This is a genomic window from Kitasatospora sp. NPDC023385 (assembly GCF_055664045.1).
This window is the reverse complement of the sequence record NZ_JBVOOL010000034.1, coordinates 1-56050: the sequence shown is the minus strand read 5'-3', so window position 1 is coordinate 56050 and position 56050 is coordinate 1. Positions and strand designations below refer to the sequence as shown.

The 56050-nt window shown below is 72.1% G+C and carries 55 protein-coding genes (1 of these 55 cut by a window edge); 16 read left to right on the top strand and 39 right to left on the bottom strand.

The window, feature by feature from the left end; all coding sequences use genetic code 11:
• From folB to AC0B61_RS32680, 4 genes are all read right to left on the bottom strand, one after another.
• Positions 1-337 carry the 5' portion of a dihydroneopterin aldolase gene (gene folB / locus AC0B61_RS32695; protein ID WP_030059580.1) on the bottom strand. 23 nt of this gene lie to the left of the window's left edge, so the window shows 337 of its 360 coding nt (coding positions 1-337); it begins with the start codon at positions 335-337; the stop codon falls past the left edge of the window.
• 247 nt (positions 338-584) lie between these two features.
• Positions 585-1064, bottom strand: a complete 480-nt coding sequence (locus tag AC0B61_RS32690; RefSeq protein ID WP_471745422.1) for a nuclear transport factor 2 family protein — start codon at positions 1062-1064, stop codon at positions 585-587.
• A gap of 7 nt (positions 1065-1071) precedes the next feature.
• Entirely contained in the window at positions 1072-1998 is a 927-nt protein-coding gene (gene folP / locus AC0B61_RS32685) for a dihydropteroate synthase (protein WP_471745420.1), read from the bottom strand.
• Positions 1999-2067: 69 nt separating this feature from the next.
• Positions 2068-3909, bottom strand: a complete 1842-nt coding sequence (locus tag AC0B61_RS32680; protein WP_471745419.1) for a phosphatidylglycerol lysyltransferase domain-containing protein — start codon at positions 3907-3909, stop codon at positions 2068-2070.
• A 379-nt stretch (positions 3910-4288) separates the two neighbouring features.
• On the opposite strand from AC0B61_RS32680, the gene AC0B61_RS32675 reads away from it, so the two are divergent.
• Positions 4289-5443 carry an alpha/beta hydrolase gene (locus AC0B61_RS32675; protein ID WP_471745417.1) on the top strand — a complete coding sequence of 385 codons (1155 nt, stop codon included), beginning with the start codon at positions 4289-4291 and terminating at the stop codon, positions 5441-5443.
• Between the two features lie 163 nt (positions 5444-5606).
• On the top strand, positions 5607-6395 hold the full coding sequence (locus AC0B61_RS32670; protein ID WP_471745416.1) for a ferritin-like domain-containing protein: 789 nt from the start codon (positions 5607-5609) through the stop codon (positions 6393-6395).
• A 29-nt stretch (positions 6396-6424) separates the two neighbouring features.
• Here AC0B61_RS32670 and folE read toward each other — a convergent pair whose 3' ends face one another.
• From folE to dacB, 6 genes are all read right to left on the bottom strand, one after another.
• Positions 6425-7030: a GTP cyclohydrolase I FolE gene (folE, locus tag AC0B61_RS32665; protein WP_471745414.1), complete on the bottom strand. Its 606-nt coding sequence runs from the start codon at positions 7028-7030 to the stop codon at positions 6425-6427.
• 110 nt (positions 7031-7140) lie between these two features.
• Positions 7141-9198, bottom strand: a complete 2058-nt coding sequence (gene ftsH, locus AC0B61_RS32660) for an ATP-dependent zinc metalloprotease FtsH (protein ID WP_471745412.1) — start codon at positions 9196-9198, stop codon at positions 7141-7143.
• Positions 9199-9421: 223 nt separating this feature from the next.
• On the bottom strand, positions 9422-9976 hold the full coding sequence (hpt, locus tag AC0B61_RS32655; protein WP_030059589.1) for a hypoxanthine phosphoribosyltransferase: 555 nt from the start codon (positions 9974-9976) through the stop codon (positions 9422-9424).
• 71 nt (positions 9977-10047) lie between these two features.
• On the bottom strand, positions 10048-11175 hold the full coding sequence (gene tilS, locus AC0B61_RS32650) for a tRNA lysidine(34) synthetase TilS (RefSeq protein WP_471745410.1): 1128 nt from the start codon (positions 11173-11175) through the stop codon (positions 10048-10050).
• 301 nt (positions 11176-11476) lie between these two features.
• Positions 11477-12646: a zinc-dependent metalloprotease gene (locus tag AC0B61_RS32645; protein WP_471745408.1), complete on the bottom strand. Its 1170-nt coding sequence runs from the start codon at positions 12644-12646 to the stop codon at positions 11477-11479.
• A gap of 87 nt (positions 12647-12733) precedes the next feature.
• A complete protein-coding gene (gene dacB / locus AC0B61_RS32640) occupies positions 12734-14362 on the bottom strand; it encodes a D-alanyl-D-alanine carboxypeptidase/D-alanyl-D-alanine endopeptidase (RefSeq protein WP_471745406.1) in 1629 nt (542 codons plus the stop codon).
• 76 nt (positions 14363-14438) lie between these two features.
• Here dacB and AC0B61_RS32635 point away from each other — a divergent pair, with 76 nt between their 5' ends.
• Complete coding sequence (locus AC0B61_RS32635; RefSeq protein WP_030244505.1) at positions 14439-14930, top strand: inorganic diphosphatase; 492 nt, start codon at positions 14439-14441, stop codon at positions 14928-14930.
• Between the two features lie 125 nt (positions 14931-15055).
• Here AC0B61_RS32635 and AC0B61_RS32630 read toward each other — a convergent pair whose 3' ends face one another.
• The 3 genes from AC0B61_RS32630 to AC0B61_RS32620 all read right to left on the bottom strand — a co-directional run bounded on the left by AC0B61_RS32630 (position 15056) and on the right by AC0B61_RS32620 (position 17030).
• Positions 15056-15265, bottom strand: a complete 210-nt coding sequence (locus AC0B61_RS32630) for a dodecin (RefSeq protein WP_030244507.1) — start codon at positions 15263-15265, stop codon at positions 15056-15058.
• 110 nt (positions 15266-15375) lie between these two features.
• Positions 15376-16335 carry an asparaginase gene (locus tag AC0B61_RS32625; protein WP_471745405.1) on the bottom strand — a complete coding sequence of 320 codons (960 nt, stop codon included), beginning with the start codon at positions 16333-16335 and terminating at the stop codon, positions 15376-15378.
• 74 nt (positions 16336-16409) lie between these two features.
• Positions 16410-17030 carry an RsiG family protein gene (locus AC0B61_RS32620; protein WP_471745403.1) on the bottom strand — a complete coding sequence of 207 codons (621 nt, stop codon included), beginning with the start codon at positions 17028-17030 and terminating at the stop codon, positions 16410-16412.
• Between the two features lie 677 nt (positions 17031-17707).
• On the opposite strand from AC0B61_RS32620, the gene dtd reads away from it, so the two are divergent.
• The gene (gene dtd / locus AC0B61_RS32615; protein WP_471745401.1) at positions 17708-18148 is read left to right on the top strand and encodes a D-aminoacyl-tRNA deacylase; all 441 of its coding nucleotides are present in this window, start codon (positions 17708-17710) and stop codon (positions 18146-18148) included.
• An 18-nt stretch (positions 18149-18166) separates the two neighbouring features.
• Here the strand turns inward: dtd and ygfZ are convergent, their stop codons facing one another.
• From ygfZ to AC0B61_RS32600, 3 genes are all read right to left on the bottom strand, one after another.
• Complete coding sequence (gene ygfZ, locus AC0B61_RS32610; protein WP_471745448.1) at positions 18167-19129, bottom strand: CAF17-like 4Fe-4S cluster assembly/insertion protein YgfZ; 963 nt, start codon at positions 19127-19129, stop codon at positions 18167-18169.
• 19 nt (positions 19130-19148) lie between these two features.
• The gene (locus tag AC0B61_RS32605; protein ID WP_471745399.1) at positions 19149-19631 is read right to left on the bottom strand and encodes a Fur family transcriptional regulator; all 483 of its coding nucleotides are present in this window, start codon (positions 19629-19631) and stop codon (positions 19149-19151) included.
• A 135-nt stretch (positions 19632-19766) separates the two neighbouring features.
• Entirely contained in the window at positions 19767-20369 is a 603-nt protein-coding gene (locus tag AC0B61_RS32600) for a heme-binding beta-barrel domain-containing protein (protein ID WP_471745398.1), read from the bottom strand.
• A gap of 348 nt (positions 20370-20717) precedes the next feature.
• Here AC0B61_RS32600 and AC0B61_RS32595 point away from each other — a divergent pair, with 348 nt between their 5' ends.
• A complete protein-coding gene (locus AC0B61_RS32595) occupies positions 20718-21080 on the top strand; it encodes a DsrE family protein (protein ID WP_471745397.1) in 363 nt (120 codons plus the stop codon).
• Between the two features lie 14 nt (positions 21081-21094).
• Here the strand turns inward: AC0B61_RS32595 and AC0B61_RS32590 are convergent, their stop codons facing one another.
• From AC0B61_RS32590 to AC0B61_RS32560, 7 genes are all read right to left on the bottom strand, one after another.
• A complete protein-coding gene (locus AC0B61_RS32590; RefSeq protein ID WP_471745446.1) occupies positions 21095-21331 on the bottom strand; it encodes a DUF3099 domain-containing protein in 237 nt (78 codons plus the stop codon).
• A gap of 107 nt (positions 21332-21438) precedes the next feature.
• On the bottom strand, positions 21439-21729 hold the full coding sequence (locus tag AC0B61_RS32585; RefSeq protein ID WP_471745395.1) for a DUF1416 domain-containing protein: 291 nt from the start codon (positions 21727-21729) through the stop codon (positions 21439-21441).
• 37 nt (positions 21730-21766) lie between these two features.
• On the bottom strand, positions 21767-22603 hold the full coding sequence (locus AC0B61_RS32580) for a sulfurtransferase (RefSeq protein ID WP_471745393.1): 837 nt from the start codon (positions 22601-22603) through the stop codon (positions 21767-21769).
• A 242-nt stretch (positions 22604-22845) separates the two neighbouring features.
• Positions 22846-22926, bottom strand: coding sequence for an Ms5788A family Cys-rich leader peptide (locus AC0B61_RS32575; RefSeq protein ID WP_350517234.1), 81 nt, complete (start codon positions 22924-22926; stop codon positions 22846-22848).
• Between the two features lie 279 nt (positions 22927-23205).
• Complete coding sequence (locus AC0B61_RS32570) at positions 23206-23940, bottom strand: LmeA family phospholipid-binding protein (protein ID WP_471745391.1); 735 nt, start codon at positions 23938-23940, stop codon at positions 23206-23208.
• Positions 23941-24104: 164 nt separating this feature from the next.
• The gene (locus AC0B61_RS32565; RefSeq protein ID WP_471745389.1) at positions 24105-25553 is read right to left on the bottom strand and encodes a hypothetical protein; all 1449 of its coding nucleotides are present in this window, start codon (positions 25551-25553) and stop codon (positions 24105-24107) included.
• Between the two features lie 5 nt (positions 25554-25558).
• Complete coding sequence (locus tag AC0B61_RS32560; protein ID WP_471745387.1) at positions 25559-25852, bottom strand: MoaD/ThiS family protein; 294 nt, start codon at positions 25850-25852, stop codon at positions 25559-25561.
• A 683-nt stretch (positions 25853-26535) separates the two neighbouring features.
• Between AC0B61_RS32560 and AC0B61_RS32555 the strand changes: the two genes are divergently transcribed.
• The 5 genes from AC0B61_RS32555 to AC0B61_RS32535 all read left to right on the top strand — a co-directional run bounded on the left by AC0B61_RS32555 (position 26536) and on the right by AC0B61_RS32535 (position 32061).
• Positions 26536-27267 carry a response regulator transcription factor gene (locus AC0B61_RS32555; RefSeq protein ID WP_471745385.1) on the top strand — a complete coding sequence of 244 codons (732 nt, stop codon included), beginning with the start codon at positions 26536-26538 and terminating at the stop codon, positions 27265-27267.
• A gap of 133 nt (positions 27268-27400) precedes the next feature.
• Positions 27401-28459 (top strand): LacI family DNA-binding transcriptional regulator, encoded by a 1059-nt coding sequence (locus tag AC0B61_RS32550; RefSeq protein ID WP_471745383.1) that lies wholly within the window; start codon positions 27401-27403, stop codon positions 28457-28459.
• A 139-nt stretch (positions 28460-28598) separates the two neighbouring features.
• Positions 28599-29741, top strand: coding sequence for a S1C family serine protease (locus tag AC0B61_RS32545; protein WP_471745381.1), 1143 nt, complete (start codon positions 28599-28601; stop codon positions 29739-29741).
• A gap of 68 nt (positions 29742-29809) precedes the next feature.
• Positions 29810-30580 carry a response regulator transcription factor gene (locus AC0B61_RS32540; RefSeq protein WP_471745379.1) on the top strand — a complete coding sequence of 257 codons (771 nt, stop codon included), beginning with the start codon at positions 29810-29812 and terminating at the stop codon, positions 30578-30580.
• A gap of 383 nt (positions 30581-30963) precedes the next feature.
• Complete coding sequence (locus AC0B61_RS32535; RefSeq protein WP_471745377.1) at positions 30964-32061, top strand: HAMP domain-containing sensor histidine kinase; 1098 nt, start codon at positions 30964-30966, stop codon at positions 32059-32061.
• A gap of 90 nt (positions 32062-32151) precedes the next feature.
• Here the strand turns inward: AC0B61_RS32535 and AC0B61_RS32530 are convergent, their stop codons facing one another.
• From AC0B61_RS32530 to AC0B61_RS32505, 6 genes are all read right to left on the bottom strand, one after another.
• Positions 32152-33951, bottom strand: a complete 1800-nt coding sequence (locus tag AC0B61_RS32530) for a bifunctional metallophosphatase/5'-nucleotidase (RefSeq protein ID WP_471745375.1) — start codon at positions 33949-33951, stop codon at positions 32152-32154.
• Between the two features lie 183 nt (positions 33952-34134).
• Positions 34135-35484: an ATP-binding protein gene (locus AC0B61_RS32525; protein ID WP_471745373.1), complete on the bottom strand. Its 1350-nt coding sequence runs from the start codon at positions 35482-35484 to the stop codon at positions 34135-34137.
• 47 nt (positions 35485-35531) lie between these two features.
• Entirely contained in the window at positions 35532-37121 is a 1590-nt protein-coding gene (locus tag AC0B61_RS32520) for an SCO6880 family protein (RefSeq protein ID WP_471745371.1), read from the bottom strand.
• Between the two features lie 7 nt (positions 37122-37128).
• Positions 37129-38409, bottom strand: a complete 1281-nt coding sequence (locus AC0B61_RS32515) for a hypothetical protein (RefSeq protein ID WP_471745369.1) — start codon at positions 38407-38409, stop codon at positions 37129-37131.
• Positions 38399-39211 carry a hypothetical protein gene (locus tag AC0B61_RS32510; protein ID WP_471745367.1) on the bottom strand — a complete coding sequence of 271 codons (813 nt, stop codon included), beginning with the start codon at positions 39209-39211 and terminating at the stop codon, positions 38399-38401. The genes AC0B61_RS32515 and AC0B61_RS32510 overlap by 11 nt, the downstream gene beginning before the upstream one ends.
• Positions 39212-39382: 171 nt before the next feature.
• On the bottom strand, positions 39383-39733 hold the full coding sequence (locus AC0B61_RS32505) for a hypothetical protein (protein ID WP_471745365.1): 351 nt from the start codon (positions 39731-39733) through the stop codon (positions 39383-39385).
• 248 nt (positions 39734-39981) lie between these two features.
• On the opposite strand from AC0B61_RS32505, the gene AC0B61_RS32500 reads away from it, so the two are divergent.
• On the top strand, positions 39982-41088 hold the full coding sequence (locus AC0B61_RS32500) for a C40 family peptidase (protein ID WP_471745444.1): 1107 nt from the start codon (positions 39982-39984) through the stop codon (positions 41086-41088).
• A gap of 194 nt (positions 41089-41282) precedes the next feature.
• A complete protein-coding gene (locus AC0B61_RS32495; RefSeq protein WP_471745363.1) occupies positions 41283-41999 on the top strand; it encodes a phosphatase PAP2 family protein in 717 nt (238 codons plus the stop codon).
• 11 nt (positions 42000-42010) lie between these two features.
• On the opposite strand, the gene AC0B61_RS32490 is transcribed toward AC0B61_RS32495, so the two are convergent.
• Positions 42011-42202 (bottom strand): hypothetical protein, encoded by a 192-nt coding sequence (locus AC0B61_RS32490; RefSeq protein WP_471745361.1) that lies wholly within the window; start codon positions 42200-42202, stop codon positions 42011-42013.
• Between the two features lie 161 nt (positions 42203-42363).
• Here AC0B61_RS32490 and AC0B61_RS32485 point away from each other — a divergent pair, with 161 nt between their 5' ends.
• Both AC0B61_RS32485 and AC0B61_RS32480 read left to right on the top strand, forming a co-directional pair.
• Positions 42364-43263, top strand: coding sequence for an SCO4651 family lipoprotein (locus tag AC0B61_RS32485; protein WP_471745359.1), 900 nt, complete (start codon positions 42364-42366; stop codon positions 43261-43263).
• Between the two features lie 197 nt (positions 43264-43460).
• The gene (locus AC0B61_RS32480; RefSeq protein WP_471745357.1) at positions 43461-43649 is read left to right on the top strand and encodes a hypothetical protein; all 189 of its coding nucleotides are present in this window, start codon (positions 43461-43463) and stop codon (positions 43647-43649) included.
• A 50-nt stretch (positions 43650-43699) separates the two neighbouring features.
• Here AC0B61_RS32480 and AC0B61_RS32475 read toward each other — a convergent pair whose 3' ends face one another.
• Complete coding sequence (locus AC0B61_RS32475; RefSeq protein ID WP_471745355.1) at positions 43700-44089, bottom strand: metal-sensitive transcriptional regulator; 390 nt, start codon at positions 44087-44089, stop codon at positions 43700-43702.
• Positions 44090-44451: 362 nt separating this feature from the next.
• Between AC0B61_RS32475 and AC0B61_RS32470 the strand changes: the two genes are divergently transcribed.
• Entirely contained in the window at positions 44452-45072 is a 621-nt protein-coding gene (locus AC0B61_RS32470) for a DUF47 domain-containing protein (RefSeq protein ID WP_471745353.1), read from the top strand.
• Positions 45073-45077: 5 nt separating this feature from the next.
• Positions 45078-46073: an inorganic phosphate transporter gene (locus AC0B61_RS32465; protein ID WP_471745351.1), complete on the top strand. Its 996-nt coding sequence runs from the start codon at positions 45078-45080 to the stop codon at positions 46071-46073.
• A 185-nt stretch (positions 46074-46258) separates the two neighbouring features.
• Here AC0B61_RS32465 and pstB read toward each other — a convergent pair whose 3' ends face one another.
• From pstB to mshD, 8 genes are all read right to left on the bottom strand, one after another.
• A complete protein-coding gene (gene pstB, locus AC0B61_RS32460; RefSeq protein WP_471745349.1) occupies positions 46259-47035 on the bottom strand; it encodes a phosphate ABC transporter ATP-binding protein PstB in 777 nt (258 codons plus the stop codon).
• A 43-nt stretch (positions 47036-47078) separates the two neighbouring features.
• Complete coding sequence (gene pstA, locus AC0B61_RS32455; protein ID WP_471745348.1) at positions 47079-48155, bottom strand: phosphate ABC transporter permease PstA; 1077 nt, start codon at positions 48153-48155, stop codon at positions 47079-47081.
• Positions 48152-49132: a phosphate ABC transporter permease subunit PstC gene (gene pstC, locus AC0B61_RS32450; protein WP_471745346.1), complete on the bottom strand. Its 981-nt coding sequence runs from the start codon at positions 49130-49132 to the stop codon at positions 48152-48154. The genes pstA and pstC overlap by 4 nt, the downstream gene beginning before the upstream one ends.
• A gap of 145 nt (positions 49133-49277) precedes the next feature.
• Positions 49278-50411 (bottom strand): phosphate ABC transporter substrate-binding protein PstS, encoded by a 1134-nt coding sequence (pstS, locus tag AC0B61_RS32445; RefSeq protein ID WP_471745345.1) that lies wholly within the window; start codon positions 50409-50411, stop codon positions 49278-49280.
• A 227-nt stretch (positions 50412-50638) separates the two neighbouring features.
• Positions 50639-51100: an NUDIX hydrolase gene (locus tag AC0B61_RS32440; protein WP_471745442.1), complete on the bottom strand. Its 462-nt coding sequence runs from the start codon at positions 51098-51100 to the stop codon at positions 50639-50641.
• Positions 51101-51221: 121 nt separating this feature from the next.
• Positions 51222-52310, bottom strand: a complete 1089-nt coding sequence (locus tag AC0B61_RS32435) for a CHAD domain-containing protein (RefSeq protein WP_471745343.1) — start codon at positions 52308-52310, stop codon at positions 51222-51224.
• Between the two features lie 103 nt (positions 52311-52413).
• Positions 52414-54591 (bottom strand): RNA degradosome polyphosphate kinase, encoded by a 2178-nt coding sequence (locus tag AC0B61_RS32430; protein WP_471745341.1) that lies wholly within the window; start codon positions 54589-54591, stop codon positions 52414-52416.
• Between the two features lie 334 nt (positions 54592-54925).
• Positions 54926-55924 (bottom strand): mycothiol synthase, encoded by a 999-nt coding sequence (mshD, locus tag AC0B61_RS32425; RefSeq protein ID WP_471745339.1) that lies wholly within the window; start codon positions 55922-55924, stop codon positions 54926-54928.
• Between the last annotated feature and the right edge of the window lie 126 nt (positions 55925-56050).

The window sequence follows — 56050 nt, the reverse complement described above, 5'->3', positions numbered from 1 at the left end:
TCACGGTCACGTCGTCGAACGGCACGGTGATCGGGGCGTCCGGCTTGTGCACCGTGACCTCGACCTCCTCGACCGCTTCGTGCTTGAGGCACTGGTCGGCGATGCGCTGGGCCAGGGTCTCGATCAGGTCGACGGGTTCACCGGCGATGATCGCGGTGACCTCCTCGGCCACGATGCCGTAGTGCGCCGTGCGGGTGAGGTCGTCTCCGGACGCGGCGGGGCGGGTGTCCAGGTACAGCACGAGATCGACCACGAAGGTCTGGCCCTCGACGCGCTCGCGTTCGAAGACGCCGTGGTGGCCCCGGGCTCGCAGCCCCCGCAGGGTGACGCGGTCCAGCAAACGAATCACTGCTCCCAGTCGGACGGGCCCCGCCCGGACGAAGGCATGGACGGGCAGGGCGAAGGCGGGCAGCACGCCCGCCACTCCGTTTCGAATCTACCCGTGAGCACGGACAACGCCTGACCGTCCTACCCGGCGGCAAACGACGCCACGCGCACCGCAATGGCGATTGACGTGAACGTTCGGTGGCCACTCGGCAATTCCCGGGCGGCCGCCCGGCGCCGTCTCCCCGCGGCGGCCGGGATCAGTCGTCGTCGTCCTCGTCGCCGCTGGTCAGAACGGGTGAACCGTGGTGCGACCAGAGCTTCCACCCGGCCGGGGTACGGCGGAACAGGTTCGTCGAGACCACCTTCCCGCCGACCAGCGGTCCGAGCTCGCCCTCCTCCTCCGCCTCGCCGCCGGACAGGATGTTCTCGGTGCACGTGACAAGGGCCACATCACCGTGCACCTCGGCCTCGACATCGGTCAGGAAGAACTGGATGTACTCCGTGTTCGCCATGATCAGCATGTACGAGCGGGTCACCTGGGCCCGCCCCCGCAGCACCGGCCAGCCGGGGTGCACGCACACCACGCCGCCCTTGTCGTCGGCGTCCCCGGCGCCCAGCCAGGCCTCCTCGACCGCTTCCAGGTCCCCCCGCTCCAACGCCTCGTACAGTCCTCGGTTCGCCGCGAGCACCGCTTCCAGGTCCGCCTCGCGGGCCCGTCCGGCCGTACCGCCGCTCAACCTGCCGTCACCTGTCACAGACCCTCCCTCGCCCGCCCTCCGCGTCCGCCTTCGGGCCGGAGGGGCCCAACCGTGCCGCGCGCTGCCAGGCGGCGACCACCCGGACGGCGTCCGCCGTGCCGGACACGTCGTGCACCCGCACCGCCCAGGCTCCCGCCTGCGCCGACAGCACCGACACCGCGGCCGTCGCGTCGTCGCGCTCCCGGGCCGGGCGCAGTTCCCCGGTTGCCGGGTCGGCGAGCAGCGTACCCAGGAACCGCTTGCGCGAAGCCGCCACGAGGACGGGACGGCCGAGCGCGGTGAGCGCGTCCAGCCGGCCGAGCAGCGCCCAGTTGTGCTCGGCGGTCTTCGCGAAGCCGAGCCCGGGGTCGAGGATCAGCTGGTCCTCCTTGACCCCGGCCGCCAGCAGCGCGTCCACCCGGTCGGTCAGCTCGGCGACCACGTCGCGCACCACGTCGCCGTAGACCGCCAGCTTCTCCATGTCGGCGGACTGCCCCCGCCAGTGCATCACCACGAAGGGCGCGCCGGTCTCCGCGACCACCCGGGCCATCGCCGGGTCGGCGAGCCCGCCGGAGACGTCGTTGACGATCACGGCGCCGGCCGCCACGGCCTGCTCGGCGACCGAGGCGCGCATGGTGTCCACGGAGACCGCCACCCCGGCGTCGACGAGCTCACGCACCACCGGGACCACCCGGCGCAGCTCCTCGTCCTCCGGCACCCGCTGCGAGCCCGGCCGGGTGGACTCACCCCCCACGTCCACCAGGTCCGCGCCGCGGGCCCGCAGCGCGAGGCCGTGCGCGATCGCCTTGGCGGGGTCGTGCCAGAGTCCGCCGTCCGAGAAGGAGTCGGGCGTCACGTTGACCACGCCCATCACGGCGCAGCGTTCGAGCCGCGGCAGACCGGCCGGCAGGGAGAAGGACGGCGAAGTGCTCATGCCTCCCATTATCGAACGCGGCCCCCGCCGGGGATTCCCGGCGGGGGCCGTGTGCACTGCCCGAGTGCCTCAGGCGGCCTCGGTGACGTCGCGGGTCGACGGGACCGGCATCAGGCCCTCGCGCTGGCGCTTGCGGCCGAAGCGCGGCATGCCGAGGGTGATGAACGCCTCCGCCTGCATGGCGGCGAAGCCGATCCGCGGCAGGTCCCGGGTGTTCGGGAAGACCAGGAAGCGCGGCTCCCACTCCGGCTGGAACTTCGCGTTGAACTTGTACAGCGACTCGATCTGGAACCAGCGCGACAGGAACACCAGCAGCCCGCGCCAGGCGCGCAGCACCGGGCCCGCACCGATCCGCTCACCGCGGGCCAGTGCCGAGCGGAACATCGCGAAGTTGAGCGACACCCGGCGGATGCCCATCGCGGACACCTCCTGCAGGGCTGCGACGATCAGCAGCTCGTTCAGGCCCGGATCGGCGGCGCGGTCGCGGCGCATCAGCTCCAGCGAGATGCCGTCCGGCCCCCAGGGCACGAAGTGCAGCACGGCCTTCAGGTCGTCGCCGGTCTCGCCCTCCTCCGGGTCCTTGTGGGCGGTGACCACCACGCAGTCGTCGTCCAGCGGGTCGCCGAAGCGGCCCAGCGCCATCGAGAAGCCGCGCTCGGTGTCCGTGCCGCGCCAGCGGGCGGCGGCGTCGGCGATCCGGTACTTCTCCTCGGCGGTGAGCTCGGAGACCCGGCGCACCTTGCAGGAGTAGCCGTTGCGCTCGATCCGCTTGACCATCTGGCGGACGTTGCGCATGGCACGGCCGGAGAGCGAGAAGGCGGAGGTGTCGACGATGGCCTCGTCGCCCAGCTCCAGCGCGTCCAGGCCCGCCTCCCGGGTCCACACCTCGCCGCCGACCTCGCTGCAGCCCATCACGGCCGGCACCCAGGCGTGCTCGCGGGCCTCGGCCATGAACACCTTGATCGCGCCCGGCCAGGCCTCGACGTCGCCGACCGGGTCGCCGGAGGCGAGCATCACGCCGGAGACCACCCGGTAGGAGATCGCGGCCTTGCCGGTGGGGGAGAACAGCACGCTCTTGTCGCGGCGCAGCGCGAAGTAGCCGAGCGAGTCGCGCTCGCCGTGCCGCGCCAGCAGCGCGCGGACCTTCTCCTCGTCCTCCGCGGTGAGCTCGGGCTTCGGCTTGCCGGGACGCAGCGCCAGGTAGGCGGTAGTGAAGGCGGTCAGCAGGCCGAGCCCGCCGAGCAGGTAGGCGACCAGGTCGGACATCCGCTCATTGGTGTAGCGGATCGGGCCCTCGAAGCCGAACAGTCCGTACCCGACGTGCTGCAGCCGCTCGGTCAGGCCCGGGTGGCCGATCTCGTACTTGGTGCGGGTGCTCACGATCAGCAGGCCGAGCAGCACGCTGAGGAAGCCCATGACGATCAGGTTGACGGCCGCGCGCCAGCGGGTCCGCGGGTCGGCCTTGGCGTAGAACTCGCGCTGGTGCACCAGCATCACCGCGAACACGACCAGCGAGACCACCGCCGGGCCGACCTGGTGCCAGCGCACGATGTGCAGCGCCGCGCCGAGCGGCAGCAGCACGCAGACCGCCCGCCAGGCCCGCCGCTTGCGCCGGCGCAGCGCGTGCGCGAGCGGCACCAGCAGGATGCCGACCATCAGCGTGCCGACCGCGGCCAGGCTGGTCGTGCCGCCCGGCAGCTGCCCGGCGAAGGTGTGCATCCTGGTGTGCCGGAGCTTGGGGAACACCGCACTGACGATGTCCACCAGCCCGATCAGCAGACAGGCGTAGCCGACCGCGCCCGGGAGCCAGGCCCTCGGAACGGCGGCCGCCTGGTTGCGCAGCGTCTGCAGGCCGCGGCGACGGCGCGGCGGCTGCTCGGGGCTCGGCTCAACGGACACGGGAACGCTCATGGAAGCTCAGCGTAGAGGCTGCGGTGCGGTGTCCGCTCACTCCGGGGGAGGACGCGTGATGGACCTTCATGCCTATTCCTTCATGAGGCAATGCGCATACCAAGGACCCGGAAACGGTCGGTAAACCGGGGCGGTGGGACACGCTGCGGGTTGAGCCGGCGGTGGGAGCCGGGGGGCTGCCGCAGCGTGGCGCGGCAGGACCCTCCGGGACGAGTTACGTACGGTGGACGCCGCATTCTAGGGCGCCGGTTGCCCGTGACGCCCCCGCCCTTCCGCCCCCCTCCCGAAGCGTCCGGACAGCCTAGCTGCGGTGGCCCGGGCTGACGCACCGCCAGACGATGAAGCCGCACCGACAGTGTCCCACCGGAAGGCCGACGGCATGGAACTGACCAGCGACGCGCTGGTGAACTCGCTGCTCGCGCTCGGCGCCGCGGCCCTGGTCACCACCCTGTGGATCTGGCCCCGGCTGGCGAGGCAGCGCCCGCTGCCGGTGCTCGGCCGGATCGGCCTGCTGACGGCGGTTCAGGTCTCGGTCCTCGCCGTGCTCGCGCTGTCGGTGAACAACTCCTTCGGGTTCTACACCTCCTGGGACGACCTGCTCAGCCCCGGCGGCGCCAAGCTCGCGCTGACCAGCAACGAGAACCACAAGGGCGGCACCCCGGTCGGCGACACGCTGGTCCAGCCCACCAACGAGGGCGGTCTGGAGAGCATCACCAACCTGCCGAAGGGCACGCCCGAGGAGGTCGGCAAGGTCGAGTCGGTCCGGGTCAGCGGCAAGGAGACGGGCTTCTCCGACCAGATGTTCGTCTACCTGCCGCCCGAGTACTTCGACCCGAAGTTCGCCCTGGTCCGCTTCCCCGTCCTGCTGGCCATCGCCGGCTTCCCGGGCACCACGCTGAACCTGCTCCACGAGCTCCCCTTCGCCCAGACCGCGATCGAACTGCAGCGTTCCGGCAAGATGCCGCCGACCGTCCTGGTGATGGCCCGCCCCGCGGTCGTCCCCTCCCGGGACACCGAGTGCGTGGACGTCCCCGGGGGCCCGCGGACCGAGACCTGGTTCGTCAAGGACGTCCCCGAGGCCGTCCGCAGCGCCTACCGGGTGGGCCGCACCGCCGGCTCCTGGGCGACCTTCGGCTACTCCACCGGGGGCAGCTGCGCACTGCGCCTGGCGATGCGCTTCCCGGACGTCTTCGGCAGCGCGGCGAGCCTGCACGGCGACTTCACCGTGCGCCAGGACAACTACACCAACGGCGACCTCTTCAACGGCGACAAGGCGCTGACCCAGCAGCACGACCTCGGCTGGCGGCTGCAGAACCTGCCGGTGCCGACGCTCAACCTGCTGGTGGTCTCCACCCGCAAGGAGGGCGACTACCCGCAGACCGTCCAGTTCGTCGACCAGGCGACCCAGGTGATGGCGACCAATCCGCAGTTCAGGGCCGACTCGCTCTACCTGGACGACGGCGGCCACAACTTCGACAGCTGGACCCGGGAGCTGCCGGCCTCGCTGGAGTGGCTGGGCTCACACCTGGGCTGACGGGCCCGTCCACACCCCCGCAGGCGGGGGTGTGAAGACGGGCCCTCGCTCGTGCGGGTGATTATCCGTCGGTCGGCCCGGCCGGCCGGCAGCGCGGGGGAACGTATCGCGGCCGTCCGCCCGCCGCCCGGCGGGCGCCGCCCGGATCCGCACAGGAGGCGCCGTGCTGAGCACCCGATCGCTCTTCAACGAGATCTACCGGAACGACCAGGCGTACCAGCTGTTCTGCAGCATCGCGGCCGGCGGCGAGGACCAGGGCGGCTGGGAGAACGAGCGGATCGCCGTGCTCACCCGGGATCCGGTCCTCGCCCCGAAAATCGCCCGGCACGGCGCCGACGAGCGCAAGCACGGCCGGATCTTCACCCAGCTCCTGACCAAGCGCGGCCTGCCCAAGGTGCCGGTCCCGGACGAGGCCGACTACTGCATGCTGCTGGAGCGCCAGGGCGTCGGCCTCTCGCACGAACGGCTGAACAGCGACGTTCCGCTGACCGACCGGGAGATCGTCACCTACCTCGCGCACAGCCGGGTCACCGAGCAGCGCGCCGCCGAGCAGATGCGCCAGCTGGTCAAGGCGTACGGGGACAACCCCGAGCTCGGCCGGGCGATGCGGATGATCTCCGCCGACGAGGACAACCACCTCGCGTACTGCCACGAGGAACTGCTGCGGCTGGTCGCCGAAGGCCACGGCCCGTACGTCCGGCACGCCCTGGAGACCAGCGCCCGCGGCGAGATCCGCACCCACCGGGACGTCGGACTCGCCGTCACCGCCCGGATGGCCCGGATCCTGCGCTGGCCGCGCTGGCAGCTCGCCGTCGTCACCCTCGGGGTGCACGCGCTCCACCTGTACGACCGCGCCTACGGCTGGCGCCGGATGGTCGCCCTGCGGATGCCCGAGCGCCGCAACGCACTGGGCACCCCGGCTCCGCAGCACGCGGAGCACGAGGTGCCCTGAGCCGTTCCGCCGGTGCCTGGCGGCCCTGCCTACCGGCCGATGATGAGGCTCATCGCCTCGGCCCGGGTGGCCGGGTCGCGCAGCTGGCCGCGCACGCACGAGGTGATGGTCTTGGCGCCGGGCTTGCGGATGCCGCGCATCGACATGCACATGTGCTCGCACTCGATCACGACGATCGCCCCGCGCGGCTCCAGGATCCGCATCAGCGCGTCGGCCACCTGACTGGTCAACCGCTCCTGCACCTGCGGTCGGCGGGCGTAGACGTCGACCAGCCGGGCCAGCTTGGACAGTCCGGTGATCTTGCCGCTGGTGGACGGGATGTAGCCGACGTGCGCCACGCCGCGGAACGGCACCAGGTGGTGCTCGCAGACCGACGTCAGCTCGATGTCCTTGACCAGCACCATCTCGTCGTGACCGAGGTCGAACGTGGTGGTGAGGACGTCCTCGGGCACCTGCCGCAGGCCCGCGAATATCTCCTTGTAGGCACGCGCCACCCGGGCCGGGGTCTCCAGCAGGCCCTCGCGGTCCGGGTCCTCGCCCACGGCGAGCAGCAGTTCGCGGATGGCGTTCTCGGCCCGCTTCTGGTCGAAGGCACCGACGGCGGGCGGACCGTCGAGCGTCACCGGGTCGATCATGCGGGCCTCGCTTAGATGGGGGAAGACTCTGGCTGAACAGCACGGATGCCGCGCCTCCAGGGTACAAACCCTGGTGACGCGGCATCCATTCCCTGGGGGCCGGGGCCGGATCAGCCCTCGATCGGCGGCTCGGAGGCCGGCATCGGCGGGAGCTTCACGATGTCCACCGGAGCGGCGTCCGCCGCGGCGGCGGCGCCGTTGGTGAGCGCCAGCTCCTTCGGGGACTGCACCGGGGGCCGGGTGGACGGCGTGCGACGGGAGGAGCCCGTCCAGGCCGGCCGGGCCGGGCGCTTGACGATCGGCGCGAAGATCTCGGCGATCTGCTCCTTGTTCAGGGTCTCCTTCTCCAGGAGCTCCAGAACGAGGTTGTCGAGCACGTCGCGGTTCTCGACCAGGATCTCCCAGGCCTCGTTGTGCGCGTTCTCGATGAGCTTCTTGACCTCTTCGTCGACCAGCCCGGCGACCTCTTCCGAGTAGTCGCGCTGGTGGCCCATCTCACGGCCCAGGAACGGCTCCGAGTTGTCCGAGCCGAACTTGATCGCACCGAGGCGCTCGGTCATGCCGTACTGGGTGACCATGGCCCGCGCCGTGGCGGTGGCCTTCTCGATGTCGTTCGAGGCGCCGGTGGTCGGGTCGTGGAAGACCAGTTCCTCCGCCGCGCGCCCGCCCAGCATGTAGGCCAGCTGGTCGAGCATCTCGTTGCGGGTGGTGGAGTACTTGTCCTCGTCCGGCAGCACCATGGTGTAGCCGAGGGCCCGGCCGCGGGACAGGATGGTGATCTTGTGCACCGGGTCGCTGTTGGGGCACGCCGCCGCCACCAGGGCGTGGCCGCCCTCGTGGTACGCGGTGATCTTCTTCTCCTTCTCGGACATGATCCGGGTCCGCTTCTGCGGACCGGCCACGACGCGGTCGATCGCCTCGTCCAGCGTGACGTTGTCGACCAGCTTCTTGTCCGAACGGGCGGTCAGCAGGGCGGCCTCGTTGAGGACGTTCGCCAGGTCCGCACCGGTGAAGCCGGGGGTGCGCTTGGCGACAGCCGACAGGTCGACGTCGGGCGCGACCGGCTTGCCCTTCTGGTGGACCCTGAGGATGTCCAGCCGGCCCTGGAGGTCGGGGCGCTCGACCGCGATCTGGCGGTCGAAGCGGCCCGGGCGCAGCAGCGCCGGGTCCAGGATGTCGGGGCGGTTGGTCGCGGCGATCAGGATCACGCCGCCCTTGACGTCGAAGCCGTCCATCTCGACCAGCAGCTGGTTGAGGGTCTGCTCGCGCTCGTCGTGGCCGCCGCCCAGGCCCGCACCGCGGTGCCGGCCGACGGCGTCGATCTCGTCGACGAAGACGATCGCCGGGGCGTTCGCCTTGGCCTGCTCGAAGAGGTCGCGGACGCGGCTGGCACCGACACCGACGAACATCTCGACGAAGTCCGAGCCGGAGATGGAGTAGAACGGCACCCCGGCCTCGCCCGCGACGGCGCGCGCCAGCAGGGTCTTGCCGGTACCGGGCGGACCGTAGAGCAGCACGCCCTTGGGGATCTTGGCGCCGACGGCCTGGAACTTGGCCGGCTCCTGCAGGAACTCCTTGATCTCGTGGAGCTCCTCGACCGCCTCGTCCGCACCCGCCACGTCGGCGAAGGTGGTCTTCGGGGTGTCCTTGGTGAGCAGCTTGGCCTTCGACTTGCCGAACTGCATGACGCGGGAGCCGCCGCCCTGCATCTGGTTCATCAGGAAGAGGAAGACCAGGACGATGATCACGATCGGGAGCATCGACAGCAGCAGGCTGACGAAGGTGCTCTGCTTCTCCGGGCTGACGGTGTAGCCCTCGGCGAGCGTGCTCGCGTCCTTGTCGTTGATCTGGGCCTGCAGCTTGTCGGCGATCGCGACGCCCTGGTCGCCGATGTACGAGGCCTGGAACTTGCTGCCGGACGGGGTCTTGCCCGTGCCGGCGTTGGGCAGCGTTGCGCCGTCCTTCAGCTGGATCTTGATCGTGTTCGAGTCACCAGTGGTGATCTGCGCCGACTTGACATTGTGCGCGTCGATCGCCGCGACCACCTGACCGGTGTCCACCGTCTTGTAGCCGTTCGAATCCGAAACGACCTGCATCAAGACGATGACGGCGAGGACGGCCAGCACGATCCACATGATCGGCGCACGGAAGTATCGCTTGACGTCCATCCATGCGGGGCGTTGCCGCCCCGTCCCTCCTGCCACTCAGCGGCGCCGTGGGGCTGTGAGCCGCGGCGCATCCGGTCGGTGCTCATGTGAAGAGCGGTTTATTGGACCGTACCGCAGTCGGACCCGCCCATGGCGGGACCGCAGCGACACGGCTTTGTTCTTTGTCCCACGGTGCAACGGGCGGGAACGGCGTACTGTTCCCGCCCCTAGCCCGAACGGGCCCTCAGCCGCCGTAGACGTGCGGGGCGAGAGTACCGATGAAGGGGAGGTTACGCAGCTTCTCCGCGTAGTCCAGGCCGTAGCCCACCACGAACTCGTTCGGAATGTCGAAGCCGACGTACTTCACGTCGATCTCGACCTTGGCCGCGTCCGGCTTGCGCAGCAGGGTGCAGACCTCCAGCGAGGCCGGACCGCGCGAGCCCAGGTTGCCCAGCAGCCAGGACAGCGTCAGACCGGAGTCGATGATGTCCTCGACGATCAGGACGTCACGGCCGGCGATGTCGGTGTCCAGGTCCTTCAGGATCCGCACCACACCGGAGGACTTGGTGCCCATCCCGTACGAGGAGACGGCCATCCAGTCCATGGTGACCTGCGAGTGCAGGGCCCGGGCCAGGTCGGCCATGACCATCACGGCCCCCTTGAGGACGCCGACGATCAGCAGGTCCTTGCCTGCGTAGTCCCGGTCGATTCGCTCGGCCAGCTCCAGGAGCTTGGCGTCGATCTCGTCCTTGCTGATGAGCACCTTCGCGAGGTCAGCGCCCATGTCGTTCTGGTCCACCGGGGATACGTCCTCAAACGTTCGGGGTCTGTGTGGCCGGCGGCCGGCTCCCCCGGGGCATGCCTCGCCCGTCAGTCGCCCTGCCGCCGAAAGACCAGCGTGCCACACCTGCGGGTGGCCTCGACGCCCCCGGGTAGGTGCAGCGGCCCCTGGCCGCGCCATCCGGTGACCAGCAGGTCGATCGTCTCCAGGTGCCGGGCGAACAGGTCCCCGGCCGGACAGCCCGCGCGCAGCGCGGCCCGGCGCAGCACCCGGCGGCGCACGGCCGACGGCAGCTCGGCCAGTTTCACGGCGTCCAGGGTGCCTTCGCCCGTACGGAGGTCGCGTTCGGCCAGGGCGGCCCACTGGTCGAGGGCGTCGGCGTCGTCGCGGAACAGCCGGGCGGTGCGGGCCAGCGCCTCGACCACGCCGCCGCCCAGGTGCTTCTCCAGGACCGGCAGCACCTCGTGGCGGACCCGGGAGCGGGTGTAGGCGGGATCACAGTTGTGGGGGTCGTCCCAGATCGGGATCGACTGGGCGGAGCAGGCCTGCCGGGTGGCCGCCCGGTCCAGCTCCAGCAGCGGGCGGCGGTAGCGGCCCTTCTGGGCCGGCATCCCGGCCAGCGAGCGGGCGCCCGAGCCCCGGGCCAGCCCCAGCAGCACGGTCTCGGCCTGGTCGTCCCGGGTGTGGCCGAGCAGTACGGCGATCGCGCCGTGGCGTTCGGCGGCCTCGTCCAGGGCCGCGTAGCGGGCGTCCCGGGCAGCGGCCTCCGGGCCGCCGGCGCGGCCGACGCGCACCGGGACCGCCTCGACCGGGTCGAGGCCGAGCGAGCGCAGCCGCTCGGCCACCTGGGCGGCGCGCTCGGCGGAGCCGGCCTGCAGACCGTGGTCGACGGTGACGGCGCCGACCCGCAGACCGATCTTGGGGGCCTCGAAGGCGGCGGCGATGGCCAGTGCCATCGAGTCCGCGCCGCCGCTGACGGCGACCAGGACCAGCGGCGAGCCCGGCGCGGCGGGGGTGCGGGGCAGTCCGGACGGGTGGCGCGCGGCGTTGCCGATCATGGTGGTGCCGACGGCGGCACCGACCAGCGGCACCCCGGCCGGGCGTTCGCGGGGCTCGCGGGCGGGCGCGGTGAAGGTGGCACCGGTCTCGGCGGCGAGGTCGGTGAGCGTGCGGCGAACGGCCAGGCGTATCGCGGCGACGGCGGGGTGAGGGCCCACGGCGGACGACTCCTCGAGGGAGGGGGGACAGGACTGCGGCGGGCGGCGGGGACCGCACACCTGCATGCACCCTGTTACCGGGCGCTCACAGATGGTGGCAGAAAGGAGAGACCCGCTACGCCACCCGCGCCACCGGTACGACCACCGTCCCACGTTCGGGTGAATGAAGAAACGCTTCTTCACTCGGCATCTGCCCGATTGGACCACTCGTACGAGCGGGTTTGACCGCCCCGCGCCCCTTGCCGCCCGGCTCGCGCCCTGCCGTGTCGTGCCCGTGCCGTGCCGCGTCAGGGCTGGGTGCTCAGCGGGCCACCCGGGCCACCCAGGCGGCCGGATCGTGGATCTCCTCCTTGGTCGGCAGGGTGTTCGGGGACGTCCACACCCGGTTGAACCCCTCCATGCCGACCTGCTCCACCACGCCGCGCACGAACACCGCGCCGTCCTGGTACTGCCGCAGCTTGGCGTCCATGCCCAGCAGCCGGCGCAGCAGCAGGTCGAGCCGGTTCGCACCGCGGTCCCGGCGCTGCTGGAACTTCTCCCGGATCTCCGCGACCGTCGGCACCACGGCCGGGCCCACGCCGTCCATCACCACGTCCGCGTGGCCCTCCAGCAGCGACATGACGGCCGTCAGCCGACCGAGGATCTCGCGCTGCGCGGGCGACTGGACGATCTCCAGCAGGTTCGAGGAGCCGCCCTCCCGACCGCCGACCCCCGGCAGGCCGCCGAGCGAGCCCGCCGCCTCCCGCAGGCGGTCCAGCAGCGCGCCCGGGTCGACGTCCGTCTCGGACAGGAAGGACTGCACCTCGGACTGGATGTGGTCGCGCAGCCACGGCACCGCGGTGAACTGCGTCCGGTGCGTCTCCTCGTGCAGGCAGACCCAGAGCCGGAAGTCGGACGGGTCGACGTCCAGCTCCCGCTCGACGTGCACGATGTTCGGCGCCACCAGCAGCAGCCGGCCCGGCCCGGGGCCGTCCGGTCCCAGCCGCGGCTTGTCGAACAGCGCCGCCGGGCTGTCCGGGGCCTCCAGCGAGGGCTCGGCCGGGGCGAAGGTCTCGTACTGGCCCAGCACCTTGGTCGACAGGAACGCCAGCAGCGCCCCGACCTCGATGCCGGTGGCCTTCTCCCCCACCGCGCCGAACACCCCGGCCGTCGCGCTGTTCGCCCGACGCGCCTGCAGCTTCTCCACCAGCGGCTGGACGACCGTACGGAAGCCCGCCACGTTCGCCCGCACCCACCCGGGGCGGTCGACCACCAGCACGGGCGTCGCCACGGCCTGGGCCAGGCTCGACGACCGCATGCCGGTGAACGCCCGCACGTGCTCCTCCGCCTCCAGGGCGTGCCGGCGCAGCTCGGCGACCACCGCCGCCGCCTCCGCCCGGCTCACTTCGGGCCCCGGCCGCACCAGCCTGGTCGCAGTCGCGACCGCGAGGTTCCAGTCGACCATGTCAGCACCGCCACTCGCGCTCGTCATGCCCTCACCGTACGTGCTCCCCACCACCAACGGCAGCCACCCGCAGCGAACACGTCCCGCCGGGGCCCGCCGGCGGCGGCGGCCGGCTCAGTGGCAGCCGCAGGCGATGAGCTGGGCGGCGACGCGGTCCATGGCCGCGCGCGCGACGTCGGCGGAGGCCGTGACCGGGGTGCGGGTCATGACGGCGAAGGCCAGGAGGCGGCCCTCGGCGTCGACGACGGTGCCGGCGAGGGTGTTGACGCCGCTCAGGGTGCCGGTCTTGGCGCGGACCAGGCCGGCCGCGTCGGCGGCCCCGGAACCGGAGCCGTACCGCTTGCCGAGGGTGCCGGTGAAGCCCGAGACCGGGAGGCCGGTGAGGACCGGGCGCAGCGCCGGGTGCTGACCGGAGGCGGCCAGCGAGAGCAGCCGGGTCAGCACCGCGGGCGGGATCGCGTTGCCCGGGTTCAGGCCGCTGCCGTCGTTGAGGAGCACGCCGGCCATCGGCACGCCCAGCCGGGTGAGCTCCTGGGTGACGGCGGTGGCCGCCCCCTCGAAGCCGGCCGGCTGGTGGGCGGCGAGCGCGGCCTGCCGGGCGACCGCCTCCGCGAGCTGGTTGTCGGAGGTGGTCAGCAGGCGCTCGACGAGCCGGTCGATCGTGGGCGACTCGACCCGCCCGAGGACGGGCGCGTCCGCGGCGGCCGGGGCGGCGGCGGGCTTGGCCTTGCCCTCCACGGCGATGCCCCGGGCCCTGAGCAGGGCGGCGAAGGCCCCGGCGGCCGCGCCGGCCGGGTCGGCGACGCGGGCGGGCGCGTCCTCGCGGCTCTTCGGGTCCACCTTGGCCTCGTCCACCATCAGCGGGACGACCAGGGCGATGTTCTGCCCGTCGTGGTTCTTGTGCTGCGGGTTGCCCGGGTACATCGACAGGTCGTAGTCGAGCTTGACCGAGGTGGTGCCGGCCGCGGCGAGGACGGCGGCGGTCTGCCGGGCGAGCTCCTCCAGCGACGCGGGGGCGGTGTCGGCGTCGGCGGGCTGTCCGCCGATCAGCACCTGGTCGGCGGGCAGGGCGGTGAGCGTCGGGTCGCCGCCGCCGACCAGGGTGATCGTGCCCGCGTCGGCGCCGCGGACCACCTTGGTGCTCAGCCGGGTGTCGCCGGGGACGAGGGACAGGGCCGCGATCGAGGTGGCCAGCTTGGTGGTGGAGGCGGGGGTGGCCGGGGTGTTCTCCCCGGAGCCGTACAGGAGGCGGCCGTCGGCGGCGTCCGCGACGGCGAAGGTGACGTCGCCGAGGCCGCGGTCGGCGAGGGCGGCGGCGAGCGCCTGCTGGAGGCCCTGGGCGGTGGGGACCGCGGCCTCCGGGCCGGCCGCGGCCAGCACCGCGCCCGGCGCGGGGGCCGGGAGCGCGGCGGACGGACCGCTGCCACCGGCGGCGGGGGAGGCGGGCGGCACGGCCCGGCGGGTGGCGGTGCCGCCCGGGCTGTCGCCGGTACGGGGCCTGGCCCCGCCCTTCCCCTGGTCGTTCCTCTTCCCGTCGCCGCCGTCGTGGCCGCCCTGGCCGTCGTGGTCCTCGTCCTCGCCGTGCCCGGTGCTGTGCCCGCCCGGCGGCGGGGACGGCGGCGGGGACGGCTGCGCGTACGCTCCGGCCGAGGTCAGGACCGTACTCGCGACGAGCAGCGCCGCCCCGAACAGCCCCGCAGCCGTCCCCCTGCGGCGGCGCGCCGCCCCTCCCCCTGCTCCCACCGACCGGCCCCTTTCCCGAGCACGTACTCCCGTAGGAGACACTTGGATTCTGTCAGTCCCTACCTTGGAGGAACCGTTGGAGTTCGACGTCCTTATCGAAATCCCGAAGGGCTCTCGTAACAAGTACGAGGTCGACCACGAGACCGGTCGTCTGCGGCTCGACCGGATGCTCTTCACCTCGACGCGCTACCCGGCCGACTACGGCTACGTCGAGGGCACGCTCGGCGAGGACGGCGACCCGCTGGACGCGCTGGTGATCCTGGACGAGCCGACCTTCCCGGGTTGCCTCATCAAGTGCCGCGCCATCGGCATGTTCCAGATGACCGACGAGGCCGGCGGCGACGACAAGCTGCTGTGCGTCCCGGCGACCGACCCGCGCTGGGAGCACCTGCGCGACATCCACCACGTGTCGGAGTTCGACCGCCTGGAGATCCAGCACTTCTTCGAGGTCTACAAGGACCTGGAGCCGGGCAAGTCCGTCGAGGGCGCCAACTGGGTCGGCCGCGCCGAGGCCGAGGCCGAGGTCACCGCTTCGATCAAGCGTCTGGCGGAGCAGGGCGGCCACTGAGCCGTCGTTCCGATCTCGTTCGATCAGGACGGTTCGAGGCGGGTCGGGACAGCGCTGAGGCCGGGGTTCGCGGATCCGTCCGCGAACCCCGGCCTCCGTCACGTCCGGGGACGGGCCGCGCCGGGTCAGTCCTCCAGCCGGAAGCCGACCTTGATGCAGACCTGGTAGTGCTTGATCCGGCCGTCCTCCAGATGGCCCCGGACCTGCCCCACCTCGAACCAGTCGAGGTTGCGCAGCGTCCGGGCGGCCCGCTCCACCCCGTTGCGGATCGCGGCGTCGACGCTCTCGGTCGAGGACCCGACGATCTCGGTCACCCGGTACACATGGTCGGTCATGGCGGACTCCCTCAGCTGTGCGACGGCCCCCGGTCCACCGTGCACCGGCCCCGCGCCGCCCGCACCCCGACAACGGCCGCCGGACCGCCGGACCGGCCTTCGGACGGGCCCTAGAACGCCGCCCGCACCCGGCCGACCGGCTCGCCGCCGCCGAGCAGCGGGGCCGCACCGATCCGCTCGACGGTCTCGTCCGCCCCGGTCACCCCGAGCCGGCGCAGCGCCGCCGCCAGCACCGGGCCGCGGGCCCGCTCGCCGCCGTCGTCGATCTTGAAGGCCAGGGCCCGCCCGTCCGGCAGCGCCACCACCTGGACGGCCTCGGCGCCCATCTTGGACAGCGCGCCCGGGACGGCGCGCATCAGCCAGGTGTCGGCCCGGCGGGTGCCGGCCACGTACTCGGGGTGGGCGCGCATCGCGTCGGCGATCCGGCGCGGCGCGGTGCCCTCGGCGGCCAGCACCAGGCCGCGGTACCCGCGGGCCAGGCCGGTCAGCGAGACGGCCAGCAGCGGTGCGCCGCAGCCGTCGACCCCGGCGTGGGCGGGGGTCTCGCCGGTGCCCTGTTCCAGGGCCTCGCGGGCCAGCCGCTGGATCGGGTGGGCCGGGTCGAGGTAGCTCGCGGTGTCCCACCCGTTGGCCGCGCAGGCGGCCAGCCAGCCGGCGTGCTTGCCGGAGCAGTCCATCAGGATGGGGGCGCGGCGGCCGCCGGAGGCGAGCAGCTGTTCCGCCTCGGTCTCGTCCAGCGGCAGGTCGGCGGGGGTGCGCAGGGCCGACTCGTCGAGCCCGGCCGATGCGAGGATGGCCCGCACACCGGCGAGGTGAAACGATTCTGCGGAGTGGCTGGAGGCCGCCAGCGCCAGCAGCTCCCCCTCGATCGCCAGCCCGGCCCGCAGCGTGGCCACCGCCTGGAACGGCTTGGCGGTCGACCGCGGGAAGACCGGCGCGTCCGGATCGCCGAGCGCGAACTCGACCGAGCCGTCGGCGGCGAGCAGCACCAACGACCCGTGGTGGCGGCCCTCGACGAAACCGGAGCGTATGACCTCGGCGAGAACGGGCGCGACGGCGAGCTGGGACATGGCGGTTGAGCCTTCCGGGGCGAGGGTGGGCCTGCGGCGAGCCGGGCCCCACCCGCCCGCAGCGACTCACCCGGTCAGAGCGGCCCCCCTGCGAGCAGGTCGTCGACCCGTGCTTCCCCATCACGGTACCTGCGGGTGATCTCGGCGTTGCAACCGTCGGCCGTGCGCAGCAGCCGCCGGCGCCGACCGGACACCTCCCGCTCGTGCGCCCGCAGCCGCTCCAGGGCCGCCAGCAGTTCCTCGGCCGGGTGGGCGGCCAGGTCGGCGAGCTGGACGTCGCCCATCAGCGTGTCCGCCTCCAGCCGGGACTCCAGGGTGCGCGGCGGACCGAGGGTGACGTGCCGAGCCGAGCGCCGCACCGTGGAAGGCGCGTCGGTCAGGATGGCCGGCAGCCGGTCCAGCAGCTCGCCGGGCACCGGGTCGGGGCCGGGCGCACCGGCCGTACGGACCGGGCCTGCGCCGGGCCGCCGGTCCAGCTCGGCGCGCAGGATGTCCATCCGCCCGTGCAGCAGCCGCCGCAGGTACGACAGGTCGGCTTCCTGCTCCAGGGTCTCCCGGCGCAGCACCCGCAGCTGGTCCAGGCCCAGCCGCTCCAGATCGGGCTCGTCCTCCGCGCGCCCCGCCGGACCGCGCGGGCCTCCGGGGGCCTGCGCCACCTGCCCGGACCGGTCCCGCGCCGCGCTGCTCGCGTCCATCACCCAACCACCTGCCGTCGTCCGATCCCGCCCGCTCGCGGCACTCCGTCCCTGCCGCCGGTCCGGCCCGTCCCCCGACGGGCTCGGTGTCCCCGTCCGTCGGCACGCCCGGGAGTCCCCCGGCGGTTCCGACTCCCGGCCGCGACCACCCGCCGGGGCGACACCGCCAGAACACCTGACCTACCGGCTCGACCGCCCGGCCGGACCCCGGACCCGGCGCGGCGGACCTCATGGCGCCCCGGACCCTTCCTGCCGTCCCCCAGCGTGCCACCCCGCCCGGCGCGCGCGCACCGCCCGTGCACCCGAACGGCCCCCTGGCGAACGGGGGTGGCTGATATGACCAGTGCTTTCCGCAGGAAGAGTGGCGCCCCAACCGGCGCAGGCTCGCACCCAACGGCGTGCGCCACCGTTCTGCGCGCCCATCGCGTGCGCCCCGGGACGACCCCTGGGGCGCATGTGGGGGACACAACGGAGCGGCGGGAGGGCGCGCGGGGCGGGGCCGGGCGGATTCGGCCCCGGCCCGCGCGGGGAGGGGCGCGCGGGAAAGGGCGCGCGGGAAGGGGGCGCCGCCGCCGAGTCGAGGACGCAGGAGCGTGACGGACCGGCCCCTGGCGCGGCCACCCGCCATGCCCCCGGGGGCCTCCGACGGCCGTACCGCCCTCCGGCACAATGGCGGCATGCGAGCAGTGGTGCAGCGAGTGACCGAGGCCCGGGTGACCGTGGCCGGTGAGACCGTCGGTGCGATCGAGGGGCCCGGGCTCTGCGTCCTGGTCGGCGTCACCCACGACGACACCCCCGCCAAGGCCGCCCAACTGGCCCGCAAGCTCTGGACGCTGCGGCTGCTGCCGGCCGATGACGAGGGCGTCGAGCAGAGCTGCTCGGACCTCGGCGTCCCGCTGCTGGTGATCAGCCAGTTCACGCTGTACGGCGACGCCCGCAAGGGCCGCCGCCCCACCTGGAATGCCGCCGCCCCCGGCCCGGTCGCCGAGCCGCTGGTGGACGAGGTGGTCGCCCGTCTGCGGGCGCTGGGCGCGAAGGTGGAGACCGGCCGGTTCGGCGCCGACATGCGGGTGGCGCTGGTGAACGACGGCCCGTTCACCGTCCTCGTCGAGGTCTGAGCCCCGGCCCGCCCCGCGCTACTGCGGGACGATCACGTCCTGGGTGCCCGGCACCGTCCCGGCCAGCAGCACCGCGTCCACCGGAACGTTGCGCTTGACGATCGCCAGCGCGATCGGCCCCAGCTCGTGGTGCCGGGCCGAGGACGTCACGAAGCCCAGCGCCCGCCCGTCCGGGTCGGTGGACAGCCGCACCTCGGTGCCGTGCGGGGGCAGGGTCTCCTCGGTGCCGTCCAGGTGCAGGAAGACCAGCCGACGCGGCGGCCGGCCCAGGTTGTGCACCCGGGCGACGGTCTCCTGGCCGCGGTAGCAGCCCTTCTGCAGGTGGACGGCGGTACCCAGCCAGTCCACCTCGTGCGGGATGGTCCGGTGGTCGGTCTCGAAGCCGAGCCGGGGCCGGTGGTCCTCGATCCGCAGCGCCTCGTACGCCCAGATCCCGGCCGCCGGGCCGTACCCGGCGGTGAGCTTCCCCAGTTCCCCGCGCGGCACGAACAGGTCACGCCCGTACGGGAGTTCACGGACGGCGGCGGCGCCCTCGACGGAGGCGGTGGAGCCGGCCGGCAGGTGGACCACGGCGTAGTCGGCGGTCGCGTCGGCGACCTCCACCCGGTAGAAGAACTTCATGCTCTCCAGATAGGCCACCAGCGCGCCCTGGGTGCCCGGCTCCACGTGCGCCCACGTGGTGGTGCCGTCGTCCACCAGGTAGAGCGCGTGCTCCACGTGCCCGTTGGCGGAGAGCACCAGCGCCTCGGCGGCCTGCTGCGGCGGGAGGTCGCTGACGTGCTGGGTGAGCAGCAGGTGCAGCCAGGCGAGCCGGTCCGCGCCGGTGACGGTGACGACCCCGCGGTGCGAGAGGTCGACGAAGCCGGTGCCCCGCGCGAGGCTGCGTTGCTCGCGGAAGATGTCGCCATAGTGGGCGGCGACGCCTTCGTCGGCCCCCTCGGCGGGGACGGCTCCGGGCAGGGCAAGCAGCGGGCTCTTCACACCGGTCATACCGGCCAGCTTACGACCGGCCGTCGGCGAGCTTGGCGGTGCAGTCGGCGCAGCGGCCGAAGATGGCGAAATGCTTGAGGTCGGTGTCGAAGCCGTGCTGGGCGCGCAGGCTGTCGATCAGCGGCTGGGCGATCTCGGTGCCGGTCTCGGTGACCTTCTCGCAGTCCCGGCAGACCAGGTGCAGGTGGTGGTGGCGGCCGGCCAGGTGGTACGTCGGGGCGCCGTGGCCGAGGTGGGCGTGCGAGACCAGGCCCAGCTCCTCCAGCAGCTCCAGGGTCCGGTAGACGGTGGAGATGTTGACGCCGCTGGCGGTCTGCCGGACGTGGCCGAGGATCTCGTCGGGGGTGGCGTGGTCGAGGACGTCGACGGCCTCCAGCACGAGCTGCCGCTGCGGGGTGAGCCGGTAGCCGCGCTCGCGCAGGTCGGTCTTCCAGTCGTCGGAAAGGTGCCAGTCGCCGGAGAGCTGCCAGTCGGTGGTGCCGGTGTCCGCCACGGTGCTGTCCCTGCCAAGGTCGGGGTTCCTGATGCAAGTGTAGGGACCGGCCGCGGGCCGGTCCCTACCTCGTGCACGGACTGTGCCGGTCACGCGCGCCGCGCCCCGCCGGGGCCGCGCCCGCGTGCGCCGGGCCTACTTGAAGAAGGCGATGCCGTCGTCCGGCAGGTCGTTGATGTCCTTGATCAGCTGGGCCGGGCTGAGCACCTTCTTCAGCTGCGCGGACATGTACGGGCGCAGCGGCACGTTCGGGGCCGCCTTCTCGCCGACCCAGAGCAGTTCGCCGTTGACGAAGCCGTACAGCCGCTTGCCGCCCGAGTACTCCGGCGAGCCCTCGATCCGGGCCACCGCGTCGGTGGAGACGTCGACCTGGGGCTTGCCGTCGGCCAGCTCGCCGTACCAGATCTCGACCGTGCCGTCGTCACGGACGGAGGAGATCTCGATGCCCCGGACGCCGCTGGTGCCGTCGTGGTTGCTCGTGATGCGCCAGAACGCGTGCTCGTTCTCCAGCGGACGGACCTTCTCGCCCTCGTCGTCCAGCACCCAGGTGCGGGAGCGGAACTCCAGGAAGGGACGGCCGTCGTGCCGGATCACGATCTCCTGGCCGAAGTTGCACTTCTCCGCGTCCGGGCCCCCGTCACCCGGCAGCGGGGCGTACACGCCCGCGCCCTCCCAGGTGCCGAGGAGGAAGGCGAGCGGGACGACGTCCTTGTGGAGGTCGGAAGGGATCTCGATCATGTTCCTGGTCGCTGTCGTCGTCGGGGTGGGGCTGCCTCAACCGTACGGCAGGCTCAGCGCTGGCCCTGGTACAGCTTCATCACCGAGAAGATGGCGAACCAGGTGATCAGCACGGCGACGAGCACCAGCAGACCTGCGAAGAAGATTTCCAGACCGGACACGGGGGGCTCCCAGGCGGCGACAGTGTGGTGGATTTTGCTCCGCTCACTGTATCGGCCGGGCTCCGGCCGGTCGCGGTGAGCCCCACCACGTCGTCGTTCGCGCCGCCGCTACCACGCCGCCCAAGCTTTCCCCAAGGGTTCCGGGGATGACGGACGGCGGGGGTGACGGGCCCTCTAGGGTGGCGCCATGTCGAAGAAACTGGTCATCAAGGTCACCGCAGGTGCGGACGCGCCGGAGCGGTGCTCGCAGGCGTTCACGGTGGCGGCGGTGGCGGTCGCCAGCGGGATCGAGGTGTCGCTGTGGCTGACCGGGGAGTCCTCGTGGTTCGCGCTGCCGGACCGGGCGGCGGAGTTCGAACTGCCGCACGCGGCGCCGCTGCCGGACCTGCTGGACGCCGTCCTGGCGGCCGGCTCGGTGACGCTGTGCACGCAGTGCGCGGCCCGGCGCGGGATCGAGCAGAAGGACACCGTCGAGGGCGTCCGGATCGCGGGCGCCCAGGTCTTCGTCAGCGAGATCATGGCGGACGGCATCCAGGCGCTCGTCTACTGACGCCCGGGACACGCCTACGGGCGTTCCTCGTGGTCGGGGCGGTCCCGGTCGTGGCCGGGCTCGTCCCACTTCGGGTCCTCCCAGCGCGGGTCGTTCCACCAGTCGTCGTCCGGATCCCGCTTGTTGGCGAACACCGCGGCGACCGGCGGGATCACCATCGCCACCACGCACATGCCGATCGCCGCGCCGACCGAGAAGAACCGCACCACGCCCCAGGCCATGACGAACAGGCCCAGGCACACGCCCATCATGGCGAAGTAGTAGCGACGCCGCCGCCTCGTCTGCACCCCTCCACGGTACGGCCGAGGGCCCCTGCTCGGCAGGGGCCCTCGGGTGGTGTCCGTACTGGTCGGACCGGTCAGATCGCGATCGCGACCTCGACGGCGGTGCCCTGGGAGGCCACCACCTTGCGGTCCACGGTCTGGCCCGGCACCAGCGCGCGCAGGGTCCACTTGCCCGGGCGGGCGAAGAACCGGAACTGGCCGGTCGCCGAGGTGGGCACCTCGGCCGTGAACTCGCCGCCCTCGTCCAGCAGCCGGACGTAGCCGTTGACCGGTTCGCCGTCTCGGGTCACCGAACCCTGGATGATCGTCTCGTTCGCCACGTCAACTCCTGCCAGGTCCGGGCCGCCGGCCTTCGCACCGCACATGTCTGTCTCCTTCTGACTTACGGGTCGAGCCGGGGGCTCAGTTGCTGCCGAGCTCGATCGGCACGCCGACCAGGCTGCCGTACTCGGTCCACGAACCGTCGTAGTTCTTGACGTTCGCCTGACCGAGCAGCTCGTGCAGCACGAACCAGGTGAGCGCGGAGCGCTCGCCGATGCGGCAGTAGGCGATGGTGTCCGTCGCCAGGTCGACGCCCTCGGCCTCGTACAGCGCCTTGAGCTCCGCGTCGCTCTTGAAGGTGCCGTCGTCGTTGGCGTTCTTGGCCCACGGGATGTTGCGGGCGCTCGGCACGTGGCCGGGACGCTGCGACTGCTCCTGCGGGAGGTGCGCCGGGGCGAGCAGCTTGCCGGAGAACTCATCGGGCGAGCGCACGTCGACCAGGTTGAGGCTGCCGATCGCGGCGAGCACGTCGTCGCGGAAGGCGCGGATCGACGAGTCGGCGGCCTGCGCCGTGTACTGGGTGGCGGGACGGACCGGCACCTCGGCGACCAGGTCGCGGGAGTCCAGCTCCCACTTCTTGCGGCCGCCGTCCAGCAGGCGGACATCACCGTGGCCGTACAGCTTGAAGTACCAGTAGGCGTACGAGGCGAACCAGTTGTTGTTGCCGCCGTACAGGACGACGGTGTCGTCGTTGGCGATGCCCTTGGCGCTGAGCAGCGCCTCGAAGCCCGCCTGGTCGATGAAGTCGCGGCGGACCGGGTCCTGCAGGTCCTGCTTCCAGTCGATCCGGACGGCGTTGCGGATGTGGTTCTTCTCGTACGCGGAAGTGTCCTCGTCGACCTCGACGATGACGACCTTCGGGTCGTCCAGGTGGGCCTGGACCCAGTCGGCGTCGACCAGGACGTCGCTGCGGCTCATGGTGGGGTTCTCCATCCGAGGGCGGTTGGCGGAAGGGGCTGCTGGTGCTGCTCAGGAGGTGTGCTGCAGGGCGCCCGGCGGGTGCGGTCCGAACCACCGTCCGAATGCTGGGACGAGGTGGGTGCACCGGTACGGCCGGGCGGGGGACTGCGGAGTACATCGGCGCCGGCCCGCGAGTACGGCCGGGAACGGTCACCGGAGAGATCGACGGTGGGCGTCAACTACCCAGCCGGAACGCCGAGTCAGCGCATTCGACACAGACAGGCGGCCACGCGGCACAGGTCTACCGCCCGCCGCTTCGTGAGGTCCGTCTGTCGCTTCATGCCGACGATGCTAGGGACACCGACGGCCCGCTGTCATCAGCGTATCGAATAATGAGATCAAATCGACCGCATCGCGGGATTTGGCCTCGATCCGACCTGCCCGGCCCGAGCCGGCCGCTCTCCGGCGGTCGTCCGGCGGTGCACAACGGGCGGAAACGACACCGCTCCGCGGTCGGCGCTGGAACAGCGCGTCTCGCGGAGCGGAACGGTTCGGCGGTGCCGAGCGGTGGCGGGCGGTGCCGAGCGGTGGCGGGCAGTGGCGGGCAGTGGCGGGCGGGCTCAGCCCAGGAGCTTCACGCCCTTGCCGTCGAAGGTCAGCTGCAGGCCCTCGGGCAGCGGCGTCACACCGTCCTTGTCGCCGTCCTTCGGGGCCAGCTTCAGCCCGGCCGGCAGGCTGTCGAGGGTGAAGCTCATCGGCTCGACCTGCTGGTTGGTGGCCCCGGCGACCATTCCCGCCAGGGACGTCAGCCGGAAGCCGTCCACGGTGACGGTGTTCCCGTCGTTGTGCACATTGCCCTCACCGATCGCGATCGGCCCCAGCGAGGCCTTGACCTTGCCCGGCCCGCCGTACGACAGGCTCAGCCGGGTGCTGCTGCCCACCGGCAGCTTCGCTCCGTGCAGCAGCTGGGAGGCCGGCGGCAGCAGCTGCGCGAGGTCCGGGTAGGAGATCACGCCGCTGCCGGTGCCGCTGTCCACCGTGGCGCTGTTCATGCTGTCGCTCACCTTGACCCCGGCGAGCTTGGCCTTGAACGAGTGCAGCGCCACCTGGTGGCTGCCGTCGCCGACGGTCAGGCCGTCGGCGGAGATCCGGACGTCGTCCAACCTCATCGACAGCACCTGGGTGAGGAACGGGAAGCCCTCGATCGAGACGTCCGGCCGCTGGCTCATCCGGCCGCTCTTCACGATCCGGTCCGCGGCCTCGTCCTCGGCCACGCCGACCGCGATCCGGTCGGCGCCCGCCAGGAGGCCGCAGAGCACCGCCAGGCCGATCGTGGCCTTCAGCCATCCGCGCATCGTGTCCCCCGTCGTCGCCGGTCGGTCGCTGTTCGCTGTGGTCGGTCGCCGTCCTGTGGCGGCCGCCGGACCCGGCCGCTCCCGCACGACCGTACGACGTCCCGCCCCGGAGCATGGTTCCGGGACGGGACGCCGTTGGGAAGCCCCCGCCGGTACGACGGGGGTCAGGCCAGCAGGTCGGTGGCGATCCAGATCAGCGGCGCGGCCACCGCGAGCGGCAGCGCCACGCCCGCCGTCATGTGCACGAAGCGGGACGGGAAGTCGTACGCCGCCACCCGGCGGCCGACGAGCGCCCCCAGCCCGGCGAGCGCACCGAGCGCGACCGGCGCGCCGACCAGCAGGCCCAGCGCCACCGCCGCGACCAGGCCCAGGACCGGACCCAGCTGCTTCGGCCCGGGCAGCGGGGCCGCCGCCAGCACGGTGGCCAGCGCGACCGCACCCACCCCGGCCGGCACCCAGTCGGCCAGCAGCAGCGTGGTGCACAGGGCCGTCACCACGGTGGCCGAGCCCAGCACGGTCAGCGCGTAGAACCGCTCCTTCGGGTCCGACGGACGGAACGTCTGCAGCACCAGGACCAGCAGGAAGAACCCGCCCAGGGTGCCCACCACGGCCGCCACGCCGCCGTCGGAGTCCGCCAGCAGCACCGCCGCGTCCGCGGTGAACCCGGCCAGCGCGGCGAGCAGGATGCCCTGCCGGGCCGGCCACATGCCGTTCAGCCGGAACCAGCCGGCCGCCGTCAGCAACTGCAGCAGCGCGACCACCAGGGCCAGCCCGACCTGCCCGAGCGCGGCGCCGCCGGCCAGCAGAGCGGCTGTGCCCGCCGTGATCAGGGCGGGCTGCAGGCCGGGGTCGATGATCGGCGAACCGGTCCGGCCACGCGGGCCGCCGCCGGCCGGCGCCACGGGCTGCGCCGGGACGGCCGCGAACGGCGGCCTGCCAGGAACGCCCGTCGGGCCTCCCTGGCGTCCCTGGCCTCCCGGACCCGTCGGCGCCGCCGGGCCGGGGGCGGTCGGACGCTTGAGCGTCATGGTCGGCGGATCGAAGGCCTCCGCCGCCTGCTGCGCGGCAGCCGGCTGCGGCGCCGGGGCCGCGTGCCGGGCGCGGGACTGCGGAGGCTGCCGCTGCAACGGCTGCATGACCGGCTGCTGGGCCGGCGGCTGCTGCGGGTTCCGGTGCTGCCCCTGCCGCTGCGGCTGCTGCGGCTGGGCCGGGGGCTGCTGCCACACCGGCGCCTGGCCCGGGTACTGCGGCGCCGCGGCGCGCCGCGCGGTGGGCGGCGCGACCGGCATGGCGCCGGAGACCACCACCGGCGGCAGCAGCGTGGTGGCGTCGTCCAGCGGCGGCACGGGCGGCAGCAGCGTCGTCGCCGCGGCGTCGTCCACCGCGGGCACCAGCGGCAGCACGCTGGTCGCGGCCGGGTCGTCGAAGGCGGGCACCGGCGGCAGCACCGCGGTCGCCGCCGGGTCGTCCACCGGGTAGCCGTACGGCGGCTGCTGCCCAGGCTGCTGCGGCGGGTGCTGCCCGTACGGGTGCGGCTGCGGCGCCTGCGGCTGCTGGGGCTGTCGCGGCCACTCGCCGTAGCCGCCGTGGTTCGGGTTGTTCATGTCCGTCACGCCGCTCAGCCTCCCGCGAACGGGGGGAGGACCTCGACCGTCCCGCCCTCGGTCAGGGCGACCGTCGCATGGTCGCGGCCGCCCACCTGGGCGCCGTCGACCAGGTACGAGGAGTGCCCGAGCAGCCGGACGAACTTCGGCCGGTCGGCGTGCCGCTCCTTGGCCGCCGCCAGCGCCTCCGCCAGGGTCGCCGCCTCGTACGGCTCCTCGGCCAGGCCGGCCTCGGACTTCGCCGCCGCCCAGTAGCGGATCGTCCCGCGCACCCGGGCGCCGCTAGCGGGCTCGGTGGTCGCGCCCATCGGGCCACCCCTCTTCGTCGTCCTCGCCCGGCCCCGGTAGCCCGGTCCGGCTCGCCACCGGGGCGCCCGCCCGCCACCCGAACGATGGATCCGCGCGACGCCGCCGATGTGCGTCCCATGATGGCGGGTCCGCCGCCGCGACCGGCAATCGCCCTGGCCCCGCAGGTGTCGGACGGCGCTCGACGCTGTGTCCAGGCTCACCCGGCGCACGCCCGAAATGGGGGAACCGCCGCCTTCGGGCACTGCCGGGGCGGGAGGAGGTCGGCTATCCTCGATCACCAAGAGGGATCCGGGCAGAGTCGCCCCCGGGTCCTTTTGTGCTTTCAGGACGCCAGTACGGACGTTCGTGCGATTCGTCGGCCCACCCCCGGCGCGCCGCAGGAACCACCCCGTCCGACGCGGCACGACGACGTGCCACCGCCGGCCGGGGTGTCGCCACCGGCGCCGGGCCGCCGCCCGGCACCGGACCAGACCGGAGGGTTCACGGTGATGAACAGGGCAGAAACGGTGCGCCAGGGGCTGCGGGGCCCCCGGCAGGTCCACCGTCGCGCCCTGCGCGCCCCGCGCTCCCCCGGTACGCCTCACGCGCCCGTCGTCCTCTCCTCCCCCTCAGCACGTGCGCCATCCGGCTGTGGCGGCAGCCGTCACGCGACCGCGACGACCCGGAAAGGGGACCACCGGGTATGAGTTCTCTCCTCCTCCTCACCAACGCACTGCAACCCTCCGCCGAGGTACTGCCCGCCCTCGGCCTGCTGCTCCACAACGTCCGGGTGGCCCCCGCCGAGGGCTCGGCCCTGGTGGACACCCCCAGCGCGGACGTCATCCTGGTCGACGGCCGGCGTGACCTGCCGCAGATCCGCAGCCTCTGCCAGCTGCTGCGCTCCACCGGCATCGGCTCTCCGCTGATCCTGGTGGTCACCGAGGGCGGCCTGGCCGCCGTCACCGCCGAGTGGGGTGTCGACGACGTCCTGCTGGACACCGCGGGCCCGGCCGAGGTCGAGGCCCGGCTGCGGCTCGCGCTCGGCCGCCTCCAGATCGTCACCGACGACAGCCCGATGGAGATCCGCAACGGCGACCTCTCGGTCGACGAGGCCACCTACTCCGCGAAGCTCAAGGGCCGGGCGCTCGACCTCACCTTCAAGGAGTTCGAGCTGCTCAAGTACCTCGCCCAGCACCCCGGCCGGGTCTTCACCCGGGCGCAGCTGCTGCAGGAGGTCTGGGGCTACGACTACTTCGGCGGCACCCGGACGGTGGACGTGCACGTCCGGCGGCTGCGCGCCAAGCTCGGCGTCGAGCACGAGCAGCTGATCGGCACCGTGCGCAACGTCGGCTACCGCTTCGTCGTCCCGGAGAAGCCCGAGAAGGGCGAGCACCCGGAGCGCGCCCAGCACCCCGCCGGCCGGCTGGAGGCCTGAGACGCCGGGCGGGCCGTCCCCCGCCCGGCTTGTCCGGTTTCTCTCGGAGCCGCCCGCCGACCGCCCGTCGAGCGCCCGCCGGCGGCCCCAGGTCCCACTGCCGCCCCGAAGGCCACACGCGTAGACTCCCCCCGTGGCCAAAGTGACGCGCGACGATGTAGCCCGGCTGGCTGGTACCTCGACCGCGGTCGTCAGCTACGTCATCAACAACGGGCCGCGCCCGGTCGCGCCCGCGACCAGGGAGAAGGTCCTGGCGGCGATCGAGCAGCTCGGCTACCGGCCGAACAGCGTCGCCCAGGCGATGGCCTCCCGCCGGACCAACCTGATCGGCATGGTCGTCCCGGACGCCCGCCAGCCCTTCTTCGCCGAGATGGCGCACGCCGTCGAACGGGCCGCCTCCGAGCGCGGCAAGCTCGTGCTGATCGGCAACTCCGACTACGTGGACGACCGCGAGGTCCACTACGTCCGCGCCTTCCTCGGGATGCGCGTCTCCGGGCTGATCCTGGTCAGCCAGGGCCCCTCACAGCGCGCCGCCGAGGAGTTCGCCGCGATGGAGGGCGCCAAGGTCGTGCTGCTGCACCGGCGCCCCGAGGCGATCGACGACGTCGCGGTGGTCACCGACGACGTGGGCGGCGCCGAGGCCGTCGTCCGCCACCTGCTGGAGGTCCACGGGCACCCGTACGTGGCCTGCTTCGGCGGGCCGGTCGAGTCCCCCGCCCCCGGCGACCCGGTCATCGACCACGTCGAGGGCTGGCAGCGCGCCATGGACGCGCACGGCGTCCCCACCGAGCCGCACCTGATCGACGCGCCCTTCCACCGCTACGGCGCGTACGAGGTCGCGCTCGGCGTGCTGCGCTCCCCGGACCGGCCGCGGGCGATCTTCTGCTCCACCGACGACCAGGCCATCGGCGTGCTGCGGGCCGCCCGCGAGGTCGGCCTGCGCGTCCCCCACGACCTCGCCGTGGCCGGCTTCGACGACGTGCCGGAGGCCGCGCTCGCCGACCCGCCGCTGACCACCGTCGCCTCCGACCGCGACGCGATGGCCCGAGCCGCCGTGGACCTGGTGCTGGACGACTCGCTGATGGTGCCCGGCTCGGACACCGAACGGGTCCGCAAGTTCCCGTCCCGCCTGGTCATCCGCCGTTCCTGCGGCTGCGACGGAGCCGCGCCCGGCCGCGCCGGGGCGCAGTGAGCGAGCGGATCGGATCCGGAACCTCCGGCTCCGCTCCGCAGGCCGCCTGACCAGGCTTTATGAGAACCCAACGGGCTTCTCTCCCCCTTCTGAGCCGGTTCTCATCCGCTCCTCATCCACCGGGCGGAGCTTGGTCGGCATGAGCGAACAGCAGCGGCACCCCAACGAGCGGTACTCCGACGAGCCGTACGGCCCGTACGAGCCCCGGGTGATCGAGGGCACCGTGCTCGGCACCGGCACCGGCAGCGACGGCGGCAGCTTCGACGGACCGCCGCCTCCCCCGCCCATGCCGCCCGAGCCGCCCACCCTCCTCGGCCCCGGCTCCCCCGAGGACCACGGCAGCCACGGCGGCCACGGCGGCCACGGCGGCCGGGCCCGGCGCGGCCTGCTGCGCGGCCGGCTCGCCCTGGTGACCGCCGTCGCCGCGGTCGCCGCCGTCCTCGGCGGGGTCACCGGCGGAGTGATCGCCGCCGACCGGCAGTCCGCCGACACCCGGGTCGGCACCGTCGCCAGCCCGGTCTCCGCCCGCAGCGACGGCAGCGCCAACGTGCCGGCCATCGCCGCCGCCGTCTCGCCCAGCGTCGTCCAGATCACCGTCAAGAACGGCAACGGCACCGCCACCGGCACCGGCGTCGTCCTGGACAAGGACGGCCGGATCCTCACCAACTACCACGTGATCGACACCGCGGCCGGCGGCGGCCGGATCACCGTCACCTTCAAGGACGGCTCCACCGCGCAGGCCACCGTCACCGGCACCGACAAGTCCCTCGACGCCGCCGTAATCACCGCCACCGGCGCCAAGAACCTCACCCCCGCCGTCCTCGGCGACTCCTCCGCCGTGGCCGTCGGCGACCCGGTCGTGGCCATCGGCAACCCGGACGGCCTCACCGGCACCGTCACCTCCGGCATCATCAGCGCCCGGAACCGCGACGTCACCGTCCAACTCGACGAGGGCACCACCAGCGGCAACGGCGGCTTCGGCTTCCCCAGCCTGCCCGGCCTGCCCGGCCAGCGCGGGAACCCGCCGCAGACGAACAGCGGCAGCACCACGACCTACAAGGCCTTCCAGACCGACGCCGCCCTCAACCCCGGCAACTCCGGCGGGCCGCTGATCAACGCCAACGGCCAGGTCATCGGCATCAACTCGGCGATGTACGCCCCGAGCGGCACCAGCTCCACCGCCGGCGGCGGCACGGCCGGCAGCGTCGGCCTCGGCTTCGCCATCCCGATCGACGACATCAAGCAGGTCCTGCCGAAGCTCGAAGCCGGCCAGAACGTGTAGACCACGATCCCCACGACGGACAATTGCTCCCAGCAGGCCCTCCACCCGACGAGAAAGGGCAGCCGCCCATGACCCCGTCCGCCGACGACCGCACCCCCGCCGAGCCGGGCCACCCCTCCGCCCGGCTCCTCGTGGTCGACGACGAACCCGCCCTCCGGGACGCCCTGGAGAGCAGCCTCGCCTTCGAGGGCTACGAGGTCGCCACCGCCACCGACGGCTACGAGGCCCTGGAATCCGTCGAACGCGACAAGCCCGACCTCGTCCTGCTGGACATCATGATGCCCCGGATGGACGGCCTCACCGCCGTCCGCCGGATGCGCTCACGCGGCGACACCGTCCCCGTCCTGATGCTCACCGCCCGCGACGCCGTCGGCGACCGCGTCACCGGCCTCGACGTCGGCGCCGACGACTACCTCGCCAAGCCCTTCGAGCTCGACGAACTGCTCGCCCGCGTCCGAGCCCTGCTGCGCCGCAACGCCCTCGCCGCCGAAGCCGCGGCCCGCGCCGCCGCCGAGGACGACAGCGAGGTGCTCGCCTTCGGCGACCTGCGGATGAACACCGCCACCCGCGAGGTCACCCGGGCCGGCAAGCCGATCGAACTCACCCGCACCGAGTTCATGCTGCTGGAGATGTTCCTCTCCCACCCCCGCCAGGTCCTCACCCGCGAACAGATCCTCAAGGCGGTCTGGGGCTTCGACTTCGAACCCTCCTCCAACTCCCTGGACGTCTACGTGATGTACCTGCGCCGCAAGACCGAGCAGGGCGGCATGCCCCGCCTGATCCAGACCGTGCGCGGCGTCGGCTACGCCCTGCGCCCGGCCGCCGGCGCCGGCGCGTGACGACCGTTCCGCCCCCGCCGCTGGCCCCGCCCCGCACGCCCGGCCGGCGGCACCGCCTCGTCCACTGGCTCCGCTCCCGCTCCCTGCGCAGCCGCCTCACCTTCCTCAGCGCGGCGGCGGTGGCGGTGGCCATCGCGCTGTCGGCGCTGGCGTGCTGGTTCATCGTGGAGAAGCAGCTCTACGGACAGGTCCGGACGGACCTGGCGAACGCACCACTACCTCCTCGGGTGGCTCTCAACCTTCCCTGCCCGGCTACCCCAGAGGCAGCTCTCTCCGCAGCACCCAGCAGCCAGGAAGCCAATGGGTCAATTTCCAGGGACACGCAATATGTTCTGACCAACCCGGTTCAGGTCTGTCTGCCAGCAAACGCCTCACGAGCCATCGTGCTCAAGCCCAGTGACACCGCAGCGTTCCACCTCAAGCCCGGGCAATCGATCATCCGGGATGGCGAGTACACCAACGGGGATCCTGCGATCGTTCGGCTCTCCACTGCACACGGCTTCAACCTAGGGCCCGTCCTCGTGATGGTCGCGACCCCCACCCAGCCCATCGAGGACTCCCTCCAGGGCCTCGCCATCCTCCTCGGCTCCGTCTCCGTCGGCGGCATCCTGCTCGCTGCCCTCGCCGGCCGTCTGGTCGCCCGCTCCGCCCTCAAACCCGTCGACCAACTCACCGACGCCGTCGAGCACATCGCCCGGACCGAGGAGGTGGGCAGCACCATCCCCGTCCACGGGGACGACGAGATCGCCCGCCTCTCGACCTCCTTCAACTCGATGAGCACCGCCCTCTCCAACTCCCGCGAGCGGCAGACCCGGCTGATCGCCGACGCCGGCCACGAGCTGCGGACGCCCCTCACGTCCCTGCGCACCAACGTCGACCTGCTGATCCGCAGCAACGACACCGGCCGCCCGCTGCCCCCGGCCACCAAGACCAAGCTGCTCGGCAACATGAAGGCGCAGATGCAGGAGCTCACCCTCCTGATCGGCGACCTGCTCCAGCTCTCCCGCCCGGACACCCCGAAGAGCGGCCCGGCCCCCACCGTCGTCGCCCTGCACGAGATCGCCGGGCGGGCCGTCGAGCGGGCGAAGCTGCGCGGCCCGGGGCTGGTGTTCGAGACGGACACCGAGCCCTGGTACGTGCACGGCGACGCGGCCGGGCTGGAGCGGGCGGTGATCAACCTGCTGGACAACGCGGTCAAGTACAGCCCGCCCGGCGGCACCATCGACGTCCGGCTCCGGCAGGGCGTGCTGACGGTCCGGGACCACGGGCCGGGCATCCCGGCCGAGGAACTCCCGTACGTCTTCGACCGGTTCTGGCGATCGCCGTCGTCGCGGCCGCTGCCGGGCTCCGGCCTCGGGCTGTCGATCGTCGCGCAGAGCGTCCGGGAGGCGGGCGGCGAGGTCACGCTCGGCCCGGCCGCGGACGGCGGTCCGGGCGCGCTGGCCACCGTCCGGCTGCCCGGCGGTCCCGCCCCCGAATAGGGAGCGGGACGGGGGAAGAGCAGAACGGGCGGGGCGCCCCGACAGCGCCCCGCCCGTCCCCGGGGCCTCACGGCCCCGACCGGCTCACGGTCAGTCGATGTCGCTGCCCGGGCCGATGACCTTGATGCGGTCCTGCGCCGGGGCCTGCAGCGGCGCGGCCGCCGAGCTGTGGGCACCCAGGTAGGCGGCGAAGACGTCCAGGTCGGAGGCGCCGACGAGCTTGTCGGTGCCGGCCGCGAAGGCCGGGAAGCCGTCGCCGCCGCCGGCCAGGAACTCGTTGGCCGCGACGCGGTAGCCGGCGGCCGGGTCGACCGGCGCGCCGTTCAGCCGGATCGAGTCCACGAGCACCCGGTCCGCGCCGGTCTTGCGCATGTCGAGGGTGTAGTGCAGGTTCGCCGATGCCTGGAGGATCTTCGGCGCGGCGTCGTTGGGGCCGCTGACCTGCTGCTGGAGCAGTTGGATCAGCTGGGCGCCGGTCAGCGTCTTGACCTGCATCATGTTGGTGAACGGCTGGACGGTGAACGCCTCGCCGTAGGTCACCACACCGTCGCCCTCGCCGCCCGAGGCCTTGTAGACCAGGTCGGAGCGGATGCCGCCCGGGTTCATGAAGGCGACCTGCGCCCCGCCCTTGCCGGCTGGGGACAGCCCCGCGAGCTGCGCGTCGGCGATCACGTCACCGAGCGGCTTCTCCAGGTCGCTGCTGCCACGGCCGTTGATGTCCGAACCGATGTAGCCGATCGCACGGTTGGCGATCGGGGCGGCCAGCTTGGAGTAGTGGTCGACCAGCGCCGTCATGTCGGGCGCCTTCTCGACCGTGCGGCGCACCACGTGGTTCTCGGCCTTGACCGAGGGGCGCACGATCTCGCCGGTGGTCTTGTCCAGCTTCATGTCGATCTCGGTGAAGAGCCGGCCGAAGGAGGCGGCACTGGTCACCGAGCGCGGGACGCCGTTGGGGTCGGGGATGCTGCAGGCGTACGCGTTGTGGGTGTGGCCGGTGACGATGGCGCCGACCGCCGGGTCGATCTTCCTCGCGATGTCGACGATCGGGCCGGAGATGCCCTGGCCGGCCGCGCCGCAGTCGTAGTTGTAGACGTTGCTGGCCGGGTACCCGCCCTCGTGGACCAGCGCGACGATCGAGTTGACGCCCTTGGCCTTGAGCTCGGCGGCGTACTTGTTGATCGTGGTGACCTCGTTGGCGAACTTCAGGCCCTTGACGCCCTCGGCGGTCACGATGTTCGGCGTGCCCTCCAGGGTGACGCCGATGAAGCCGACCTTCACGCCCTGGGACTTGGTCACCCAGTACGGGGGCAGCAGCGGCTTGCCGGACTTCTCGTCGGTGACGTTCGCCGACAGGTAGTTGAAGTTGGCGCCCTTGAAGGTGCGGCCGGGCTCGTAGCAGCCGTCGGTCGGGTGGCAGCCGCCCTCCTGCATCCGCAGCAGCTCCTGCGCGCCCTCGTCGAACTCGTGGTTGCCCACGGAGGTGACGTCCAGGCCGAGCTTGTCCATCGCCTCGATGGTCGGCTCGTCGTGGAACAGAGCCGAGGTCAGCGGGCTGGCGCCGACGATGTCGCCGGCCGCGACGGTGATCGAGTCGTCGGCCGGGATCCGGGCCTTGCGCAGCTCGGTGGCCAGGTACTCGATGCCGCCGGCGGGGGTGGACACCTCCTTGCCGGTGGCCGGGTCGATCTCCTTGATCGTGCCGGAGGAGCCGGCCGGGGGCTCCAGGTTGCCGTGGAAGTCGTTGATCGCCAGCAGCTGGAGGTTGACGGTCCTGTGACGCTTGGCGTTGGCGTCGGCGGCCTGGGCGGCCGTCGGCACGACCACCGTGCCGAGCAGACCTGCGGCGGCGACGACGGCGAGCGCCGTCCGTCGGGATCTGACGGTGAGCATGAGGGGGCCCCTTGCACCTCGGAGGGCACCGGCTGTGGACAGCATCGGCGTTCGGGCATGTGTTGCGCCTGTGCAGCCTAGAGTCAACGCGCGTAGCTGTCAGGACGTCGAACGTAACGAGAGGATTACCGCCTGACGAACCATCGCCGCCCGCAGGGTGCGCAGGCTGCGGAGATCCGGCCCTCAGACCCCCGGCTCGGACGCCAACTGACGCTCCGCCCGCACCCGTTCGGCCACCGCGTCCTCGGTCATCGCGCGGTCGGTGTACACCAGCGGCCGCTCGGCCTCCGTGATGATGTGCTTGACCACCTGGACGTTGCCGTTGACGTCCCACACCGCGATGCCCGGCGACAGCGTCGGGATGATCTCCACCGCCCAGCGCGGCAGGCCCAGCACCCGGCCGGTGGCCCGCGCCTCCTCCGCCTTCTGCATGTAGATCGTCCGGGTGGAGGCCATCTTCAGGATCGCCGACGCCTCCTTGGCCGCCGCACCGTCCACCACGTCCGACAGGTGGTGCACCACCGCGACGAAGGACAGGCCGAGCCGGCGGCCGAACTTCAGCAGCCGCTGGAACAGCTGCGCCACGAACGGGCTGTTGATGATGTGCCAGGCCTCCTCGACCAGGAAGATGCGCTTCTTCCGGTCCGGCCGGATCCAGGTGTGCTCCAGCCACACCCCGACGATCGCCATCAGGATCGGCATCGCGATCGAGTTGCGGTCGATGTGCGAGAGGTCGAAGACGATCAGCGGGGCGTCCAGGTCGATGCCGTCGGTGGTCGACCCGTCGAACATGCCCCGCAGGTCACCGTCGACCAGCCGGTCCAGCACCAGCGCCACGTCCAGACCCCAGGACTGCACCTCGTCCACCGCGACACCCAGGGACTCCACCGAGGACAGCTCGGGGCTGCGCAGGGTGTCGATGATGTCGTCCAGCACCGGCTGGCGGTCCTTCACCGACGCCACCACGTGCGCGTGCGCCGCCTTCAGCGCGAAGCCCGCCCGCTCCTCCAGCCCGCGCCCCATCGCCACCTCGACGATGGTGCGCAGCAGCGACAGCTGGCCCGTCTGGGTGATCGCCGGATCGAGCGGGTTGAGCTTCACCCCGCCGTCCCGGGCGGCCATCGGATCCAGCCGGATCGACTTTATGCCCAGCGCGTTGGCGATCAGGTTCCACTCCCCGACGCCGTCCTCGCCCTGCGCGTCGAGCACCACGACCTGCCGGTCACGGAACCTCAACTGCCGCAGCACGTACGTCTTCTCCAGCGCGGACTTACCGTTGCCGGACTCGCCGAGCACCAGCCAGTGCGGGGCCGGCAGCTGCTGCCCGTACAACTGGAAGGGGTCATAGACGTACCCCTTGCCGCTGTACACCTCGCGGCCGATGATCACGCCCGAGTCGCCCAGCCCCGGCGCGGCGGTCGGCAGGTAGACCGCCTGCGCCTGGCCGGTGGAGGTGCGCACCGGCAGGCGGGTGGTCTCCACCTTGCCGAACATCAGGCTGGTGAAGGCATCGGTGAGGTTGCCGAGCGCCATGGGCGGCCTCCTGACGGGTCAGCGGGTGGGGTGGGAACGGACGGTGCTCAGCGGCGGATGCCGGTGGCGAACGGCAGGGTGTTGACGAAGGCCCGGTGGTGCTCGCGGTCGCACCACTCCAGCTTCAGGTAGCTCTTGCCGGCCGACGCCCGGATGGTCCGCTTGTCGCGGGCCAGCGCGTCCGGGTTGCGCGCGGAGACCGTGATGTAGCCGACCAGGTTCACGCCCGCCGCGCCGGAGGCCAGGTCGTCGCCGCGCTGGTCCACCCGGCCGGTGTGGGCCAGGTCGCGCGGGTCGACCGTGCGGTTCATCTTGGCGGCACGACTGGCCTCGGCCTCGTCGTTGGTCTTCTCGGTCAGCATCCGCTCGATCGCGACGTCGGTGGGCTCCAGGTCCATCGTCACCGCGACCGTCCGGATCACGTCCGGAGTGTGCACCAGCAGCGGCGCCAGGAAGTTCACCCCAACCGGGGTCAGCGGCCACTCCTTGACCCACGCGGTGGCGTGGCACCACGGCTCCCGGGTCGCCGACTCGCGCGTCTTCGCCCGCAGGTACTGCGGGTGGGTCGCGTCCAGCTCGGCCGGCCAGGCGTTGCGCCGCGACATCGCCTGGATGTGGTCGATCGGGTGGTCCGGGTCGTACATCGAGTGCAGCAGCGAGGAGAGCCGGGCCTGGCCCAGCGGCTGGCGCACCCGGATGTCCGCCTCGGCCAGCCGGGCGCAGATGTCGGTCAGCTCGCGCGCCATCACGGCCGCCAGCCCCTCGTCGTCCCGCGCCCCCCGGCCGGAAGCACGCCGGTCATCGGCGCTGCGGCCCATCGCGTGCGCCTCCGCGGCCAGGTCACGGGTGTAGTGCATGCAAGCCACCAGGTACGCCCGGTGCTGCTCGGAGGACGTCGACACCATCGACTGCAACTGGTCGTACGAGTCCTGCAGCCAGCGCGGCGCATCGTGGTTGCCCCGGCGCTCCACGTCCTTGGCGTGCGCGTCCGGATCAGCCGGCAGGGTCCGGGCCAGGATCTGCAGCCGGGTCACGAAGCCGTCGCCGTTGGCGACGTGCTTCAGCAGCGTCCCGAAGCGGTCGACCAGCGCCTCCTGGTCCTCCGAGTCGCGCAGGCCGACACCCGGGCCCTCGATCTCGATCGCGGCCGTCACCGTCCGCCGCTCCAGGTGCATCAGCACCCCGACCTCGTCCGGCCCGAACGGCGCCGTCAGCCAGCGCAGCCGCCCCACCCCCGGCGGCGGGCCGACCTCCACCTCCCGCCCGTCCAGCCGGGTGCCGGCGTCCATCACGTCCGAGCGCCACACCGCCCTCCCACTGCGGACCGTCCGGCGGTAGGTCCGGTTGATCTCCACCCACTTGTAGAACGTCCGCTTGCGGTACGGCACGTACACCGCTGCGATGGCGAGCACCGGCAGACCCAGCAGACCACCGATCCGCAGCGGCAGGACCGGCATCAACAGGCCCCAGAGCATGCCGAGGAACGCCCCGAAGATGATCAGCACGATCTCGCCGGACTCCCGGTTCCGGCCGATCGGCGCGTTCGGGCGGGCCTTGCCGATCAGGTAGGTGCGGCGCTGGTGCACGTACGGCTGGGCGTACTGGGCGCCGTACTGGCCGAGCGGTTCGCTGCTCACTTACCCGTCACCCTCCCTTCGCTGGATTGCTGTCGCGGATCGGAACCGGGGCGGCCTGCGGCGGCCCCGACTGCGGCGGCGGAACCGGCGTCCGGCCGGCGTGGGCGGCGATGCCCGGCGCGACCGAACCGCCGCCCGCACCCCCGCCGCCACCGCCCGCACCGGCCGGTCCGCGGTCGCCGTGGGTGCTGATGCCCTGCTTCATCAGGTTCGCGGTGCCGTTGATCATCGCCGAACCCGCCTGCACCGCGTTGGCCCGGGCCTGGCGCATGTTCAGGATCTCGTCGCCGAAGCCCGGCACGAAACGGTAGATCGCGGCACTCGCGAAGATCGACAGGAACAGGATCGCCAGCCCCGACAACACCCGGGCGAAGTCGTCACTCGCCCCGGCCCCGGTCGCCACCGCACCCGCCAGACCCAGGATGATCACGATGATCGGCTTCGCCAGGTCCACCGCCAGCATCACCCCCGCCCACCGGCGCACGTGCTTCCACAACTGCTTGTCCACCAGCCCCGCGTACACCGCCGTACCCAACAGCGCGCCCACGTACAGCATCGCCGCCCGGATCAACAGCTCGATCCAGAGCACCGCCGCCGCCAACACCGCGACCAGCGACACCAGGACCAGGATCAGCGGGCCGCCGCCGACGTTCCCCTTCTCCAAGGTGTCGGCGAACCCGCCCAGGTACGACCCGGTGTCCGTCTTCGTCCCGACCGCGACCGCCTTCGTCAGCCCGTCCGTCACGCTCACCACGGTGTACAGGATCAGCGGCGTGAACGCGGACGCCACCACCGTCAGCCACAGGAAGCCGATCGCCTCCGAGAACGCCGTCGTCAACGGCGCCCCCCGCACCGCCCGCTTCGTCACCGCCAGCAACCACAGCACCAACGTGATCACCGTCGACACCGCGAACACCACGGAGTACTGCTGCAGGAACGACGCATTGGTGAAGTCCACCTGCGTCGTCCCGTCGATCGCCCCCGACAGGTTCCGCACCACCCACGCCGCAGCCTGCGCACAACTCTTGGCCAACGACCCGAGCGGATCGGTCACGTTGCTGACGGTGCCGCTCCCGGGAATGACGACCGCGCCATTGGGAGCGCACCCCGCGTCACTGCCCGGGATCGGAAGATCAACCTTCTGACAGGTCGGGGTAGCTGTCGGCGACGGATCGGCGAACACCCGCTGGGCCGCCAGCATCCCGGCCACCTGCAAGGTGGCGAGCACGCCGACGACTGTTCCCGCGCGGCGTGTGGTGGAGCGGTGCGAGGTCTGGTCAACGGGCATAGCGGAACCCCCCGAACTGCTGGACGGCGCCGGTGATCTCGTCGGCGGTGGCGGCCTGCTGGTCTCCGGGCATGGGCGCGGGCCCCTGCCTGCTGGTGAAGTCGGTGAGCTTCCAGTCGCTGCCCGTCCAGTGCAGCGAGAGCGTGAGGGTGAACCAGTTGGTGGTCACGGGCTGGACGGAGCGCTCGCCGGCGAGGCCGGTGAGGCCGGTGCACCACACGTCGATCTTGGTGTCGCTGTCGCTGTAGCCCGTCGACTTGGTACCGACCGGGACGGTGCGGCTGACGAAGGTGAGGCCCTTGGGGGCGTGGCCCTGGGAGTCGAGGCCGTAGCGGGTGACGGTGTCGCCGCCGAATCCCTGGTCGAGGCGGGTCTGCAGTGCCGGTGCCGCGCCGGGGTCAGCGATGGTGGCGACGATGGTGTGTCGGCTGTCGGTGCGGAACATGTCCGTGGAGCCGATCGCCACGGCGTAGTTGGCCGCGGCGGACTGGGCGCCCTGGTCACTGTGCAGGTAGCCGGTCGGGATGCCGTTGGCGGTGGTGGTGACGGGCTGGTCGCCGCTGGGGGCGGGGCCGGCGCCGGTGGGTGCGCTGGGGGTGGCGTGGTCGGCGGAGCTGCCGCTGCCGAGGCCGGGTTTGCCGCGGTTGGCGATGGCGATGGCGACGACGAGCAGGGTGACGACGACGAGGACGGTCAGCAGGGTCCGCAGCGGCCTTGACTGACGGAGGCTCGGTTGAGGTGCGGGCTGTTCGCCGACCGGTAGCCGCGTACGGGTGTGCGGCTGGTCGTCGGACAACGGCACGGCGGCCCTCCTGGTGCGGGGAGCCGGGGGCGGCTCCGGGGGCCCTCCGTCCGGGGGCGGGCGCGGACGGGGGGTGGGAACGGGGGTGAACTCCTGGCCGGCCGGCCGTTGGAGGTGGTCCGGGCGGGGACCTGACCTCGGGCGGGGCGCCGGTCTACTGCTGTCCGATCGTCAGATAGCCATGCCGTACACAATGGTGAACAGTGTGCCGAGTGATCCGATGATGAACACGCCGGTCAGCCCGGCGACGATCAGCCCCTTGCCCTGTTCGGCCCCGAAGCTGTCGCGCATCGCGGTCGCACCGATCCGCTGTTTGGCCGCGCCCCAGACGGCGAGGCCGAGGCAGAGGAGGATGGCGACGGCCATGATGACCTCGACCATCACCCGCGCCTCCGACCCGAGGGTCGCGAACGGGCCCCAGTCCGGGGCGATCCCGCCGATGATGGTGTCGATGTTCGGCTTCTTGGGGGGTTCCTCGGCCAGGTGGCCGACCGCAAAGGTGTGCACGCTGCTCAGCTTCATTTCCATCTCACCGCCCGATCAGGCAAATTCAAGGGCCAGGACCCGGTCCGCGCGAAGGGTCAGGGCCTATTCTTGGCCAGATCTGATGTCGACTTGGCTACTTCTCGCGGATTGGTCGTGAGGTATCGGACACGTACGCGAGGATGTCCACCGTACGAAGGATAGCGCTCACTCCTTGTATCTCTGATGATTGCGGTGAGCAACGCCTTCCGGGACACTTCGACTGACGATTCGTCGGGATGGTGCTGATGGTACTCCGGAAGGCCGGGACGGCCGCCGCCACTGCGGGAGTTGTTGCGTTCGGGTTCATCGGGCTGGTGACGATGGGGACTTATGCGGCGAGCGGGACGCCGGAGCAGTCGGCGAATCGTTCCGCCCTCTCTCCCGGGACGGTCCCCGCGGCTTACCAGGACGCGGTTCAGAAGTGGGGCGGGCTGTGTCCGGCGATCTCCCCACCGATGCTCGCGGCGCAGCTGTACCAGGAAAGCGGTTTCGATCCGAAGGCGCGGTCGGGTGTCGGCGCGGAGGGTATGGCGCAGTTCATGCCGGGCACCTGGGCGACGTACGGAACGGATGCGAACGGGGACGGCCGCAAGGACGTCTGGGATCCGTACGACGCGATCGCCTCGGCGGCGGTGTACGACTGCGCGCTCGCCAAGGACGTCTCGGGTGTGCCGGGCGACGCGCAGGCCAACATGCTGGCCGCCTACAACGCCGGCCCGTACGCGGTGACGAGCAACCGGGGCGTCCCGCCGTACAAGGAGACCCAGGGCTACGTGCGGAACATCCAGGCGATGGCCCGCAGCTTCACCGCGCCGTCCGCGCCGGTGGCGGTGTCCGCGCAGTCGGCGGCCGCGATCTACTTCGCGCAGACGAAGCTCGGCCTCCCGTACCTGTGGGGCGGTGAGGGCCTGCCCTCGCAGAGCGGGCGGTTCGACTGTTCGGGCCTGACCCGCGCCGCGTACGAGAGCGTGGGCATCGCGCTGCCCCGGGTGGCCAACGACCAGTGGTACGCCGGCCCGCACCCGTCGCGCGATCAGTTGCGGCCGGGGGACCTGGTGTTCTTCGCGACGGACCTCAGTGATCCGCGGAGCATCCACCACGTCGGGATCTACGTCGGCGGCGGGTACATGATCAACGCGCCGCACACCGGCGCCCTGATCCGCTACGACAAGATCGACACCAGGGAGTACATCGGCGCGACCCGGGTCACCTCGGACGGTGCGCAGGCGTTGCCGACCCGTAACGACGACGGCGCCGTGAACGCCCCGAGCCGCCCGGGCTCGCCCGCGGTGGCGGCCCCGCCCGCGCCGACGGGGCCGGCGGCGCCGGCGTCCGCGGGGCCGGCCCGGTAGGCCGCGGTACGGCTGGGACGCCCGGGAGCTGTGTGCGCCGTGTGGACGCTGAGTCAAGTTTCCATAACCGCGCGTTTCCGTGGAACGCTGTGTCCCGGCGGTGACGTTGGGTCCGGTGGCCCCTCGTCAGCTTTCCTCGCCGGGCGGGCCCCGGCGGGTACGAACAGGTGCAGCGGACCAGAAGGAGGTACGGCGTGTCGACGCCGCTTGCCGACACGACCAACCCCGACCTCGGCCTGCTCTACGCCGTCAACGGCCTGGCCAAGCGCTCCCCGCAGTGGCTGGACCACCTGGTCTCGTGGGTCGGCGAGTACGGCATCCTGATCGGCCTGGCCATGCTCGGGCTGGTGGCCTGGCTGCAGGCCAGACGCCGGCCGGACGCCCCGGTGGCGATCGCCGGTCTGCTCTGGGTGCCGCTCTCGGTCGGCGTCGCCGAACTGGCCAACCTGCCGATCGCCGCGATCGTGGACCGCCCGCGCCCGTTCGTGGACCATCCCGGGCTGCTGGTGCTGGTGGACGGCAAGGCCGGCACGCACTCCTTCGTCAGCGACCACTCGACCATGACGATGGCCGTCGCGGTGGCGCTGTTCCTGGTGAACCGGCGGCTCGGCTGGATCGCCGGCGGGCTGGCCCTGCTGCAGGGCTTCTGCCGGATGTTCATGGGCGTCCACTACCCGACGGACGTGATCGGTGGTTTCGCGCTCGCCGTCGCCGTGGTGCTGCTGCTGGCGCCGATCGCGATGGCGGTGCTGGTCCCGTTCTGCCACGCGCTGGGCCGGACGGCCGTCGCCCCGCTGATCCGGGCTCCCGAACGCGGTGGCGCGGCCCGCGGCGGGAACGGGCGACGGGGCCGCCGGCGCGGGGTGGTGCGGTCCGAGGAGCAGCCGCCGGAGTCCGATCTCGCGGCCTGACGCCGCCCTGGTCAGTCCGGTTCGACGCCGTTCTTGGCGAGGTGGTCGGCCCCCTCACGGCGGGCCAGGTCGCGGGAGCGGCGGGCCGGGGAGTACCAGCCGCAGCTGCAGGTCGCGAAGGCGAAGGAACCGCGCTCGCTGATGGCGAGACGGTGCTCGGGCATCCTGGTGGTGCCGGGCGCGGCCGGCAGCTCACTGTGCACGTGGTTCACCGTAACGCGCCGGAGGTCCGGTGCGCGACGCCCTTCGGGCACCGGCACCCGTAACCCTTCACCGCCCAACTCGTTTGCCCGGAAAGAGCTCTGCCCACCCGGTGGTGTCCGGCGGGGCAGTCGGGCCCGAGGGGGTTGTCGCGAGGATGAAGATGACCGACCAGCAGCGCGCCGGGCGGCCAGTGTGCCGTCCGGGTCCGCACCTGCGCTCGGCGGCCGGGGCCGCCCTGCTCGCCGCAGCGCTGGCGGCAGGAGCAGCCGGCTGCTCGGCGGGCTCCGGCGGCGGCTCGGCCGACCGGCAGTCGAGCGCCCCCGACCAGCTCGCCGCGGACCCGTTGACGGCGGTGCGCAACGCGGCGGACATCACCGGCCGCACCGGCTCGGCGCACACCGCCACCGAGCTGGTCACCGAGTCCGCCGAGAAAAAGGCCTCGTTCAGCGGGACGGGCGGCTACGACTACGTGAAGCGGATCGGCCGGCTGGAGGTCCAGGTGCCGCCGGGGGCGGCGACCACCGGGAAGATCGTCGAGGTGGTCCTGCCGGGCACGGTCTACCTGCAGAACAGCGGTGCCAAGGTGCCCGAGGGCAAGTGGGTCAAGCTGGACGTGCGGCAGCTGCCGGACGGCAACCTGGTCAGCAGCGGCGCCACCGACCCGGCTTCGGCGGCGGGGGCGCTGCGCGGGGCGCAGAAGGCGGAGGCGGTCGGCACCGAGACGGTGGACGGGGCCGCACTGCACCACTACCGCGGCACGCTGGACCTGGCGAAGGCGGCCGACGCGACCGGTGGCCGGGGCGGGGACGGCCTGCGGATGGGCGGGCAGACGTTCACCGTCAAGGAGGTCCCGTACGACGCCTGGCTGGACGACCAGGGCCGGCTGCACAAGGTGGTGGAGGTGTTCACCTTCGCCGGGGTGGCCGGGTCGAAGGAGCCCAAGGACCAGGTGAAGGTGACCTCGACCGTCTCGATGGCCGACTTCGGCAAGCCGGTCGAGGCGGCGGAGCCAGCTGCCTCGGACATCTACCAGATGAAGCCCACGGAGAGCCCCAAGTAGGCCGCCGGGGCAGCGCTCCGGCGCCGGGGCGAGACCGGGTGCGGCCGGACCGGGTGGCCGTCCGGGGAGCGGCGGCCACCCGTTTCGGCGGCGCCGAGATGGCCCGTCCGTGCCATGTGGACGGGCCCCGGAGTGCCTAGGCTGGTAGGTCGGGTGGCTGCCGCCCGGGCTGGCGAGGCACTGAAGGGGTGGTGCAGGTGGTGTCGTCCACGGGCGGCCGCAGCGGCGGCCATGACGACGCGGCCCTCGACGAGATCGACCTGGCCGGCGAGCTGATGATCGCCGCGACGGCCAGCTCCGGCGACCGGCTGCCGACCGAACGGATCGACGAGGTGCTGCTGGACCGGACGGAGCCGGGGCGGGCCGGCGGGGAGACCGACGGGTAGCGGGGGGCTGCGGGGGTCTGCTGCCCGGGCCGGCCGGGGCCGGCGACGGCTCAGCTGCGCAGCAGGCGGCCGATCGCGGCGGTGGCCTCCGCCACCTTGGCGTCCAGCTCGGTGCCGCCCTGCTCGGCGGCCGCGGCGACGCAGTGCCGCAGGTGCTCCTCCAGCAGGGACAGCGCGAAGGACTGCAGCGCCTTGGTGCTGGCCGAGACCTGGGTGAGCACGTCGATGCAGTAGACGTCCTCGTCGACCATGCGCTGGAGGCCGCGGATCTGGCCCTCGATCCGGCGCAGCCGCTTGAGGTGGGCGTCCTTCTGCGCGCTGTAGCCGTGGGGGCCGTGGCCGCCCTGGGGGCCGGCGGCCGCGGCTGAGTCGGTGTCGGCGGTGTGCGGGTCGGTCCCGTGCGCGTGATCCGGCTCGGTGCGCGCTTGTGTCGTGGTCATCGGCCCGCCTTCGTCTGAGTGCCTGGTGGCTGCGTCGGCCACCAGTGTCCAACACCGGGGCCTTCCGTGGTGTTCCGTCGGCCGGCCCGGCATGTGCCGAAGGGCCGGGGGGCGGGGCCGTCCGGCGGTTCACCCGTCTGAGCGGCGCCCCGGCTCTTCCGCACGCACGACGGGGACAATCCGGGCGAGGTTCCGTCAGACTGGGGGCCCGCGTCCGCACGTGGCGGTGTGGTCGGGATCAGCCCGCGCGACAGCCGAACGGAAGGGGAGGTTCCGGCTCCTTCCCCGGCCCCCCGTTTGCGTGATTGCGCTTGGTTGCACCTAGCATCGTTCAGTCCGTACCCCGCACATCGGAGATTTCCGTGCGTTTTAGCCTGACCCCGAAGGAGACGAGCTTCTACGACATGTTCGCCGCGGCCGCGGAGAACCTCGTCGTCGGATCGAAGCTCCTGCTGGAGCTGCTGGGATCAGACGTGTCGGCCCGCGCGGAGATCGTCGAGCGCATGCGCGCCGCCGAACACGCCGGGGACGACACCACCCATGCCGTCTTCCACCAGCTGAACTCGTCCTTCATCACGCCCTTCGACCGCGAGGACATCTACAGCCTCGCCTCGTCGCTGGACGACATCATGGACTTCATGGAGGAGGCCGTCGACCTGGTCGTCCTCTACGACATCCAGACCCTGCCGAAGGGGGTCGAGCAGCAGATCGAGGTGCTGGCACGGGCCGCCGAGCTCACCGCCGAGGCGATGCCGAACCTGCGGAGCATGTCGAACCTCACCGAGTACTGGATCGAGGTCAACCGTCTGGAGAACCAGGCCGACCAGATCCACCGCAAGCTGCTCGCCCACCTCTTCTCCGGCCAGTACGAAGCCATCGAGGTGCTGAAGCTCAAGCAGGTCGTGGACGTCCTTGAGGAGGCGGCGGACGCGTTCGAGCACGTCGCCAACACGGTGGAGACCATCGCCGTCAAGGAGTCCTGACCCACGTGGACATGGCAGCACTCATCGCCGTCATCGGCGTTGCGTTCTTCTTCACCTACACCAACGGCTTCCACGACTCGGCGAACGCGATCGCCACCTCGGTCTCCACCCGGGCGCTCACCCCCAGGGCCGCGCTCGCGATGGCCGCGGTGATGAACCTGGCCGGCGCCTTCCTGGGCAGCGGCGTGGCGCACACCGTCTCCAAGGGGATCATCGAGACCCCCAAGGGCAACCAGGGCATGGCGATCCTGTTCGCCGCCCTGGTCGGCGCGATCGCCTGGAACCTGGTCACCTGGTACTTCGGCCTGCCGTCCTCCTCCTCGCACGCGCTGTTCGGCGGCATGGTGGGCGCGGCGCTGGCCGGCGGGATCGGCGTGATCTGGAGCGGGGTCGTCGACAAGATCGTCATCCCGATGGTGGTCTCCCCGGTGGTCGGCCTGGTCGGCGGCTTCCTGGTGATGCTGGCGATCCTGTGGATCTTCCGCCGGGCCAACCCGCACCGGGCCAAGCGCAACTTCCGGGTCGCCCAGACCGCCTCGGCCGCCGCGATGGCCCTGGCGCACGGTCTGCAGGACGCCCAGAAGACCATGGGCATCGTGGTGATGGCGCTCACCATCTCCGGCCACCAGACCACCGGCGACATCCCGGTCTGGGTGAAGATCTCCTGCGCGACGATGCTCTCGCTCGGCACCTACGCGGGCGGCTGGCGGATCATGCGGACGCTCGGCCGCAAGATCATCGAGCTGGACCCGCCGCAGGGCTTCGCGGCCGAGGCCACCTCCTCGGTGATCATGTACATCACCTCGTTCGTCTTCAAGGCGCCGATCTCCACCACCCACGTGATCACCGCGGCGATCATGGGCGTGGGTGCCACCAAGCGGATCCGCGCGGTGCGGTGGGGCGTCGCGAAGAACATCGTCCTCGGCTGGTTCATCACGATGCCGGCGGCCGCCATCGTCGCGGCGCTGGTGTACTGGTTCGTCCACCTGTTCTGGGGCTGATCCGCCGCTGCCCCACGGCTGACCCGCCGCGCGGTCCAGGACTGCGCCGCGGGACATGACAGGGCCCGCCCCCACATCTCGGGGGCGGGCCCTTCTTCATGTCCCGCGGCGGCACCGCCATGCAGCACCCCGGGACAGCTCGCGTTCCGTTCTCCGCGGCGGTGCCGCTCATGACGGGTTCCGGTCTAGCCGAAGCGGCCGGAGATGTAGTCCTCGGTCGCCTGGACCGACGGGTTGGAGAAGATCCGCTGGGTGTCGTCCAGCTCGACCAGCTTGCCCGGCTGGCCGACGCCGGCCAGGTTGAAGAAGGCGGTCCGGTCGCTGACGCGGGCGGCCTGCTGCATGTTGTGGGTCACGATGACGATGGTGAACTGCTCCTTCAGCTCGCCGATCAGGTCCTCGATGGCGAGGGTGGAGATCGGGTCGAGTGCGGAGCAGGGCTCGTCCATCAGCAGGACCTGCGGCTCGACCGCGATGGCGCGGGCGATGCACAGCCGCTGCTGCTGGCCGCCGGAGAGGCCGGCGCCCGGCTTGTTCAGCCGGTCCTTGACCTCGTTCCACAGGTTGGCGCCCTTGAGGGACTTCTCCACCACACCGTCCAGGACGGACTTCTTGCGCACACCCGCGAGCTTCAGCCCGGCGACCACGTTGTCGTAGATCGACATGGTCGGGAACGGGTTCGGGCGCTGGAAGACCATGCCGACCGCGCGGCGCACGGCGACCGGGTCGACGTTGGAGGCGTACAGGTTCTCGTCGTCCAGGAGGACCTTGCCCTCGACGTGGGCGCCGGGGATCACCTCGTGCATCCGGTTGAGGGTGCGCAGGAAGGTCGACTTGCCGCAGCCGGAGGGGCCGATGAAGGCCGTCACCGAGCGGGGTTCGATGCTCATCGAGATGTCCTCGATGGCCTTGGTGGTGCCGTAGTAGGCGGACAGTCCGCTGACGTCGATGCGCTTGGCCATGATCGTTGCTTCTCTCGTGTGTCTTCGTACGTCAGTCGGTCGCTCAGTGTCCGCCCTTGGGCGAGCGCCAGCGTGCGATGCCCCGGGCGATGAGGTTGAGTCCCATCACGAAGGCGATCAGCACCAGCGCGGCGCCCCAGGCACGGGCGTAGCCGAAGTCGTTGTTGACCATCGAGTACTGCTGCCAGATGTACATCGGCAGGGACTGCTGCGGTCCGTCGAACGGGTTGCTGTTGATGTAGTCGGCGCCGAACACCAGCATCATCACCGGGGCGGTCTCGCCCGTGATGCGGGCGACCGAGAGCATCACGCCGGTGGTGATGCCGCCGATCGCGGTGGGGAGGACGATCCGCAGGATCGTCTTCCACTTCGGCACGCCGAGCGCGTACGAGGCCTCGCGCAGCTCGTTCGGGACGAGCTTGAGCATCTCCTCGGTGGACCGGACCACGACCGGCATCATCAGGATCGCCAGCGCGAGGCTGCCCGAGAAGCCGGAGTAGTTGAAGCCCAGCGCCAGGTTCCAGAGCGAGAGGACGAACAGGCCGGCGACGATGGACGGGATGCCCGTCATGACGTCGACGAAGAAGGTGACCACCTTGGCGAGCTTGCCGCGGCCGTACTCGACCAGGTAGACGGCCGTCAGCAGACCCACCGGGGCGGCGATCGCGGTGGCCAGGCCGACCTGCTCCAGGGTGCCGATCAGCGCGTGGTAGATCCCGCCGCCGGCGCCGGAGGAGCGGACGCCCTTCATGGAGTGGGTCAGGAAGTACCCGTCCACCACACTGGCGCCCTGCTGGACGGTGTAGAAGGTCAGTGCCGCGAGCGGCACCACGGCCAGGATGAAGGCGACCCAGACCACCGAGGTGGCGAGCCGGTCCTTGGCCTGGCGGCCGCCCTCGACCCGGGCCGACAGCACGTAGCTGACCACCACGAACAGGATGGCGGAGATCAGGCCCCACTGCAGGTGGCTGGCCAGGCCGCCGACGGCGCCGATCGCGCAGCCGAGCGCGATGGAGCCGGCGGCGACGGCGGCCGGGGTCCACCTGGGCAGCCGGTTGGCGGTCAGCGGCCGGCCGACCGGCCGGGCGTCCGCCGGGACAGACGTGGTCACGGCACTCATGCGTTGGCCCCCGAGTACTCCTTGCGGCGGGCGACGATCAGCCGCGCGGCACCGTTCACCAGCAGGGTGATGACGAACAGGACGAGGCCGGAGGCCATCAGCGCGTCCCGGCCGGTGGCGCCGGCCTCGTTGAACTTCAGCGCGATGTTCTGGGCGAAGGTACCGCCGCCCGGGTCGAGCAGGTGCAGCGACAGGACGCTGTTGGACGAGAGCACGATCGCCACCGCGATGGTCTCGCCGAGCGCGCGGCCGAGGCCGAGCATCGAGGCCGAGATGATGCCGGGGCGGCCGAACGGCAGCACCGCGGTGCGGATCATCTCCCAGCGGGTCGCGCCGAGCGCGAGCGCCGCCTCCTCGTGCATCCGCGGCACCTGCCGGAAGACCTCGCGGCTGACCGCGGTGATGATCGGCAGGATCATGATGGCCAGCAGGATGCCGACGGTGAACAGGTTGCGCGGGGTGGTGCCGACCTTGGACTGGTCGAAGACGTACGTCCAGCCGAGGTAGTCGTTCAGCCAGCCGGTCAGCCCGTCCAGGTGCGGCACCAGGAACAGCGCACCCCAGAGGCCGTACACGATGCTGGGGACGGCGGCGAGCAGGTCCACCAGGTAGGCGAACGGCTGGGCGATCCTGCGCGGCGCGTAGTGCGAGATGAACAGCGCGATCCCGATGGCCACCGGGACGGCGATCGCCATCGCGATCAACGCGCTGACGATGGTGCCGAAGACGAGGACGGCGATGCCGAAGACCGGCTTCGGGGCGTCCGGCGTCCACTCGAAGGTGGTGAGGAAGTTGCCCTCGTTCTTGCTCAGGGCGATGCCCGAGCGCCAGGCCAGGAAGCCCGCGATGGCGGCCATGATGACCAGCAGCAGGATGCCCGACCCACGGGCGGCGTTCATGAAGATCTTGTCGCCGACCCGGCTGTCACGCTTGCGGCGTTCCCTGCCTCGCGGGGCGGCAGGGGAGGATGAAGTCATTGGTCTACTCCGGTCTGGTGGTGCTGCCCCGAGGGGGCGGCACCCTGGCGGCGGTGCCCCGGACGTGCTTCTTCGTCGTGCTTCCCGGTGGGCGGCCCCGGCCCCCCTCGTTCACGGGGCCGCCCCACCGGGAGGTCCTGCTGGATCAGGCCAGGGTCGGGATGACGCCGTTGACCTTCTCCGTCAGCTCCTTGGGGAGCGGGACGTAGCCCGTGTCGCCGATGGCCTTCTGGCCGGCGTCGCTGGCGGCGTAGGTCAGGAAGGACTTCAGGGTGTCGAGGGTCTCGGCCTTGTTGCCCTTGTCGCAGACGATCTCGTAGGTGACCAGGACCAGCGGGTACGAGCCCTCGTCCTTGGTCGCGTAGTCGAGGGTCAGCGCCAGGTCGCTGCCGGTGCCGGCGACCTTCGCCTTGGCGAAGGTGTTGGCGGCGTTGGCGGCGGTGGCCTCGACCGGCTTGGCGGCGCCGGTGGCGATGGCGGCGCTCTTCAGGTTGTTGGTCTGCGCGTAGGAGAGCTCGGCGTAGCTGATCGAGTTCTTGACCTGCTTCACCTGGGCGGAGACACCGGCGGACTCCTTGGCCGACTGGCCGCCCTTGCCCGCCCAGGCCTTGGCGGGCGCGTACGACCAGGCGCCACCGGAGGTCTTGGCGAAGTACTTGGTGAGGTTCTCCGTGGTGCCGGAGTCGTCCGCGCGGTGGAAGGCCTGGATGTCGGCGTCCGGCAGCTTGGCGCCCGGGTTCAGAGCGACGATCGCCGGGTCGTTCCACTTGGTGATCTGCGAGTCGAAGATCTTGGCGGCGGTCGGGCCGTCCAGCACCAGGTTGTCGACGCCGTCGATGTTGTAGACGAGCGAGATCAGACCGCCGACCATCGGCAGGTCGATGCCCTGGCCACCGGTGCAGACCGCCTTGGTGGCGTCGACCTCGGCCGGCTTCAGCGCCGAGTCCGAACCGGCGAACTGGACCTTGCCCTGGGTGAACTGCTGGACACCCGTGCCCGAGCCGCCGCCGCCGTAGTTGATGGTGGTGCCGGAGCAGGCGGCGCCGAAGTTGGTCTTCCAGACGTCCATCGCGTTGCCCTGGGCGGTGGAGCCCGAGGCGAGCAGCGCACCCGGCTTGCCACAGTTGATCGCCGCGGCCGACGACGAGCCGCCGGAGCCACCGGACGCCTTGGTGTCGTTGTTGTTGTCCGAGCCGCAGGCGGCGAGCGACAGCGAGCTGACGAGCGCCATGGCACCGATGGCGAGGGCCTTGGAGCGGCCGTTCCGCTGGAGCTTCACTGGGGTGTCCCTTTCTGTGGCATTGCCCGTCGCGCGGGCCGTACGCGGACGGCGAAGCGCGGGTTCTGCTGTGGTCCGGGGCCCGTTCGGCCCTCCGGTAATCCCGAAGTTAGGCCGGGTAGGTGACACGACAGCCGGTCACAAGTGAACGGGGAGTGAACCTCGAAAGGATGACAGGAAACTACGTCAGGTAGTAACGGTTGCGTCACGGCGAGGGCGCAAGGCGATCACTTCCGCCGTTCCTTCACCGGCGGCGCGCCGGGCATCCGTACCGGCTTCGCCCCCAGCGTCACCAGCAGCGCGTCCACCAGCAACCGGTCGTGGTCGTAGCTGAGCCGCGCGCGTGCCTTCCCGGCCGGCAGCCACTCCATCCGGTCCACCTCGCGGTTGGGCCGGAAGGCGCCGCTCGACGGCACCGCCGCCCAGTACCGGACCTCCTTGGGACGGCCCTGCGCCTGATAGTGCCGGGCCGGCAGCTCCGGGCCCAGCACGCAGCGGAACCCGGTCTCCTCCCACACCTCGCGCAGCGCCGCCTCGACCATGCTCTCGCCGGGGTCGAGCTTGCCCTTCGGCAGGCTCCAGTCGTCGTACTTCGGCCGGTGGATCACCGCGATCCGCGGCCGCCCCAGCCGGCCGCTCTTCTTCAGCCGGCCCGGCAGCCACAGCACCGCGCCCGCCGCCAGGATCACCGGGCCGTGCCCCGCCCCGGCCGGAGTCGTGGCCTTGCTCGTCGCGGCGGCGGTGGCCGTCGGGGTGCCTCTGGTGGCTTCCGGCTCCACCGCCCGGCCCTCGGCCGGGTGCCCGCCCACCTCAGACCGTCCTCGGCGCGCCGGAGTGCTCCCAGCCCTCGGCCGCCGGGAGGCCCAGCCAGCCGTCCGGGCCCGGCGGCAGGTCGGGCCACCGGCGGCCGAAGGCGTACCGCGCCGACTCCACCTCCAGCCGCTGGTCGGCGTGCACCACGCCCAGCACGTACGCCGTCGCCGGGGTGATCCGCGGGGTGCGCGCCGCGGTGGCGGCGGTGACCGCGGCGTCGGCCGCCTCCTGCTGGCGGGTCAGCACCTCGTCCAGCTCGTCCAGCTCGCCGGACGGACGGCCGCACACCTCCAGGGCGTACCGGGCGCGCTTCACCAGGATCCGCAGCCGGGCCCAGGGCGCGTCGTCGGCCGCCACCGCCGAGTCGCCGTCCACGGCGCCGCGGGCCGCCGGCACCGCGCCAAGCCGGCGCAGCCCGTCCCCGCCGTACGGCGTCGCGGCCCGGTGCAGCGGCAGCTGCTGGGCGGTCGCGGACAGCGTGGCGAACGCGGCGGCCGCCTGCGGCAGCAGCACCGCGGCCGCCCGGCCGCCCGCCGGCTCCAGCAGCGGCGCCTCGCCGACCAGCAGCGTCATCCGGTCCGCCAGGGCGTGCAGCCGGGCCGAGCGGAGCTCCTGGAGCACCGTGGAGTGCGCCCGGGTCCTGGCCAGGGTCAGCTGCCGGTCCAGCAGCGCCCGGGCCTTGGGCGCGCCGGTGTGGCCGGCCAGCATGCCCGTCCCGTCCGGGTCGGTGCCGCTCAGCGCGTCCAGCGCGCCCAGCAGCCGCGCCGAGCGGCGCACGTACCCGGGCTCCAGTGCCAGCACGTTGAGCAGCCAGCGCAGCTCGGCGCGCGACTCCTGCGCCCAGGCCGGTTCGAAGACCGAACCGAAGGTGTGCAGCAGCCCGCCGATCCGCCGGACGGCCCGCAGCAGGTCCGAGGTGCCCGCCGCCGGGGCGGCCGAGGCCGTCCCGGGTCTGGCGCCGACCTCGCCCACCGCCAGCGGCAGCGCGCGCAGGAAGGCGCCGGCCCGGGCGGTCAGGTGGCGGGAAAGGATGTCCCCGGCGGTCTCGGTGGAGGCCGTCTGGGCCGTCATCGGCGCATCGGTCATGGCGTGGTAGATCCCCGTTCCCCCGGGGCCGTCCCCGGAGCTGGTGGCCGACCTCCGGGGTAGGTCCCCTGGTTCCCCCGGCGGCTTCGCATCAGTGGTCTCGTCAGCGGGGGGCGGCGGCCCGGCGGCGCTGACGCGTGTCGATCAACAGGTCCTGGATGTCGCGCAGTCGCCGGCCTTCGCCGTCCTGCGAGTGGCGGGTCCAGGTGCCGTCCGGCCCCAGGTGCCAGGACTCGGTCTCGTCCGACATCCCGAGGTCGATCAGCCCGGACAGCTCGGCGCGGTGTGCCGGATCGGTGATCCGCAGCAGCGCCTCGATCCGGCGGTCCAGGTTGCGGTGCATCATGTCGGCGCTGCCGATCCAGACCTCCGGATCGCCGTTGTTGCCGAAGACGAACACCCGGGAGTGCTCCAGGAAGCGGCCCAGGATGCTGCGGACCCGGATGTTCTCGCTGAGCCCCGGCACGCCCGGGCGGATCGCGGAGATCCCGCGCACCCAGACGTCCACCGGCACGCCGGCCTGGGAGGCCCGGTACAGCGCGTCGATCACGGCCTCATCGACGATCGAGTTGACCTTGAGCTTCACGAAGGCCGGCCGGCCCGCCTGGTGCTGGACGATCTCGTTGTGGATCCGCGCGACCAGGCCGTCCCGCAGACTGCGCGGGGCGGTCAGCAGGCGGCGGTAGGACTCGCGGCGCGAGTAGCCGGAGAGCCGGTTGAAGAGGTCCGAGAGGTCGGCGCCGACCTGCGGGTCGGAGGTGAGCAGGCCGAGGTCCTCGTACAGCCGGGCCGTCTTCGGGTGGTAGTTGCCCGTCCCCACGTGCGAGTAGCGCCGCAGGGTGTCGCCCTCCTGACGGACCACCAGCGACAGCTTGCAGTGCGTCTTCAGCCCGACCAGGCCGTAGACCACGTGGCAGCCGGACTCCTCCAGCTTGCGGGCCCACTTGATGTTGGCCTGCTCGTCGAAGCGTGCCTTGATCTCGACCAGCACCAGCACCTGCTTGCCGGACTCGGCCGCGTCGATGAGCGCGTCGACGATCGGCGAGTCGCCGGAGGTCCGGTACAGGGTCTGCTTGATCGCCAGGACGTCCGGGTCGCCGGCTGCCTGCTCCAGGAAGGCCTGCACCGAGGTGGAGAAGCTGTCGTACGGGTGGTGCAGGAGCACGTCGCGCTCGCGCATCGCCGCGAAGATGTCCGGCTGCGAGGCCGACTCGACGTCGGTCAGCCCACGGGCCGTACCCGCCACGAACTTCGGGTACTTGAGCTCCGGGCGGTCCAGCTCGGCGATGCCGAACAGCCCGGTCAGGTCCAGCGGCCCGGGCAGCGGGAAGACCTCCGCCTCGGTGATGTTCAACTCCCGCACCAGCAGGTCCAGGATGTAGGGGTCGATCGACTCCTCGACCTCCAGCCGGACCGGCGGGCCGAAGCGCCGCCGCATCAGCTCCTTCTCCAGGGCCTTGAGGATGTTCTCTGTGTCGTCCTCCTCCACCTCCAGGTCCTCGTTGCGGGTGACGCGGAAGGCGTGGTGGGCCAGCACCTCCATCCCCGGGAAGAGCTCCTCCAGGTGCGCGCCCATGACGTCCTCCAGCGGGACGTACCGCTGGGGCGAGGCCTCCAGGAAGCGGGCCAGCGACTGCGGCACCTTCACCCGGGCGAAGTGCTTGTGCCCGGACACCGGGTTGCGCACCACGACGGCCAGGTTGAGCGAGAGCCCCGATATGTACGGGAACGGGTGCGCGGGGTCGACCGCCAGCGGGGTCAGGACCGGGAAGATCTTCTGCCGAAACAGTGAGTGCAGCCGCGCCTGCTCCTTCTCCGCCAGCTCGGACCAGCGGACCACCTCGATGCCCTCGGTGGCGAGGTCCGGCAGCACCTCCTGCTGGAAGGCGGCGGCATGACGGGCCATCAGCTCGCGCGAGCGGGTCCAGATCAGGTCCAGCACCTCGCGCGGTTGCAGGCCGGACGCGCTGCGCTGGGCGACGCCGGTGGCGATCCGGCGCTTGAGGCCGGCCACCCGGACCATGAAGAACTCGTCCAGGTTGCTCGCGAAGATCGCCAGGAACTTGGCCCGCTCCAGCAGCGGGATCGCCGAGTCCTCGGCGAGCTCAAGGACGCGCTCGTTGAACGCGAGCCAGCTGCGCTCGCGGTCCAGGAAGCGGCCCTGCGGCAGCGCTTCGAACTCCTGCTCGTCCGCGGCCGGCAGCTCGGGCGGGATACCCAGCGCACTGGACATCCGAGCCGGCGGCGACAGCGGCGCCGAAACGGGGCGGGGGATGCTCATGGGCTCCAGCTCCTCCAGCAGCAGGACGGCGTCCGGACGCGAATGGCTCTGCGGGCCGTCGCCCTCGCCCCGGACCGATCCCGGGAACAGCGCCCATCCGCCGGGCGCGGTCCGTACAGGACCGGCCGACGGGTGGCGGTCGACTCTGCACGAGCGAGACACTACGGACTTCATCCTGTGATCTTCGCGGCAGCAATTGAATCCACGGTAAACACCGCATGGCCAGGAGGAAAGCTGAGTCGGTCAGGGCAAGGGGCAGCGTCGCATTTGTCCCCCTGCCCGCGACCGGCCGGAGCGGGAGGCGGGTCGCAGGCCGAGGCGGGCAGGCGAGAGCTCAGGCCGGCCGGTTCGCCCGATACCGCGCCCGGCACATGAGGTCCACCTCGTGAACGACGAATCCCAGTCGCTCGTACACCCGCACAGCAGCGGGGTTGTCCGCGTCGACGTACAGGAGGACGGTCTCCAGCCCACGCTCGCCGGGGCCGGAACCGGTCAGATGGCGTAGACCCGCCGCGGTCAGCGCGCGGCCGAGACCACTGCCCTGCTCCGCCGGGTCCACCCCGACGACGTACACCTCGCCCAGCTCCTGCTCCGTGGCGGTGGCCGCGTGCACCTTGGTCCAGTGGAAACCGACCACCTTCCCGTCACGGGTGGCGAGGAAGAAACCGGCCGGGTCGAACCAGGATTCGCCCATCCGCTCGGCCAGGTCCTGCTCCGTCCAGGCACCCTGCTCCGGGTGATGGGCGAAGGCCAGCGCGTTCAGCCGCAACCACTCGCCGTCGTCCTGCCCCGGCCGGAAGGTGCGGAGCTCGATGCCCTCGGGGACGGCCACCGCCTCGGTCTGCGGCCCGGTGCGGCGCATCTGCCGCAACTCGCGGACCAGCTCGGCTTCGTACGACTCGGCCAGGTGCCGGGCCGCCGGGTGGCCGCCGTGTACCCAGAAGTCCACCGCGTCGTGCCCGGCCGCATGCGCCTCTGCAAGGACGGCGTCGACCAGTGGACGGGCCAGCCCGCGGCCCCGGGCGGCCGGGTCGACCACCAGCTCGGCGGCCGGATTGGCGGCCGGATTCGCGGTCGGATTGGCAGCCGGATCGGCGGTCCGGTGCTGCGGGACTTCAAGCTGACCGTAGCCGAGCACGGCGTCGTCTTCGGTCTCGACGAAGTGGGTGACGCCCGGGCGCGGGGTCTCCACCGCACGAAGCCGGAGTCGGCCCTGCTCGGAGACCGCCGCCCGACCGTCCACCGCCTGGGCCTGCGCCAGAACACGCAGGGCGCCGTCGCGCTGCTCCGGCCGGAGCACGTCGTTCGCAATGACCGCTGTCTGATCGTCCATGCCCTGACGATACGGCACCGGAAATGCGAAAAACCCCCATCCGGATCCCGGATGGGGGTTCTTCTGAAAGATTGTTCGGCGGCGTCCTACTCTCCCACAGGGTCCCCCCTGCAGTACCATCGGCGC

Coding starts and splice junctions, on each gene's coding strand:
- folP (WP_471745420.1), bottom strand. CDS start 1,998: ATGAGCACTTCGCCGTCCTTCTCCCTGCCGGCCGGTCTGCCGCGGCTC.
- AC0B61_RS32680 (WP_471745419.1), bottom strand. CDS start 3,909: ATGAGCGTTCCCGTGTCCGTTGAGCCGAGCCCCGAGCAGCCGCCGCGC.
- AC0B61_RS32675 (WP_471745417.1), top strand. CDS start 4,289: ATGGAACTGACCAGCGACGCGCTGGTGAACTCGCTGCTCGCGCTCGGC.
- folE (WP_471745414.1), bottom strand. CDS start 7,030: ATGATCGACCCGGTGACGCTCGACGGTCCGCCCGCCGTCGGTGCCTTC.
- ftsH (WP_471745412.1), bottom strand. CDS start 9,198: ATGGACGTCAAGCGATACTTCCGTGCGCCGATCATGTGGATCGTGCTG.
- AC0B61_RS32645 (WP_471745408.1), bottom strand. CDS start 12,646: ATGACGAGCGCGAGTGGCGGTGCTGACATGGTCGACTGGAACCTCGCG.
- AC0B61_RS32630 (WP_030244507.1), bottom strand. CDS start 15,265: ATGACCGACCATGTGTACCGGGTGACCGAGATCGTCGGGTCCTCGACC.
- AC0B61_RS32625 (WP_471745405.1), bottom strand. CDS start 16,335: ATGTCCCAGCTCGCCGTCGCGCCCGTTCTCGCCGAGGTCATACGCTCC.
- AC0B61_RS32620 (WP_471745403.1), bottom strand. CDS start 17,030: ATGGACGCGAGCAGCGCGGCGCGGGACCGGTCCGGGCAGGTGGCGCAG.
- dtd (WP_471745401.1), top strand. CDS start 17,708: ATGCGAGCAGTGGTGCAGCGAGTGACCGAGGCCCGGGTGACCGTGGCC.
- AC0B61_RS32600 (WP_471745398.1), bottom strand. CDS start 20,369: ATGATCGAGATCCCTTCCGACCTCCACAAGGACGTCGTCCCGCTCGCC.
- AC0B61_RS32595 (WP_471745397.1), top strand. CDS start 20,718: ATGTCGAAGAAACTGGTCATCAAGGTCACCGCAGGTGCGGACGCGCCG.
- AC0B61_RS32590 (WP_471745446.1), bottom strand. CDS start 21,331: ATGATGGGCGTGTGCCTGGGCCTGTTCGTCATGGCCTGGGGCGTGGTG.
- AC0B61_RS32585 (WP_471745395.1), bottom strand. CDS start 21,729: ATGTGCGGTGCGAAGGCCGGCGGCCCGGACCTGGCAGGAGTTGACGTG.
- AC0B61_RS32580 (WP_471745393.1), bottom strand. CDS start 22,603: ATGAGCCGCAGCGACGTCCTGGTCGACGCCGACTGGGTCCAGGCCCAC.
- AC0B61_RS32575 (WP_350517234.1), bottom strand. CDS start 22,926: ATGAAGCGACAGACGGACCTCACGAAGCGGCGGGCGGTAGACCTGTGC.
- AC0B61_RS32570 (WP_471745391.1), bottom strand. CDS start 23,940: ATGCGCGGATGGCTGAAGGCCACGATCGGCCTGGCGGTGCTCTGCGGC.
- AC0B61_RS32560 (WP_471745387.1), bottom strand. CDS start 25,852: ATGGGCGCGACCACCGAGCCCGCTAGCGGCGCCCGGGTGCGCGGGACG.
- AC0B61_RS32555 (WP_471745385.1), top strand. CDS start 26,536: ATGAGTTCTCTCCTCCTCCTCACCAACGCACTGCAACCCTCCGCCGAG.
- AC0B61_RS32545 (WP_471745381.1), top strand. CDS start 28,599: ATGAGCGAACAGCAGCGGCACCCCAACGAGCGGTACTCCGACGAGCCG.
- AC0B61_RS32540 (WP_471745379.1), top strand. CDS start 29,810: ATGACCCCGTCCGCCGACGACCGCACCCCCGCCGAGCCGGGCCACCCC.
- AC0B61_RS32530 (WP_471745375.1), bottom strand. CDS start 33,951: ATGCTCACCGTCAGATCCCGACGGACGGCGCTCGCCGTCGTCGCCGCC.
- AC0B61_RS32525 (WP_471745373.1), bottom strand. CDS start 35,484: ATGGCGCTCGGCAACCTCACCGATGCCTTCACCAGCCTGATGTTCGGC.
- AC0B61_RS32515 (WP_471745369.1), bottom strand. CDS start 38,409: ATGCCCGTTGACCAGACCTCGCACCGCTCCACCACACGCCGCGCGGGA.
- AC0B61_RS32505 (WP_471745365.1), bottom strand. CDS start 39,733: ATGAAGCTGAGCAGCGTGCACACCTTTGCGGTCGGCCACCTGGCCGAG.
- AC0B61_RS32500 (WP_471745444.1), top strand. CDS start 39,982: ATGGTACTCCGGAAGGCCGGGACGGCCGCCGCCACTGCGGGAGTTGTT.
- AC0B61_RS32485 (WP_471745359.1), top strand. CDS start 42,364: ATGACCGACCAGCAGCGCGCCGGGCGGCCAGTGTGCCGTCCGGGTCCG.
- AC0B61_RS32475 (WP_471745355.1), bottom strand. CDS start 44,089: ATGACCACGACACAAGCGCGCACCGAGCCGGATCACGCGCACGGGACC.
- pstB (WP_471745349.1), bottom strand. CDS start 47,035: ATGGCCAAGCGCATCGACGTCAGCGGACTGTCCGCCTACTACGGCACC.
- pstA (WP_471745348.1), bottom strand. CDS start 48,155: ATGAGTGCCGTGACCACGTCTGTCCCGGCGGACGCCCGGCCGGTCGGC.
- pstC (WP_471745346.1), bottom strand. CDS start 49,132: ATGACTTCATCCTCCCCTGCCGCCCCGCGAGGCAGGGAACGCCGCAAG.
- AC0B61_RS32435 (WP_471745343.1), bottom strand. CDS start 52,310: ATGACCGATGCGCCGATGACGGCCCAGACGGCCTCCACCGAGACCGCC.
- AC0B61_RS32430 (WP_471745341.1), bottom strand. CDS start 54,591: ATGAGCATCCCCCGCCCCGTTTCGGCGCCGCTGTCGCCGCCGGCTCGG.
- mshD (WP_471745339.1), bottom strand. CDS start 55,924: ATGGACGATCAGACAGCGGTCATTGCGAACGACGTGCTCCGGCCGGAG.